The organism is Streptomyces atratus, assembly GCF_900119365.1.
GTDB classification, from domain to species: domain Bacteria; phylum Actinomycetota; class Actinomycetes; order Streptomycetales; family Streptomycetaceae; genus Streptomyces; species Streptomyces atratus_B.
In genome coordinates this window covers 56,313-113,983 of sequence record NZ_FPJO01000012.1, presented here as the reverse complement: position 1 = coordinate 113,983, position 57,671 = coordinate 56,313, and the positions used below count along the sequence as shown (strand labels likewise).

The 57,671-nt window shown below is 70.4% G+C and carries 46 protein-coding genes and 2 pseudogenes (1 of these 48 only partly in view); 23 read left to right on the top strand and 25 right to left on the bottom strand.

What is annotated here, in order from left to right:
• The first annotated feature begins 94 nt into the window (after positions 1-94).
• Together BT364_RS21295 and BT364_RS21290 are read left to right on the top strand one after the other, a co-directional pair.
• A complete protein-coding gene (locus BT364_RS21295) occupies positions 95-1,594 on the top strand; it encodes a long-chain-fatty-acid--CoA ligase (protein WP_072486809.1) in 1,500 nt (499 codons plus the stop codon).
• Positions 1,595-1,702: 108 nt separating this feature from the next.
• The gene (locus BT364_RS21290; protein WP_072486808.1) at positions 1,703-3,190 is read left to right on the top strand and encodes a carboxylesterase/lipase family protein; all 1,488 of its coding nucleotides are present in this window, start codon (positions 1,703-1,705) and stop codon (positions 3,188-3,190) included.
• A 51-nt stretch (positions 3,191-3,241) separates the two neighbouring features.
• On the opposite strand, the gene BT364_RS21285 is transcribed toward BT364_RS21290, so the two are convergent.
• On the bottom strand, positions 3,242-3,457 hold the full coding sequence (locus BT364_RS21285) for an EF-hand domain-containing protein (RefSeq protein ID WP_072486807.1): 216 nt from the start codon (positions 3,455-3,457) through the stop codon (positions 3,242-3,244).
• A gap of 165 nt (positions 3,458-3,622) precedes the next feature.
• Here BT364_RS21285 and BT364_RS21280 point away from each other — a divergent pair, with 165 nt between their 5' ends.
• The gene (locus tag BT364_RS21280; protein ID WP_072486806.1) at positions 3,623-4,261 is read left to right on the top strand and encodes a GNAT family N-acetyltransferase; all 639 of its coding nucleotides are present in this window, start codon (positions 3,623-3,625) and stop codon (positions 4,259-4,261) included.
• A gap of 37 nt (positions 4,262-4,298) precedes the next feature.
• Here BT364_RS21280 and BT364_RS21275 read toward each other — a convergent pair whose 3' ends face one another.
• The 6 genes from BT364_RS21275 to BT364_RS21250 form a co-directional block, all read right to left on the bottom strand.
• Positions 4,299-5,477, bottom strand: a complete 1,179-nt coding sequence (locus BT364_RS21275) for a YncE family protein (RefSeq protein ID WP_072486805.1) — start codon at positions 5,475-5,477, stop codon at positions 4,299-4,301.
• On the bottom strand, positions 5,477-6,295 hold the full coding sequence (locus BT364_RS21270; protein WP_072486804.1) for a polysaccharide deacetylase family protein: 819 nt from the start codon (positions 6,293-6,295) through the stop codon (positions 5,477-5,479). Before BT364_RS21270 ends, BT364_RS21275 begins: the two co-directional genes overlap by 1 nt.
• 355 nt (positions 6,296-6,650) lie before the next feature.
• Complete coding sequence (locus BT364_RS21265; RefSeq protein WP_072486803.1) at positions 6,651-7,166, bottom strand: ATP-binding protein; 516 nt, start codon at positions 7,164-7,166, stop codon at positions 6,651-6,653.
• 250 nt (positions 7,167-7,416) lie between these two features.
• On the bottom strand, positions 7,417-8,184 hold the full coding sequence (locus tag BT364_RS21260; RefSeq protein WP_072486802.1) for an enoyl-CoA hydratase/isomerase family protein: 768 nt from the start codon (positions 8,182-8,184) through the stop codon (positions 7,417-7,419).
• Between the two features lie 88 nt (positions 8,185-8,272).
• Entirely contained in the window at positions 8,273-9,520 is a 1,248-nt protein-coding gene (locus BT364_RS21255; protein ID WP_072486801.1) for a L,D-transpeptidase, read from the bottom strand.
• Positions 9,521-9,733: 213 nt separating this feature from the next.
• Positions 9,734-10,957, bottom strand: a complete 1,224-nt coding sequence (locus BT364_RS21250; RefSeq protein ID WP_072486874.1) for a L,D-transpeptidase — start codon at positions 10,955-10,957, stop codon at positions 9,734-9,736.
• Positions 10,958-11,111: 154 nt separating this feature from the next.
• Between BT364_RS21250 and glgX the strand changes: the two genes are divergently transcribed.
• Entirely contained in the window at positions 11,112-13,334 is a 2,223-nt protein-coding gene (glgX, locus tag BT364_RS21245; RefSeq protein ID WP_072486800.1) for a glycogen debranching protein GlgX, read from the top strand.
• 18 nt (positions 13,335-13,352) lie between these two features.
• Here the strand turns inward: glgX and BT364_RS21240 are convergent, their stop codons facing one another.
• From BT364_RS21240 to BT364_RS21225, 4 genes are read right to left on the bottom strand one after another with little or no spacing between them, the layout of a single operon-like run.
• The gene (locus BT364_RS21240; RefSeq protein WP_072486799.1) at positions 13,353-14,000 is read right to left on the bottom strand and encodes a response regulator; all 648 of its coding nucleotides are present in this window, start codon (positions 13,998-14,000) and stop codon (positions 13,353-13,355) included.
• A 19-nt stretch (positions 14,001-14,019) separates the two neighbouring features.
• Positions 14,020-15,309, bottom strand: a complete 1,290-nt coding sequence (locus BT364_RS21235; protein WP_177328184.1) for a sensor histidine kinase — start codon at positions 15,307-15,309, stop codon at positions 14,020-14,022.
• 31 nt (positions 15,310-15,340) lie between these two features.
• A complete protein-coding gene (locus BT364_RS21230; RefSeq protein WP_072486798.1) occupies positions 15,341-16,132 on the bottom strand; it encodes an ABC transporter permease in 792 nt (263 codons plus the stop codon).
• 1 nt (position 16,133) lies between these two features.
• On the bottom strand, positions 16,134-17,036 hold the full coding sequence (locus BT364_RS21225) for an ABC transporter ATP-binding protein (RefSeq protein ID WP_079179572.1): 903 nt from the start codon (positions 17,034-17,036) through the stop codon (positions 16,134-16,136).
• Between the two features lie 173 nt (positions 17,037-17,209).
• Here BT364_RS21225 and BT364_RS21220 point away from each other — a divergent pair, with 173 nt between their 5' ends.
• Complete coding sequence (locus BT364_RS21220; RefSeq protein WP_072486796.1) at positions 17,210-19,060, top strand: ABC transporter ATP-binding protein; 1,851 nt, start codon at positions 17,210-17,212, stop codon at positions 19,058-19,060.
• Positions 19,057-20,910, top strand: coding sequence for an ABC transporter ATP-binding protein (locus BT364_RS21215; protein ID WP_072486795.1), 1,854 nt, complete (start codon positions 19,057-19,059; stop codon positions 20,908-20,910). Before BT364_RS21220 ends, BT364_RS21215 begins: the two co-directional genes overlap by 4 nt.
• A gap of 64 nt (positions 20,911-20,974) precedes the next feature.
• On the opposite strand, the gene BT364_RS21210 is transcribed toward BT364_RS21215, so the two are convergent.
• Entirely contained in the window at positions 20,975-22,180 is a 1,206-nt protein-coding gene (locus BT364_RS21210) for a cytochrome P450 (RefSeq protein WP_072486872.1), read from the bottom strand.
• A gap of 184 nt (positions 22,181-22,364) precedes the next feature.
• Between BT364_RS21210 and BT364_RS21205 the strand changes: the two genes are divergently transcribed.
• From BT364_RS21205 to BT364_RS21185, 5 genes are all read left to right on the top strand, one after another.
• Entirely contained in the window at positions 22,365-23,039 is a 675-nt protein-coding gene (locus BT364_RS21205; RefSeq protein WP_072486794.1) for a GbsR/MarR family transcriptional regulator, read from the top strand.
• Positions 23,040-23,447: 408 nt separating this feature from the next.
• Entirely contained in the window at positions 23,448-24,230 is a 783-nt protein-coding gene (locus tag BT364_RS21200; protein WP_072486793.1) for an isoprenyl transferase, read from the top strand.
• Between the two features lie 160 nt (positions 24,231-24,390).
• Positions 24,391-24,513 carry a hypothetical protein gene (locus BT364_RS43130; RefSeq protein ID WP_256260126.1) on the top strand — a complete coding sequence of 41 codons (123 nt, stop codon included), beginning with the start codon at positions 24,391-24,393 and terminating at the stop codon, positions 24,511-24,513.
• Positions 24,514-24,616: 103 nt separating this feature from the next.
• Entirely contained in the window at positions 24,617-25,648 is a 1,032-nt protein-coding gene (locus tag BT364_RS21190) for an alcohol dehydrogenase (RefSeq protein WP_072486791.1), read from the top strand.
• A 676-nt stretch (positions 25,649-26,324) separates the two neighbouring features.
• On the top strand, positions 26,325-28,355 hold the full coding sequence (locus tag BT364_RS21185; protein ID WP_072486790.1) for a M4 family metallopeptidase: 2,031 nt from the start codon (positions 26,325-26,327) through the stop codon (positions 28,353-28,355).
• Positions 28,356-28,433: 78 nt separating this feature from the next.
• Here the strand turns inward: BT364_RS21185 and glgP are convergent, their stop codons facing one another.
• The gene (gene glgP, locus BT364_RS21180; RefSeq protein WP_177328183.1) at positions 28,434-31,037 is read right to left on the bottom strand and encodes an alpha-glucan family phosphorylase; all 2,604 of its coding nucleotides are present in this window, start codon (positions 31,035-31,037) and stop codon (positions 28,434-28,436) included.
• Between the two features lie 658 nt (positions 31,038-31,695).
• Here glgP and BT364_RS21175 point away from each other — a divergent pair.
• The 4 genes from BT364_RS21175 (at position 31,696) to glgB (ending at position 39,471) form a co-directional block, all read left to right on the top strand.
• Positions 31,696-33,735 (top strand): alpha-1,4-glucan--maltose-1-phosphate maltosyltransferase, encoded by a 2,040-nt coding sequence (locus tag BT364_RS21175; protein WP_072486789.1) that lies wholly within the window; start codon positions 31,696-31,698, stop codon positions 33,733-33,735.
• Positions 33,732-35,438 (top strand): maltose alpha-D-glucosyltransferase, encoded by a 1,707-nt coding sequence (gene treS, locus BT364_RS21170; RefSeq protein WP_072486788.1) that lies wholly within the window; start codon positions 33,732-33,734, stop codon positions 35,436-35,438. The genes BT364_RS21175 and treS overlap by 4 nt, the downstream gene beginning before the upstream one ends.
• Positions 35,439-35,667: 229 nt before the next feature.
• Positions 35,668-37,068, top strand: a complete 1,401-nt coding sequence (locus BT364_RS21165) for a maltokinase N-terminal cap-like domain-containing protein (RefSeq protein ID WP_072486787.1) — start codon at positions 35,668-35,670, stop codon at positions 37,066-37,068.
• A 66-nt stretch (positions 37,069-37,134) separates the two neighbouring features.
• The gene (gene glgB / locus BT364_RS21160; RefSeq protein WP_072486786.1) at positions 37,135-39,471 is read left to right on the top strand and encodes a 1,4-alpha-glucan branching enzyme; all 2,337 of its coding nucleotides are present in this window, start codon (positions 37,135-37,137) and stop codon (positions 39,469-39,471) included.
• A 122-nt stretch (positions 39,472-39,593) separates the two neighbouring features.
• Here the strand turns inward: glgB and BT364_RS21155 are convergent.
• Positions 39,594-39,779 (bottom strand): annotated as a pseudogene (locus tag BT364_RS21155) (transposase family protein); the annotation flags it as partial.
• Between the two features lie 231 nt (positions 39,780-40,010).
• Here BT364_RS21155 and BT364_RS21150 point away from each other — a divergent pair.
• Positions 40,011-42,707 carry an NACHT domain-containing protein gene (locus BT364_RS21150; protein ID WP_079179563.1) on the top strand — a complete coding sequence of 899 codons (2,697 nt, stop codon included), beginning with the start codon at positions 40,011-40,013 and terminating at the stop codon, positions 42,705-42,707.
• Between the two features lie 118 nt (positions 42,708-42,825).
• Here BT364_RS21150 and BT364_RS21145 read toward each other — a convergent pair whose 3' ends face one another.
• Complete coding sequence (locus BT364_RS21145) at positions 42,826-43,101, bottom strand: hypothetical protein (protein WP_072486784.1); 276 nt, start codon at positions 43,099-43,101, stop codon at positions 42,826-42,828.
• Positions 43,102-43,269: 168 nt separating this feature from the next.
• On the opposite strand from BT364_RS21145, the pseudogene BT364_RS40245 reads away from it, so the two are divergent.
• Both BT364_RS40245 and BT364_RS21135 read left to right on the top strand, forming a co-directional pair.
• Positions 43,270-43,395, top strand: a pseudogene (locus BT364_RS40245) (IS5/IS1182 family transposase); the annotation flags it as partial.
• A 465-nt stretch (positions 43,396-43,860) separates the two neighbouring features.
• Complete coding sequence (locus BT364_RS21135; protein ID WP_072486783.1) at positions 43,861-44,214, top strand: beta/gamma crystallin domain-containing protein; 354 nt, start codon at positions 43,861-43,863, stop codon at positions 44,212-44,214.
• Between the two features lie 182 nt (positions 44,215-44,396).
• Here BT364_RS21135 and trxA read toward each other — a convergent pair whose 3' ends face one another.
• From trxA to BT364_RS21120, 3 genes are all read right to left on the bottom strand, one after another.
• On the bottom strand, positions 44,397-44,738 hold the full coding sequence (trxA, locus tag BT364_RS21130) for a thioredoxin (RefSeq protein ID WP_072486782.1): 342 nt from the start codon (positions 44,736-44,738) through the stop codon (positions 44,397-44,399).
• 3 nt (positions 44,739-44,741) lie between these two features.
• The gene (locus tag BT364_RS21125; RefSeq protein ID WP_072486781.1) at positions 44,742-45,146 is read right to left on the bottom strand and encodes a MerR family transcriptional regulator; all 405 of its coding nucleotides are present in this window, start codon (positions 45,144-45,146) and stop codon (positions 44,742-44,744) included.
• A gap of 97 nt (positions 45,147-45,243) precedes the next feature.
• Positions 45,244-46,602 (bottom strand): cation:dicarboxylate symporter family transporter, encoded by a 1,359-nt coding sequence (locus BT364_RS21120; protein WP_072486780.1) that lies wholly within the window; start codon positions 46,600-46,602, stop codon positions 45,244-45,246.
• A gap of 171 nt (positions 46,603-46,773) precedes the next feature.
• Here BT364_RS21120 and BT364_RS21115 point away from each other — a divergent pair, with 171 nt between their 5' ends.
• Together BT364_RS21115 and BT364_RS21110 are read left to right on the top strand one after the other, a co-directional pair.
• Positions 46,774-48,465 (top strand): sensor histidine kinase, encoded by a 1,692-nt coding sequence (locus BT364_RS21115; protein WP_072486779.1) that lies wholly within the window; start codon positions 46,774-46,776, stop codon positions 48,463-48,465.
• Positions 48,462-49,136: a response regulator gene (locus BT364_RS21110; protein ID WP_072486778.1), complete on the top strand. Its 675-nt coding sequence runs from the start codon at positions 48,462-48,464 to the stop codon at positions 49,134-49,136. The genes BT364_RS21115 and BT364_RS21110 overlap by 4 nt, the downstream gene beginning before the upstream one ends.
• An 80-nt stretch (positions 49,137-49,216) precedes the next feature.
• On the opposite strand, the gene BT364_RS21105 is transcribed toward BT364_RS21110, so the two are convergent.
• Together BT364_RS21105 and BT364_RS21100 are read right to left on the bottom strand one after the other, a co-directional pair.
• Positions 49,217-50,476, bottom strand: coding sequence for a vanadium-dependent haloperoxidase (locus BT364_RS21105; RefSeq protein WP_256260109.1), 1,260 nt, complete (start codon positions 50,474-50,476; stop codon positions 49,217-49,219).
• Positions 50,477-50,741: 265 nt separating this feature from the next.
• On the bottom strand, positions 50,742-51,437 hold the full coding sequence (locus BT364_RS21100; protein ID WP_072486777.1) for a hypothetical protein: 696 nt from the start codon (positions 51,435-51,437) through the stop codon (positions 50,742-50,744).
• A 503-nt stretch (positions 51,438-51,940) separates the two neighbouring features.
• Here BT364_RS21100 and BT364_RS21095 point away from each other — a divergent pair.
• Together BT364_RS21095 and BT364_RS21090 are read left to right on the top strand one after the other, a co-directional pair.
• On the top strand, positions 51,941-52,450 hold the full coding sequence (locus BT364_RS21095; protein WP_218172448.1) for a sigma-70 family RNA polymerase sigma factor: 510 nt from the start codon (positions 51,941-51,943) through the stop codon (positions 52,448-52,450).
• Positions 52,447-53,139, top strand: a complete 693-nt coding sequence (locus BT364_RS21090) for an anti-sigma factor family protein (protein ID WP_072486776.1) — start codon at positions 52,447-52,449, stop codon at positions 53,137-53,139. The genes BT364_RS21095 and BT364_RS21090 overlap by 4 nt, the downstream gene beginning before the upstream one ends.
• A gap of 123 nt (positions 53,140-53,262) precedes the next feature.
• On the opposite strand, the gene BT364_RS21085 is transcribed toward BT364_RS21090, so the two are convergent.
• The 3 genes from BT364_RS21085 to BT364_RS21075 all read right to left on the bottom strand — a co-directional run bounded on the left by BT364_RS21085 (position 53,263) and on the right by BT364_RS21075 (position 56,228).
• The gene (locus BT364_RS21085) at positions 53,263-54,597 is read right to left on the bottom strand and encodes a Dyp-type peroxidase (RefSeq protein WP_072486775.1); all 1,335 of its coding nucleotides are present in this window, start codon (positions 54,595-54,597) and stop codon (positions 53,263-53,265) included.
• 20 nt (positions 54,598-54,617) lie between these two features.
• Positions 54,618-55,631 (bottom strand): hypothetical protein, encoded by a 1,014-nt coding sequence (locus BT364_RS21080; protein WP_072486774.1) that lies wholly within the window; start codon positions 55,629-55,631, stop codon positions 54,618-54,620.
• Between the two features lie 66 nt (positions 55,632-55,697).
• Positions 55,698-56,228, bottom strand: coding sequence for a hypothetical protein (locus tag BT364_RS21075; RefSeq protein ID WP_072486773.1), 531 nt, complete (start codon positions 56,226-56,228; stop codon positions 55,698-55,700).
• A gap of 282 nt (positions 56,229-56,510) precedes the next feature.
• Between BT364_RS21075 and BT364_RS21070 the strand changes: the two genes are divergently transcribed.
• Positions 56,511-57,149, top strand: a complete 639-nt coding sequence (locus tag BT364_RS21070; protein ID WP_072486868.1) for a helix-turn-helix domain-containing protein — start codon at positions 56,511-56,513, stop codon at positions 57,147-57,149.
• 25 nt (positions 57,150-57,174) lie between these two features.
• Here BT364_RS21070 and BT364_RS21065 read toward each other — a convergent pair whose 3' ends face one another.
• Together BT364_RS21065 and BT364_RS21060 are read right to left on the bottom strand one after the other, a co-directional pair.
• Complete coding sequence (locus BT364_RS21065; protein WP_072486772.1) at positions 57,175-57,381, bottom strand: RICIN domain-containing protein; 207 nt, start codon at positions 57,379-57,381, stop codon at positions 57,175-57,177.
• 190 nt (positions 57,382-57,571) lie between these two features.
• On the bottom strand, positions 57,572-57,671 hold the end of the coding sequence (locus tag BT364_RS21060) for an ATP-dependent 6-phosphofructokinase (RefSeq protein ID WP_072486771.1). 926 nt of this gene lie beyond the right edge of the window; the window shows 100 of its 1,026 coding nt (coding positions 927-1,026); its start codon lies off the right edge, out of view — the gene reads right to left on this strand; the stop codon is at positions 57,572-57,574.

Below are 57,671 nucleotides of genomic sequence, written 5' to 3'. Positions count from 1 at the left end.
ACATGGTGGGCAACTGCACATTGTGCGAAACCGGGGGCACGGCCGATTCTGAGCAGGAGCAGCCGTGTGAACGCCATGTTTCCTGGAGCGTGTCATGTTTCTCAGCGTCGCAACCATCCTGGGCGAGTCGGCCCGCAAGCACCCCGACCGCGTCGCCGTGGTCGATTCGGGCACCCGGACCGGCTACCGCGAGCTGTGGGCGGGGGCCCTGCGCTGTGCGGGCGCGCTGCGGGCGTCCGGGGTCCGGCCGGGCGACCGGGTCGCGGTGCTGCTGCCCAATTCGGCGGACTTCCTGTACGCGTACTACGGCGCGCTGGCCGCCGGGGCGACGGTGGTCCCGGTGCACGGGCTGCTGGTGGCCGAAGAGGTGGCGTACGTGCTGCGGCACAGCGGTTCCGTCGCGCTGATCGCCGACGGTCCGATGTGGCCGGTCGCCGAGGAGGCGGCGCGCGCAGCCGGGGTCCGGGCGGTGCACGGCGTACCCACGGGCGGCGACCCGCTGCCCGCGCCGGAGCCGGCGGCCCCGGAGGACACCGCGGTGATCCTTTACACCAGCGGCACGACCGGGCAGCCCAAGGGGGCGCTGCTCACCCACCTCAACCTCGTGATGAACGCCTCCGTGATCGCCCACGACCTGCTGGGGCTCGGTGTCGACGACGTGGTCCTCGGCTGTCTGCCGCTCTTCCACTCCTACGGGCAGACCTGTGCGATGAACGCGACGCTCCGGGCCGGGGCGACGCTCGTCCTCATGCCGCGCTTCAGCGGCGCGGGCGCGCTGGAGCTGCTGGCCGCCGAGGGGGTGAGCGTCTTCATGGGCGTACCGACGATGTACCACGCCCTGGTCGAGGCGGCGGCGCAGGAGACCGGGACGCGGGACCGGACGAGGCTGCGCGCCGCCGTCTCGGGCGGCGCGGCCCTCCCCGTCGCCGTGCTCGAACGCTTCGAGGACACCTTCTCGACGCAGGTCCTGGAGGGCTACGGGCTGACCGAGACCTCCCCGGTCGCCACCTTCAACCAGCCGGAGCTCGGCCTCCGCCCCGGCTCGATCGGCCACCCGATCTGGGGCGTGGAGACGGGTGTGGCGGACGCGGCGGTGGAGGACGCGGTGGTGCTGCTCCCGGACGGCGAGGTCGGCGAGGTGGTGGTGCGCGGCCACAACGTGTTCGCCGGGTATCTCGACGACCCGGCGGCGACGGCCGCGGCGGTGGTCGACGGCTGGTTCCGCACCGGGGATCTCGGGGTCCGGGACGAGGACGGCTTCCTGAGCATCGTCGACCGGAAGAAGGACCTGGTCATCCGGGGCGGCTTCAACGTCTATCCGCGCGAGGTCGAGGAGGTGCTGGTCCGCCATCCGGCGGTCTCCGAGGTCGCGGTGATCGGCGTGCCCGACGAGGCCCGGGGCGAGGAGATCTGCGCGGTCGTCGTCCTGCGCGCCGGGGCGGAGGCGGTGACGGAGGAGGAGCTGATCGACTGGTCCAGGGAGCGGCTCGGGCGGCACAAGTATCCGCGGATCGTGCGGTTCACCGGCTCGCTGCCGCTGGGACCGACCGGCAAGGTCCTCAAGCGGGCCCTGACGGCACCGTCCTCCTCCTGACCCCCGCCCCCGTCACCCCGGCACCGGCCGGTCCGGGTCGACGGGGCCCCGGACCGGGTACGTATCGGGTCACCGGTCCGCGTTCGCACCGCAGAAGGGCTGAACCTCATGTCTTCCGTACCCTCTCCGATATCCGGGACGTCCCTCCAGGTCAGTACGGTCCACGGGACGGTGCGCGGCACGGTGGAGCGGGGCGTCGCCGTCTTCCGAGGCATCCCGTACGCCGCCGCGCCGGTCGGCGCCCTGCGCTTCCGGGCGCCCGAGCCGCCCGAGCCCTGGGAGGGGGTGCGGGACGCGCTGGCGTTCGGGCCGACCGCGCCCAAGCGGCCGTACTCCCCGCCGCTGGACCGGCTGCTGCCCGACCCCGACGTGGCGGGCGACGGCTGTCTCAACCTCAATGTGTGGACGCCGTCCCCGGCCCGCACCGGGCTGCCGGTGCTCGTCTGGATCCACGGCGGCTCGCTGCTGCACGGCTCGTCGGCGGTTCCGCTGTACGACGGGACCGCGTTCGCCCGTGACGGTGTGGTCCTGGTGTCGGTCAACTACCGGCTCGGCATCGAGGGGTTCGGGGTGTTCCCGGACGCGCCCGCCAACCGGGGGCTGCTCGACCAGATCGCGGCGCTGGCCTGGGTGCGGGAGAACATCGCGGCGTTCGGCGGCGATCCGGACCTGGTGACGGTGTGCGGCGAGTCGGCGGGGGCGATCAGCATCGGCGCCCTGCTGGCCGCCCCGCGGGCACAGGGCCTGTTCCGGCGGGCGGTGCTGCAGAGCGGTGCTCCGACCGCACTGCCGCTGGGCGCGGCCGCCCGCCGCACCACGGAGCTGATCGCCAAGCGGCTCGGGGTCGAGGCGACGGCCGGGGCGCTGGCGGCGGTGGATCCGGCGGCGCTGCTGGCCGCGCAGACCGAGGTGACGTCCGGCGGCTCCCCGCTGACCGGCGGGAACTCCTTCCAGATCGTGGTGGACGGCGATGTGCTGCCCCGCGATCCGCTCGAAGCGCTGCTGGACGGCGCCGCGTCGGGCGTCGATCTGCTGATGGGCTCGAACAGCGAGGAGTACCGGCTCTGGTTCGTGCCCAGCGGTCTGACGGAGCGGCTGTCCGCGTTCAAGCTCAGGCTGGCCCTGCTGAAGTTCAAGGTGCCGGGCGCCACGACGCGTACGTACCGGGCGAACCGGCCGGGTGCCACGCCGGGTGAGCTGCTCGGGGCGCTCGCCACCGATCTGCTGCTGCGGGTCCCGCTGAACCGGGTGGCCGACGCCCGCACGGAGGCCCGGGGAAGCACCCATCTCTACGAGTTCGGCTGGCCGTCCCCGGTACTGCGGCTCGGTGCCTGTCACGCGCTGGAGATCGGCTTCGTCTTCGACACCCTGGAGATGCCCGACGCGGTGGCGCTGGCCGGTGCGGACGCGCCGCAGGAGCTGGCCGACGCGATGCACGCGGCGTGGGTGGCGTTCGCCGGGTCCGGTGACCCCGGCTGGCCGGCCTGGGACGCCTCGCGCCCGGTGATGGGCTTCGGCCCCGGGAAGCCTGCCGTGCTGCGGGCCCCGCGCGACGAGGAGCTGCGCGGCTGGGCTCCGTACCGCAAGAACGCCTGACCGCGGCACCGACGGCGGCCCCCGGCCCGCGGGCCGGGGGTCCTTCGGGGATCAGTCCTTGTTCTGCGCCGCCCAGAACTCGTCGAACGTGAGCAGCCCGTCGCCGTTGGCGTCGTGCGAGTTGATGACGGCCTGGGCCACCGGCTCGGTGACGTAGGGGTCGCCGAGCTGAGCCATCACGCTCTTGTACTCGGCGGCCGAGATCAGCCCGTCGCCGTTCACATCGAACCGCTCGAATGCCTTGCGCGCCGACTCTATGTCCGCCACAGTTCTGCCCCTTCGTAATGCCTGATCAATGCCTGACCAATGCCTGACTGACGGGGGTCAGATTAACGGTCGTGACCGATGGCGTTCGCGGCGGCCGGTAGTCGATCATTGCTGGGAGGTCCGCCGCCCGGCGGACCACGGACCGGACCGGGGAGCGGAACGCGCATGGATGACGCGCTGGCACGGATTCTGACGGCCGCGGCGCACGGGCGGTTTCCCCCGCCGGACGGTTCGACGACCGTGGTGGGGCAGCCCGGTGCCCGGGACGCGGGAGTGCTGGCGTTCACCGCGCACTCGGTGGTCTTCACCGACGAGGACCCCGACTGGGTGCGGTCCGTGCTGGCCGGCACCCCCGGCGACGAGCTCGCCGCGACGATGAATCCGCACTTCCTGAGCGCGCTGACGGCCCGGAGCGGCCGCCACATGAACACCATCGATCTGCTGACGGTCGCAAAGGCCCTGCCCGGCGGACCGGAGATCGAGCTGCGGGAGATCGAGGACCCGGAGCACCCCCGGGTGGCCCGGGCGATGAAGTACCGCGACGAGGTGCGGGTCTGGTCCGCCGACGGCGGTGTGGTGATCCTCGGCCGGGGCGTCGCGGGCCGCTGGGAGACCGCGATCGAGGTGGACGAGGAGGCGCGCGGCCGGGGGCTCGGCGAGCGGCTGGCGCGGGCGGCCCGGCATCTGGTGCCGGACGCGGTGGTGTGGGCCCAGCAGTCGCCGGGGAACGCCCGCAGTGTGCGGACGTTCCAGACGGCGGGCTACCGGCCGGTGGGCTCGGAGGCCCTGCTGATCGCGGGGTGAGCGGTCGGCAGGGCCATGACGAGAAGCGGCCGGGCGGTCAGCGGAAGACGCCGGTGTGGCCGAGCGAGTAGCGGCCCGGCTGCGGGTAGACGGCCAGCCCGTGCGGGCCGCTGCCCACCGGGATACGGGCGAGCTGCTTGCCGGTGGCGGTGTCGATCGCGTACACCTCGGCGTCGTAACGCCCGCTCAGCCAGAGGACCTTGCCGTCCGCCGAGACCCCGCCCATGTCGGGGCTGCCGCCGCCGGGCAGCCTCCACTTCTTCGCCAGCCTGCGCTTCGCGAAATCGAAGACGGAGACGGAACCCTCGCCCCGGTTGGAGATGTACATCTCCTTGGAGTCGCGGCTGACGTAGAGGCCGTGGGCGCCCTCGCCGGTGCGCAGCAGCTTCGGAGTGGTGAACTTCTTTCCGTCCAGCACCCAGATCCCGTCGGCGATCATGTCCGCGATGTAGAACGTCCCGCCGTCCGGCGAGAGTTTCACGTCCTGCGGCATCGCTCCGTTGAACGGCAGCTTCTGCCGGCCGACGATCTTCATCTTCGCCGTGTCGACCTTGAGGAGCTCGCCGGAGAACTCGCAGGAGACGATGAAGTACCGGCCGTCGGTGGAGAAGTCGGCGTGGTTGACGCCCGAGCAGTCGACCGGGACGGTCTTGGCCGTCTTCATGGTGTGGGCGTCGCGGAAGACCAGCTGACGGTCCATCGAGGCCATCACCACGGCGTATTTGCCGTCCGGGGTGAAGTAGAGGTTGTACGGGTCGGAGACCGGAACCGTGCGGCCGGTCTTCCCGGTGGCCGGGTCGATCGCGGTGAGGCTGTCGCCGATGTCGTTGTTGACCCAGAGGGTCTTCAGGTCCCAGGACGGGACGACGTGCTGCGGCTGGCGGCCGACGTCGATGGTCTCGATGACCTCGTACGTCGCGGGGTCGATCACGGACACGGTGTCGGAGTTGGTGTTGGGGACGTACACCCGGGACGGGAAGTCCTTGACGACCGGGGAGAGTTTGCCGCGGTCGGCCGCGTAGACGTCCTTGGCGTCGAGCACCGGGGGCATCCCGGGGAGCCCCGGTGGTGCGACACGATCGGACTCGGCGGGCCGGGCGGCCTCGCTGCCGACGGCCTGGACGTCCGTCTTCTCGGCGGGGGTGCCGCAGCCGGTGAGCGCGGCGAGCAGGACGGCCCCGAGCAGGGCCGCGGTGTGCTTGGTGGAGGGAGACATCAGGTCAGCAGCTCCGTGGTCGTCACCGCGCGCAGTTGGCGGCGGTCGATTTCGGTGAGGAGGAGGGGCAGCGCGGCGGCCGTGTCCGCGTAGCCGAAGTGCAGGCTCACCACCGATCCGTTGCGGATCGCCCCGGCCACCTTGCGGGTGACGGCCGCGGCGCCGGGGGAGGTGAAGTCGAGGGAGTCCACGTCGTACGAGAGGACGTGCGGGTAGCCGGCCCTGGCGGCCAGCCGCTGGACGAGCGGGGTGGCGTAGCGGGTGCGCGAGGGCCGGAACCAGGTGCCGATGGAGCCGGTGAGCCGGCGCAGCCGCCGGGCGCAGTCGTCGATCTCCGCGTACGCCTGGACCTCGCCCATCGAGGAGATGTCGGCGTGGTGCTGGGTGTGGTTGCCGAGTTCGTGGCCGCCGTCGAGGATGCGCCGGGCCATGCCGGGGTGTTCGTCGAGCCAGCTGCCGACGGCGAGGACGGTGACCCGGGCGTGGGCCCGTTCGGCCTCGGCGAGGACGGTGCGGGCGATGGCGGGGTCGCCCTGGCCGTGGAAGGTGAGGGCGACGCGGGCGCGGTCGCGGGGACCGTGGTCGATCTGGACCGGCTGTCCGGGGAAGCGGTGCGGTCCGGGCGCGGGCCGGGGGGACGGGGGCCGGGCAGTCGCGTCGGCGGGGTTCTTCGGGCTCACCGTGTCCGTGACGGCCCCGGCCGGGGTGCCGGCGGCGTCGCGGTCCGCGCATCCGGCGGCGAGGACACCGGCGAGGGCGGCCCCTGTGCCCGCGCGCAGGGCGCCGCGGCGGTGCACCGGGGTGTCGGAGGCATTCATGTACAGACACAGTAGGGACGAGAGGGAGCAAAAGTAACAATTTAGACACATGGGTGGCGCGAATGAATCATTCACCGAATCCCATAAATGTTCACACTTTTGCAGGCAAGTGACCCATCACACCTGCGATTCACATGGAAAATGTCCCACTATGACCACCAATGCGACGACTGCACCTTTGGCGGAGAGGTCGCCCGTCTGCCATAGTCGGTCACACGACCGCATGACCCGAGCCCGGTCGTCACAAGCGGCCGTGAACACACCCCCCATTTCACGGCCCCCACACAGCAGCCCCCGAAGCGCCTCACCACGGCGGACCGGGGGCTGCTGTGGTTCCGGGCGCGGGCCCGCCGGGTCAGCGGTCGGAGATCCGCATCTCGAACCAGGTGGTCTTGCCACGCGGCAGCAGATCCACCCCCCAGCGGTCGGAGAGCTTGTCGACGAGGAAGAGGCCCCGTCCGCTGATGTCCATCGGCCGAACGGGCATCAGACAGGGCAGCCCGCGCGAGGGGTCGCGCACCTCGATCCTGATCCAGCCCCGGCGCCGCAGCATCCGCAACCCGAAGACCCGCGCACCGGTGTGCCGCACCGCGTTGCCGACGAGCTCCGAGACGAGCAGCACGGCGTACTCGGCGGTCTGCGGGGAGAGCGCCCACTGACGGAGCACCACGCACGAGGTGAGCCCCCGGGCGGTGGCCGCGGACTCCGGACGGGAGGGCAGCCGGACCTCACCCTCCGTCGGATTTCCGAACAACTCCAGTGCCTTGAACGCCCGTTCGTCCTCGACGACCGACATCCAGCGCGCCGCTGTCGCACCGCTGTGCGGTCGCGGCTGTTCCACACCCTCCAGGCCCGCCATGGACACCATCATGGCCGCAAGAACAGCACGCCGTGGCCGTTCCGAAGGAATCCGCACCCTGGAACTCGCCGTCCCCCGGAGGTCGACAGGCATGTGCCAGCGGCAGAATGCGTGTCGCTACAACCCCTCTGACCTGCACGAATACCCCTCCGGGCCAGGCGTGCGGGCCGACCGGGGTGCTGGGCCTCAAGGTCTCCTCAAGGCCCAGCCAATCCGCCCGCACGGATGAACCCGCGTCAGCCTGTGTCCAACTGACGCTCAATCAGAGGAACTTGGCCTTGCCCGGACCCTCTTCCACAAAGCTGCGCATTCCGCGCTCCCGGTCCTCGGTGGCGAACAGTCCGGCGAACCAGTTGCGCTCGATCGTGAGCCCGGTGTCGATGTCCGTCTCCAGGCCGGCGTCGATGGATTCCTTGGCCGCGCGCAGCGCCAGCGCCGGTCCCTTCGCCAGCCCGGCGGCCCAGGCGTGCGCCTGCTCGTACACCTCGGCGGCGGGCACCACTCGGTCCACCAGACCGATCGTCAGGGCCTCCTCGGCCCTGACATGACGCCCCGTGAAGATGAGGTCCTTGGCCCGGGAGGGGCCGATCAGCCGGGCCAGGCGCTGAGTGCCGCCCGCGCCCGGGATCAGCCCGAGCAGGATCTCGGGCTGGCCCAGCTTGGCGTTGTCGGCGGCGATACGGAAGTCGGCGCAGAGCGCCAGCTCGCAGCCGCCGCCCAGTGCGTAGCCGGTGACGGCGGCGACGACCGGCTTGGGGATCCGGGCCACCGCGGTGAACGAGTCCTGCAGCGCCTTGGACCGTACGACCATCGCCGTATGGTCCATCGCCTGCATCTCCTTGATGTCCGCGCCCGCCGCGAACACCTTCTCGCCGCCGTAGAGGACCACGGCCCGCACGTCGTCGCGCCGGGTCGCCTCCCCGGCGAGCTCACGCAGCCGGTCCTGGGTGGCGACGTCCAGGGCGTTCATGGGCGGACGGTCCAGCCGGATCGTGCCGACGCCGTCGCGTACTTCGAGATTTGCGGTCATGGGAGGCAGGTTAACCGTCGCTGACGACGGCGGGCCCGGTGCTGTTGGTCACAGCGCCGGGCCCGCTCCGTGTTGCTTGCTCGCAGGACTACTTGGTCCACTCCGACCAGGACATGTTCCAGCCGTTGAGGCCGTTGTCCGGCTGGATCGTCTTGTCGTTCGAGTTCTTCACGACCACGACGTCGCCGATGAGCGAGTTGTCGAAGAACCAGGCTGCCGAGGTCTTCTTGCTCCAGGCGCCGCGCACGTCCTGCAGACCCACGCAGCCGTGGCTGGTGTTGGTCGAGCCGAAGATGCTGGAGGCGCCCCAGTAGTTGCCGTGGAGGAAGGTGCCCGAGGTGGACAGACGCATCGCGTGCGGCACGTCCTTGATGTCGTACTCGCCGCCGAAGCCGACGGTGTCACCGTTCATCCGGGTCACCTTGAGCTTCTCGCTGATGACCATCTGGCCGTTGTACGTGGTGGTCGCCGGGGCGCCCGCCGAGATCGGGATGTCCTTGATCTGCTGACCGTCGCGGACGACCTTCATCCGGTGCGTGCTCGCGTCGACCGTGCTGACCTGCTTGCGGCCGATGGTGAAGGAGATCGTCTTGGCCTGCTTGCCGTAGACACCGGGGCGTCCCTCGACGCCGTCGAGGTTGAGCTCGACGGTCACCTTGGTGCCCGCGGCCCAGTACTCCTCGGGGCGGAAGTCCAGGCGGTCGTTGCCGAACCAGTGGCCCTCGATCGGAACGGACGGCTCGGCCGTCACCTTGATCGCGTTCTCGACCGCGGCCGGGTCGGTGATGCCGCGGGTGAAGTGGATCGAGACGGGCATCCCGACGCCGACCGTGGAGCCGTCCTCCGGGGTGTACTGCCCGATGAAGGTGTTCTGCGGGACCAGCGTGGTGAAGCTGGTGTCCTTCGCCGACTCACGGCCCTCCGAGTCCTTGGCGACCGCGTGGACCTTGTACTTGGTCGCGGCGGCCAGGTGCTGGTCGGGCGTCCAGCTGGCGCCGTCGGCCGCGATCTTCCCCTCGACCTCGGTGCCCTTGGGGTCGGAGACCTTGACCGTGGTCAGCTTCCCCTGGTCGGCCGAGACCTTCAGCGCACCGCTGGTCGCGACGGAGTCGGCGCCGTCCTTGGGCGCGACGGTCACCACGGCCTGCGAGGCGGAGGTGTCCTCGGCCTTCCCCGCGCCGCCACCCTTGCCGCCGCCCGCGTCGTCTCCCCCGCCGCACGCCGTCACCAGCAACAGCAGCGCACCCAGAACCAGACCCAGCAGTCCGGTGGAGCCTCGCCCGCCCCGTATGCCGTTCGCCCCGGCCGATGTCCCCGATATCGGCTGCCCGTTCAATGTGGTCGTCTCCCCTCACACGGCCTGGCCCCGCCATGGCCCCGGGAACCCGGAGGTTCCCTCCCCCGCGCGCTGCATATGCACGCTCAGCGAAAGATAATCACACCGACCGTGGGGAGATGACCCCTCCGGATGTCACCGTTCAGTCCCAAGTTGTCCCAGGACTTCACCAGGGGGCGCGGGAGGCGGCCGGCCGGGGCGGCCGGCCGGGGCTCAGCGGAGGGCGGAACCCGCCTTCCACCGGGTCCAGTCCAGGTTCCAGCCCCCGAGCCCGTTGTCCGGTGCGACCTGCTTGTCCGCGGAGTTGACGACCTCGACCACATCACCGATGAGCGTCCGGTCGAAGAACCGGCCGGCCGGGGTGTCGCTGCTGCCGCCCTGTACGTCCTCCAGCCCGACACAGCCGTGGCTGACGTTGTCCGAGCCGAAGACGTCCTCGTCCGACCAGTAGTTGCCGTGCAGGAAGGTGCCGGAATCGGTGAGCCGGAGGGCGTGCGGGACGTCCTTGATGTCGTACTCGCCGCCGAAGCCGACCGTGCGGCCGTCCATCCGGGTCACTTCGTGCATCTCGCTGACCACCATCTTCCCGTTGTACGTGGCCGTCCCCGCGGAGCCCGCCGTGATCGGGAAGGTCGAGACCACCTCGCCGTCGCGGCGCACCTCCATGGTGTGCGCGGCCGCGTCGACCAGGGACGTCTGGGAGCGGCCCACCTCGAAGGCGATCTTCTTGTCCTGGGTGCCGTAGACGTGCGGCGCCCCCTCCACGTCGCGCAGCGCCATCTCGACGGTCACCTCGGTGCCGGGCTTCCAGTAGGCGGCGGGGCGGAAGTCGAGGCGGTCGCCGCCGAACCAGTGCCCCACCACCTCGACCGGCGGAACGGCCGTCACCCGGATGGCTTTCTGCACGGCCGCGCGGTGGGTGACCGGCCGGTTGAAGTGGAAGGAGACGATCATTCCGGTGCCGACCGTGGAGCGGTTCTCCGGTTTGAAGTAGCCGATGAAGCGGTGTCGGGGCACGGCCGTGGTGAAGGTGGTGTGGCGGGCCGAGCGCTTCCCCGAGCCGTCCACGGCCACCGCGTCCACGCTGTACTTGGCGGCGAGCCCGAGCCGTCCCGCCCCGCTCCGGGGCGCCCAGGACCGGCCGTCGTCCGCGATCCGGCCCGGCACCTTCTGGCGCTGCGCGTCCTCGATCCGCGTCACCTCGACGCTCTCCAGCCGGCCGTCGGGGACCTTCACCTCGATCCGTTCGTCCGGACCGATGTTCTTCGCCCCGTCCCGCGGGGTGACCTGGATCGCGTCCTGCGGCGGGCCCGCCTTACCGCTGAAGATCGATCCGGCGCCGGAGCAGCCGGTCAGTACGGCCAGCACGACGAGCAGTCCTGCCCATGTCAGCACGGCGGCCGGGTTCGCCACCTTCTTCTTCGCTACGTGGTTCACGTCCCCCCAACGACGGGGGCCGGTCGGGGGAAACGTGAGTGCGGGCGCCGGGGTGGGCAGGAACAGGGGGGAGGACGACACTCGGGGAGCCGCGGCCGGGACGCCGCGCGCTCCTCCCAGGTGCCGGATCCCACGAGCCGCGGGAGGCGAGCAGGTGTCGAGCGCAGCCGAGCAGGAGGCAGTGCAGGAGCCGGGGACGGCGGCCGGGCGGCAGGCCGTGCCGGGGCCGCCTTCGGCCGTGTGGCCCGGCGCCCCGACGCCGCTCGGGGCCCGTTTCCGGGTGGGCCCCGATGGGGTGGCGGGCACCAACTTCGCGCTCTGGTCGGGTGGTTCGGAGGCCGTCGAGCTCTGCCTCTTCGACGAGGACGGGACCGAGCGGCGCCTCGCGCTGACCGAGCTGACCCATGAGATCCGGCACGGCTTCGTGCCGGGCGTACGGCCGGGGCAGCGCTACGGCTACCGGGTGCACGGCCGCTGGGACCCCTGGACCGGGGCCCGCTGGAACCCGGCGAAGCTGCTCCTCGATCCGTACGCACGGGCGGTGGACGGCTCGTTCACCCTTCCGCCCGAGGTGTACGGCCATGTGAGGGACTGGCCGCAGCAGCATGTCGCCGACACCGTCCGCGACGAACGGGACTCCGCTCGCCACGTCCCCAAGGGTGTCGTGGTCCATGACGACGACGACTGGGCCGAGGACCGCCGGCCCAAGACGCCGTGGGCGGACTCGGTCATCTACGAACTCCATGTGCGCGGCTTCACCAAGCTGCACCCCGGGATCCCCGAGGAGCTGCGGGGCACGTACGCCGGTCTCGCCCATCCGGCGGCCGTCGGGCACCTTCAGCGGCTCGGGGTGACGGCGGTGGAGCTGCTGCCGGTCCATCAGTTCGCCCACGAGGACCATCTGCTGAGGCGCGGGCTGCGCAACTACTGGGGCTACAACTCCATCGGCTACTTCGCCCCGCACGCCGGCTACTCGGCGAGCGGCACCGCGGGCCAGCAGGTCGGCGAGTTCAAGCGGATGGTGCGGGCCCTGCACGACGCCGGGATCGAGGTGATCCTCGACGTGGTCTACAACCACACGGCGGAGGCGGGCGAGCTCGGGCCGATGCTCTCGCTGCGCGGCATCGACAACCGCGGCTACTACCGCCTCCAGTCCGACGCCCGCAGATACGCGGACTACACCGGCTGCGGCAACACCCTGCACGTGGTCCAGCCGCAGGTGCTGCGGCTGATCACGGACTCGCTGCGGTACTGGGTGACGGAGATGGGCGTCGACGGCTTCCGCTTCGACCTGGCGGCCGCGCTGGCCCGCTCCATGCACGACGTCGACATGCTCTCGCCGTTCCTCGCGGTGATCGCCCAGGACCCGGTGCTGCGCCGGGTGAAACTGATCGCCGAGCCGTGGGACGTCGGCAACGGCGGCTACCAGGTGGGCGCCTTCCCGCCGCTGTGGACCGAGTGGAACGACCGCTACCGGGACGCCGTCCGGGACTTCTGGCGCGGCGCCCTGCCCGACGTGCGCGACCTCGGCTACCGGCTGACCGGATCCAGCGACCTCTACGCGTGGGGCGGCCGGCGCCCGTACGCCTCGGTCAACTTCGTCACCGCGCACGACGGCTTCACCCTGCGCGACCTCGTCAGCTACGAACAGAAGCACAACGAGGCCAACGGCGAGGGCAACCGGGACGGCACCTCGGACAACCGGGCCTGGAACTGCGGCGCCGAGGGCGAGAGCGAGGACCCCGGGATCAACGCGCTGCGCCGCCGCCAGCTGCGCAATCTGCTGACCACGCTGCTGCTGTCGACGGGCGTGCCGATGCTGGTCGCGGGCGACGAGATGGGCCGTACGCAGGGCGGCAACAACAACGCGTACTGCCAGGACAACGAGATCGGCTGGCTGGACTGGTCACTGCTCGAACAGCCCGGGTGGCGGGCGCTGACCGAGCTGACGGCACGGGTGCTACGGCTGCGCCACACCCATCCGGTGCTGCGCCGCCGGGCCTTCTTCTCCGGGCTGCCGCAGGCGGCGGACGGACTGCGTGACCTGGCGTGGTTCACCGCAGGGGGTACGGAGATGACGGAGGCGGACTGGTACGCACCGGCCGCCGCGGTCGGGCTCTATCTCTCCGGACGCGACATCCCCGGCCGGGACGCGCGCGGCGAGCCGATCACGGACGACAGCTTTCTGACGGTCCTGCACGCCGGTCACCGGCCGGCCGGCTTCCGGCTCCCCGGGCCGCCGTGGGCGCACAGCTACGAGATGGTCCTGGACACCTCACGGGAGGACCAGGCAGCGGCCCCCGGCACCGTCCACCCGGGCGACGGGACGCTGGCCTTGCCGGCCAGGTCGGTGCAGCTGCTGCGCGTCACAAAGTGAGCGGTGTGCGCGGCCGGGTCAGCCGAGGATGCCCCGGTCGTAGCCGATCGCGACGGCGGCGGCCCGGTCCTTGGCGCCCAGCTTCGCGAAGACATGGGTGAGATGGGTCTTCACGGTGGCCTCACTGATGAACAGCTCGGCGGCGATCTCCCGGTTCGACGTGCCCTTCGCGACGAGTTCGAGCACCTCGCGCTCGCGGACCGACAGCGCCTCGCTGCCCGCCGCCGGGGTGCGCACCCGTGAGATGAGCCGGGAGGCGACGGCGGGCGAGAGCACGGTGCGGCCGTCGGCGGCGGCGCGGACGGCGGTGAACAGCTCGTCGCGGGGCGCGTCCTTGAGCAGATAACCGGTCGCGCCGGCCTCGATCGCGGGCAGGGTGTCGGAGTCGGTGTCGTACGTGGTGAGGACCAAAACCTTGGAGCGGGCGCCGCGCCGGGCCAGTTCGGCGATGGCGGCGACTCCGCCGCCGCCCGGCATCCGCAGGTCCATCAGGACGACATCGGGGTCCAGCCGGACCGCCAGGTCCACCCCCTCCACCCCGTTCGACGCCTCCCCGAGGACCTCGAAGTCCGGGGCCGAGTCGAACATGCCGCGCAGACCGTCCCGTACGACGGGGTGGTCGTCGACGACGACGAGTGTGATGACGCGTGCGGATTCCTGAGCCATGGCAGGCCAACCGTACTGGTCATCGGCTGTGCCGGACCAGGGGCACCCGGGCACTGACCGCCGTGCCCCGGCCCGGCTCGGTCTCCACCTCGACGGTGCCCGCGATGCGCTCGGCGCGGGCCCGCATGCCGCCGAGCCCGAAACCGCCCGCACCGCCGGCCGGTGGCAGGGCGACCGGGTCGAAGCCGCAGCCGTCGTCCCGTACGTCCAGGGTGAGTTCGTCCCCCATGAACGACAGCGTGACACCGGCCCGGGAAGCCCCGGCGTGGCGGCCGACATTGGCGAGGGCCTCCTCGGCGATCCGCAGGAGGGTGGCGGCTATCTCGTCGTGGACCGGCTCGACGGTGCCGGTGACGGTGAACTCGGCCCGGACCCCGTGGCGTTCCGCCCAGTCGGTGACCGTGCGCTTCAGCGCGCCCGGCAGGTCGTCGTGTTCCAGTGCGGCGGGGACCAGGTCGTGGACCGAGCGGCGTGCCTCGCCGAGGCTGTGCCGGGCGAGGTCGGCGGCGCGGTCCAGGTGCACCCGGGCCAGCGCCGGGTCGGTGTCGCCGATCGAGTCCACCACCTGGAGCTGGGCGATGATGCCGGCCAGTCCCTGGGCCAGGGTGTCGTGGATCTCGGCGGCGAGCCGACGGCGCTCGTCGGCGACGCCCGCCTCGCGGGCCTGGACCAGGAGCTGGGCGTGCAGCCCGGCGTTCTCCGCCAGGGCCTGTTCCAGGCGGGCGTTGGCCGACTCCAGTTCGGCGATGGTGTCGACCTGGGTGCGGGCGTGGTCGGCCTCGCGGTCGCCGATCTTGGCGAAGACCATGGTGAGGGTTCCGTGCAGACCGAGCAGGGCGGCGAAGGCGACCCAGTTCATCAGGGAGACCGGCGGCAGGCCGCTGCCGCACTGCGCACCCGCCATGATGGCGGCCGTGACCAGCAGCGCGGGACGGACGGCCCGCTGCGGGAGCAGCCGGCCGGTATCGAAATATCCGAGGATCGCGAACACCGAGTAGAAGGGGTTGCACCAGGTCAGTGCGAAGGCGAGCAGGGTGCGGGCGACGTAGTAGAGCTGCGACGCCCGCGACTTGGGGACAACGGTCGGCCCGACCCGCCCCCACCAGAGCTGGAGGGCGAGAGCGACGGGCACCAGCACCACGACGGCGTGCACGTCCGTGCGCTCCATGGTGAGCGGGGCGCTCGCGGCCGCGACGAGGGTGCTCAGGCCGAGGAGCCCGTAGGGCCCGTACCTGAAGAACCGTTCCCACCCGAGCTCGGCGCTCATCGCGCCGTTCCGGTGCGCCGTCGCCGTTTCCCACGCCTTCATGGGTGCAGTCTCCCCGTCTCCGGCGCGGCGGTCACTCCCAGCGGAACAGACGGGTCGCGAGCAGCGTCACCAGCGCCGTCCACAGCGCCATCACGCCGAGCTGGGTGAAGCCGGGCCAGCTGCCGGACGCCGCCCGGTCCAGCGCCTCGGACGCCGCTCCGAACGGGGTGAACCGGACGATGTCCCGGAGGGTGTCGGGCATGCTCTGCACCGGGATCCAGACGCCGGCGGTGAACATCATCAGGAGGTTCACGACCGAACTGATGGCGGCGGCCGCCTTGGTCGTACGGGAGAGGGCACAGAGCAGTGCGCCGAGGGTCAGCACGCTCGCCGTCGACAGGAGCAGCGCCAGGACGTAGGCGACGGGCTGTCCGGGCAGTTCGACGCCGAAGGCGACCCGGCCGACGGCCATCGCCAGTGCGGCGGAGCCGAGGGCGGCGGCGCCGTGCAGGGCGATCTGCGCGGTGAGCAGCGCGGAGGGGCGTACCGGAGTGGTGGACATCCGGCGCAGGATGCCGCGTTCGCGGTAGCCGGTGAGAACGGGCGGCATGGCCTGCAGCCCGGACATGATCATGGCGAGCAGGACCGCCACCGGTACGTACAGGTCGATGACGCGGCGGCCGCCGAGGTCGTCGGTGTGCTCCCGGAAGGAGGGGATGAGGCCGAGGATCGTCAGGAGCGCGGTCGGGAAGACGACGATCCAGAACAGGGCGCCGGGTTCGCGCAGGAAGAGCCGGGTCTCGGACCTGAGCACCGCCTTGCGCGCGGATGCCGGTGCGGGTGCCGTGGTGGCCGTCGCCGTGGCCGGGTTCGCCGTGGTCATCTCAGGCCGCCTGTTCTGTGAGGTCGAGGAAGGCGTCGTCGAGCGTCGCCTCCGAGACGCGGAGCCGGTGTGCGGTGATGCTGTGCCGGGCCAGCAGGGAGATCACGGCGTTGACCGTCTCGTCGGTGCCGCTGATGTCGATCCGGTCGTCCTTGCGCTCCACGGAGGCCGCGCCGGGCAGTTGCTCCAGCTCGGCATCGGTGAGCGGCCGCGACGGGGTGAAGGAGATGACCGTGGAGCTGCCCGCCCTGCCGATCAGGCCGGAGGGGGTGTCGAGGGCGACGACCTTCCCCCTGTCGATGACGGCGATCCGGTCGCAGAGCTGTCTGGCCTCCTCCATGAAGTGGGTGACCAGCAGGACGGTGACGCCGCTGTCGCGTACGTCCTCGATGAGTTTCCAGGTGTCCCGGCGGGCCCGTGGGTCCAGGCCGGTGGTCAGTTCGTCGAGCACCACCACCCGCGGGTTGCCGACCAGGGCGAGCGCGATGGACAGCCGCTGCTTCTGACCGCCGGACAGCTTGGCGAAGCGGGTGCCGTACACGGTGTGCAGGCCCAGCCGTTCGGCGAGCTCCCGCCAGTCGGCGGGGTCCGGGTAGAAGGCGCTGTAGAGCTCCAGCGCCTCGGCCACGGTGAGTTTGGGCTGGAGTTCGCTCTCCTGGAGCTGGGCGCCGAGCAGCCGGGTGACCCGGTCGTGGTCGGCGACGGGGTCGAGTCCGGCGACGCGGACCGTGCCGGCGTCGGGGACCCTGAGTCCCTCGACGCACTCGACGGTGGTGGTCTTGCCCGCGCCGTTGGGGCCGAGGATCCCGAAGATCTCCCCCTCGTCGACGGCGAAGCTCACTGAGTCGACCACGGTGCGCCCGGCGTACGCCTTCCGCGCCCCGTTCACTTCGATGATTGCCATGCCCCCGAGCATCGTGTCGCGGGAGTCGGCGCACCATCGTCCATCGCGCTCGAAGAGGCATCAGCCGATCGGTTGATACGGGCTACGACCTGCGCTCCCCGGGCCCGGCCGGCGCCCGCCGGCCGGAAAAACCACATGAGCGATGTCAGGGGTGAACCGTAGGCTCGACTGTGATGCCCGAAGAACATGCAGAGCCCAAGGACCGGTCCACCGTTCAGTCCCTGTTGCGGTTGTGGCCCTATGTGAAGCCGGTGCGCAAGCGGCTGTTCGGCGCCGCGCTGGTCGCGATCGTCGCGTCCTGCGTCGGCCTGGTGATCCCCCTCGTCCTGAAGTGGATCGTCGACGGCCCGGTGACGGACCGCGACCCCGGCGGGGTCTGGCTCGGCGCGCTGTATCTGTTGCTGCTGGGCATCGCCGAGGCTGCGCTGTTCGGGGTGCGGCGGTGGATGGTGGCGCGGCCGCTGGCCGGGGTCGAGGCGGCGATGCGGGCCGATCTGTACCGGCATCTCCAGCGGCTGCCGGTGGCGTTCCACGACCGCTGGGCATCGGGGCAGTTGCTCTCGCGCGCGACCACGGACCTGATGCTGCTGCGTCAGTTCCTGGCCTTCCCGCTGACCTTCCTGCTGGTCAACGGGGCGACGATCCTGATCGGCTTCGTCATCCTGCTGATGCAGCAGTGGACGCTGGGACTGGTGCTGCTCACTCCGGTGGTGCCGATGGTGATCATCTGCCTGGTCTTCGAGACGAAGTTCTCGGCGGTGGCGCGCCGGGCCCAGGACCAGGTCGGTGATCTGACGACGGTCGTCGAGGAGAGCGTGCTCGGCATCCGCATCATCAAGGGCTTCGGCCGGCACCGCAGCCAGGCCCTCTCCTTCCGTTCCCTCTCGGAGCGGCTGCGCACCACGGAGCTGGGCAAGGCCCGTCTCCTCGCGGGCATCTGGTCCTCCATCACCCTGATCCCGGAGCTGGCCATCGGTGCGGCGCTGGTGCTCGGCACGGTCCAGGTCGCGGACGGCGGCCTCTCCGCGGGCACTCTGGTCGCCTTCCTCTCCACCGCGCTCGCGCTGCGCTGGCCGGTCGAGTCGATCGGCTTCCTGCTGGCGATGAGCCAGGAGTCGGCGACGGCGACCGAGCGGTTCTTCGAGGTGATGGACGTGGCCGAGGAGGAGGGCGCGTCCGGCGTGGAAGGGCCCGTCCGGGGCAGCGACTCGGCCCACGGTGAAATGGTCTTCGAGGGCGTGGAGTTCCGCTATCCCGACGCGGAGCCCGGCTCCGTGCCCGTGCTGTCCCGGATCGATCTGCGGATCCGCCCCGGCGAGACGATGGCCCTGGTCGGGGCCACGGGTTCCGGGAAGACGACGCTCACCGCCCTCGTGCCGCGGCTGCACGAGGCCACCGCGGGGCGGATCACGCTGGACGGTACGGACATCACCACCATGTCCCGGGAGCGGCTGCGCGAGCTGGTGTCGGTGGCCTTCGAGGAGCCGACGCTCTTCTCGGCGAGCGTCGGGGAGAACGTGCTGATGGGCGCCGAGGGTGCCGGGGACTACGAGTTGCGCAGGGCACTGGCCATCGCCCAGGCCGACTTCGCGCACGGTCTGCCCGAGGGCGTCGGCACCCAGGTCGGGGAGCAGGGCCTCAGCCTCTCCGGCGGCCAGCGGCAACGGCTGGCACTGGCCCGCGCCGTGGTCGGCCGGCCGCGCTTCCTCGTCCTGGACGATCCACTCTCCGCGCTGGACGTGCACACGGAGGCGCTGGTGGAGGCCGCGCTGCGGCAGGTCCTGGCGGAGACCACGGCGATCGTGGTCGCGCACCGGCCGTCCACCGTGATGCTCGCGGACCGGGTGGCGCTGCTCTCGGAGGGCCGGATCGCCGCCGTCGGCACCCATCAGGAACTGCTGCGCAGCAGCCCCGAGTACGCCTGGCTGATGTCGGGCGCCGAGGGCGCGCCGGACGCGCCCACCGAGGACGCCTTCCCCGACCTGTCCGCCGAGGACCACCTCGCCGAGAAGGGCACCCGATGACCAGTACGACGACTGCGGACACAGCCCCCGCCGAGCCCACCGAGGATGCCGGGAGCGCCGGGGACCGCTTCGACCGGGACGACCTGCCCACCCCGCCCGGCGCGACCGGGGCCCTGCTGAGATCGCTGCTGCGGCCGATGAGGGCCCGGGTGGCGCTGATCGCGCTGGTGCTGCTGGTCCAGCAGCTCTCGGTCCAGGCCGGTCCGCTGCTCGTCGCGTACGCCATCGACAGCGGGGTGCCCGCGTTCCGGGACGCGGAATACGGGCCGCTGATCGCGGTGGCCGTCGGGTACGCGCTGTGCTCGGCGGTGGCCGGGGGCACGCAGTACGCGTTCGTACGGGTCTCCTCCCTGGTCAACCAGGACGCGCTGCTCGATCTGCGCGGGCGGATCTTCCGTCATGCGCAGGCGCTGAGCGTGGACTTCCACGAGCGCTACACCTCGGGCCGGCTGATCTCCCGTTCCACCACGGACGTGGAGTCGCTGCGGGAGCTGCTCAGCGAGGGGCTCCAGGAGCTGATCGGCGTCGTCCTGTCCTTCGTCTCCATCTCGCTGATGCTGCTCTGGCTGGACTTCGGTCTGGGCTCGCTGGCCGTGCTCTCCTTCGTCCCGCTGTATCTGCTGGTGCGGCGCTTCCAGCGGCGGGCCGGTGTGCTGTACGCCGAGCGGTCCTCGGCGATCGCCGCGGTCATCGTGAAGTTCGCGGAGACGATGAACGGCATCCGCCCCGTCCAGGCCTTCCGCCGCGAGCCCGTCAACGACGCGCACTTCGAGGGCCTCAACAACACGCACCGGTGGACCAACGGCAGCGCGATGCTGGAGATGGGCCGCTACGTCGTCGGCTCCCGGCTGGTCGCCAACACGGCGGTCGCCGGAATCGTGCTGTGGGGCGCGTACCGGGTGGCCTCGGGCACCCTGGCGCTCGGGGTGCTGGCCGCGGCCGTGCTCTATCTGCGCCGGCTGTACGACCCGATCGACCGGCTCGGCATGTTCCTCAACTCCTACCAGTCGGCCGCGGCCTCGCTGGAGAAGATCGCGGGTCTGCTGGCCCAGACCCCGTCCGTCCCCGAGCCGTCCGACCCGCGGGAGCTGCCGGCCCTCACGGGCGAGCACCCGGGCCGGGAGGTCGTATTCGACCAGGTGCGCTTCGCCTACCGCACGGGCGGCGAGGTGCTGCCCCGCTTCGATCTGACGGTCCCGGCCGGGCAGACCGTCGCGGTGGTCGGGTCGACGGGTGCGGGCAAGTCGACGCTGGCCAAGCTGCTGGCCCGGTTCTACGACCCGACGGACGGCCGGGTGCTGCTCGACGGCACGGATCTGCGGGACCTGGCCGTGCCGGAGCTGCGGCGGGGTGTGGTGATGGTGACGCAGGAGGCGTTCCTGTTCTCCGGGACGGTCGCCGAGAACATCGCGATCGGCAGCCCGGACGCGACCCGCGCGGAGATCGAGCAGGCCGCCAAGGCGATCGGCGCGCACGATTTCATCAGCGCACTGCCCGACGGCTACGACACGGACGTACGCAAGCGGGGCGGCCGGATCTCGGCCGGTCAGCGCCAGCTGGTCGGCTTCGCCCGCGCCCTGCTCGCCAACCCGGCGGTGCTGATCCTCGACGAGGCGACGAGCTCGCTCGACATCCCCGGCGAGCAGGCCGTGCAACGGGCCATGGACACGGTGCTGCACGGCCGCACCGCGGTGGTGATCGCCCACCGCCTGTCCACGGTCGAGATCGCGGACCGGGTCCTGGTGATGGAACACGGCCGCATCGTGGAGGACGGCGCCCCGGCCGAACTCATCGCCGGCACGGGCCGCTTCGCGGGGCTGCACCGGGCGTGGCGGGAGAGCCTGACGTGAGCCGCCTCCGGCTCGGGTGCCCGGAGCCGGCGCAGCGCCCGGCGTCCACGGCGATCCTCGTCGCTCACGCCTCCCAGGTGACCGGGAGGCTCTTCACCCCGTAGACGTCCGCGGTCTCCGGACGCAGGGCAATCTCCTCGGGCGGTACGGCCAGGCGCAGCGTGGGGAAGCGGTTGAACAGCGCGGGGAACGCCACCTTCATCTCGACGCGGGCCAGTTGCTGTCCCAGGCACTGGTGGATGCCGTGGCCGAAGGCCAGGTGCCCGCCTTCCTGCCTGCGGAGGTCGAGCATGTGGGGATCGGCGAAGCGTTCGGGGTCGCGGTTGGCGGTGTTGTACGAGAGGATCACCCGCGAGCCGGCCTCGATGGTCCGGCCGCCCACCTCGACGTCCTCCAGCGCCGTTCTCATGAACGTCTTGGCGACGCTGAGATACCGCAGCAGTTCCTCCACGGCCCGGTCGGTGAGCGCGGGATCGGCGCGCAGCGCGGCCAGTTGCTCCGGGTTGCGCAGCAGCGCGAAGGTGCCGAGGGCCAGCATGTTCGTGGTGGTGTCGAGCCCGGCCGCCAGCAGGAGCAGGGCCATCCCCCTCAGTTCCTCGTCGGTCAGATCGCTGTCGGTGAGGTCGCTGAGCACGTCGTCGGTGGGGTTGGCGCGTTTGGCGGCCACCAGCTCCGCGAGGTAGTTCTGGGTCCCGGTATAGGCCGCGATCAGGTCCTCGTCGCTCGTCTCCCCGTTCATGAACGAGTCGACCTGTTCCTGGAAGGACCCCCGGTCCTGGTAAGGCACCCCCAGCAGTTCACAGATCACGATGGCGGGGATGGGCTTGGCGAACGCGGTCACCAGGTCCGCCGACGGCCCGGCCTCCTCCATGGCGTCCAGGTGGTCGGCGGTGATCTGCTCGATGCGCTCGGTGAGCAGTCGCATCCGCCGTACGGTGAACTTGCCCATCAGCGGCCTTCGATAGCGGCTGTGCTCGGGGTCGTCCATGAGGAGGAACTCGCCGGGCGGCGCCGGGGGCGCCTTCATGTCTCCGTAGTCGATGGTCGGGTGGAGCATGAGCTCCTTGCGTGAGCTGAACCGCGAGTCGGCCAGAACCGCCCTGACCAGGTCGTATCCGGTGATCAGCCAGCCGGGTTCTCCGCCGGGGAAGGTGTAGTGGCTGAGGGGGCCGTGCCGGCGGGCGTCGACCAGCTCGGCCGGCGGATCGAAGGGGCAGCCGGATCGGCGCGCCGCAGGCATCGTCGGGACGGTGTGCAGGAATTCACCCATGATCATTCCTCATCTCGCGATAGTACGCGTTTGACGATGCTTGAAAGCTACGTTGCATTCAGAATTTCTGTCAATCAACGAAAATGCATTTACGCAGGTCAGCGGCAGAAAATTGATGCAATGACGATGCGGTCAAATGCAATGATGCGTTGCAATGAATGACGGCGAAAGCAATACTGACGGCATGCCAGGAGAACGGTTGACCCAGCAGGACCGCCAGCGCATCGCGGCCGGAATCGCCGACGGGCTCTCCTACGCCGAGATCGCGAGGCGGCTCGACCGGCCGACCTCGACGATCAGCCGGGAGATCGGACGCAACGGCGGCTCCGGCGGCTACCAGCCCCAGCGGGCGCACCGGGCGGCGGGCCGGCGGGCGCGTCGTGGCACACCGGCGCCCCCGCGCGCGGCCGGACCATCGGGGGACGCGGCGGGAGAGGAGATCATCGAGATGGCGGTCCGGGCGGGGCTGCCGAGGATGACAGCACGCGTGCACGTCGACCTGCTGCTGTCCGAGGACGGCAGGCGCACCGCGGCCGAGCTGGCCCGCAGGCTGGAGGTCAGCCCCGCCTCCGTCTCCTTGGCCGTGAACTACCTCGTCCAGCACGGTTATGTCCGGCGTGAGCGCGATCCGCAGCGGCGCCGCGACGTCTATGTGATCGACGACGAGGCCTGGTACCGGTCCATCGTCCTCAGCACGCGGCAGACTCTCGAAGCGGCGCAGTCCGCGATGGTCACGGCGGAGGCGGCCGGGCCCGACAGCCCCGTGGGGCGGCGGATGGCCAAGGCAGGGGCGTTCCTGGAGCGGGTCAGCCTGGACATCATGGAGTCGGCCGACCGCTGGCGCAGCCTCCTCACCTGAGAGGAATCGGCCGAACCCGGGAAGCCTGCCGACCAGTTCCCGAGGACGCCCGGATCGCCTGCGGCGGGCGATGAACCACTACCCGGCCCGATCCGATCCGATCACACATCACCAGATCCACAGCTCTCTACACTTCGTCATGCGCCTGACAGCAGTGGCACCCGCACCACTCCCACCAACGGCACCACAGAGTCCTGACCGGCTCCCCGGCCGCCGCGTCGCCCACCTCGCCCATGCGGGTTGCGCGCAGCGGCCGTGAGCAGGGGCGGGGATTGGCGCCGTCGTACGCGGGGCTGCCAAGGTGGACCATGTCGGCGGCACCGGTGCGGACGCCAGCGTTCGCCGAGCTCGTCAAAGTGCCCCTGGTAGGGTCCGCGGCGAGCATCCACAACGCGATGGAGATGGTTCATGAGGCTGCTCCCACTGTTTCTCCGACGGCCGATCGAGGCGGTGTACGAGCGTCGGCTGGCCGCCACTCTGGCGGGGCTGCCCCGCCCGCAGCACGTCGGGATCATGCTCGACGGCAATCGGCGCTGGGCTCGGCAGGCGGGTCACGCGGACGTCCGGGAGGGGTACCGGGCGGGCGGCGCCAAGACGACCGAGTTCCTGGGCTGGTGCACTGCCGACGGAATCGAGCACGTGACCCTCTTCATGCTCTCCGACGACAACCTCGGGCGCCCCGCCGAGCAGCTCGGCCCGCTGATCGAGATCATCGAAGAGACCGTCCGGGACATCACGGCCGCAGGCCGCCCCTGGGAGGTCCAGGTGATCGGCTCGCTCGACATGCTGCCCGGTACCAGTGCCCAAGTGCTCAAGGAGGCCGCCGCCGCGACCGCCGGGCGCGGCGGGCTCAAGGTGGACGTCGCGGTCGGCTACGGCGGCCGACGGGAGATCGTCGATGCGGTGAAGAGCGCCTTCGAGGAACACATCGCTGCCGGTGGCGACCCTGCCGAACTGGTCGAACGGTTCGACATCGAGGACATCTCCCGGCATCTGTACTCGCCGACAGCCGACCACACCGACTTCATCATCCGAACCTCCGGAGAACAGCGGCTGTCCGGCTTCCTTCTCTGGCAGTCCGCGTACGCCGAGATGCACTGGGTGGACTGCTACTGGCCGGCGTTCCGTCACGTGGACTTCCTGCGCGCACTTCGCTCGTACGCGAGTCGTGAACGACGATTCGGCAAGTGACCCGCCACGCCCCTGGCGGATTCCAGGGGGTGGCGGGGTTTTCGTCGTGTCCGGGATCAGCACGCGCCAAACCGGGCGGTCAGACGGTGCCGAAGTCTCACGCTGGCCGTACGATCCCTGGAGCAGGCACCGGCTGCAGACGGCCCACGACGCCGACCGGTTGGCCGTGATGGAGGACGGCCGGATCACCGAACTGGGCACCCATGACGAGCTCGTGGCGGCCGACGGCGCGTACGCCGCGCTCTGGCGCTCCTGGCACGGCGAACGGCCGCCCTCCTCCTGAGCCGGCGGGGCCCCCGAACGCGCTGCCCGGCGCGCGTGACCGGGCCGGAGCTGATCTGCTGGTTCCGGGGGGCCGTCCACCCCGTACCCGCGGAGAGATCCAGATGAGCGTCCCCAGCGTCTACCGAGCCGCGCAGGCCACCGCCGCAGGCGGTCCTTTCGAGATCGTCGAGCGCGCGGTGGCGCAGCCGGGCCCGGGTCATGTCCGGGTGGCCGTGGACGCCTGCGGGATCTGCCACAGCGACGCGCTCTTCGTGGACGCCGCGCTGCCGGGCGTACGGTTCCCGGTGGTCCCGGGGCACGAGATCGCGGGCCGGATCGCGGAGCTCGGCGAGGGGACTCAGAACGCCTGGCAGGTGGGTGACCGGGTGGCGGTGGGCTGGTTCGGCGGCAGCTGCGGCCACTGCACGCCGTGCAGGCGGGGCGACTTCATGGTCTGCGTGAACCTGAAGGTGCCCGGATGGGCGTACGACGGTGGCTACGCCGAGAGCGTGACCGTCCCGGCGGACGCCCTGGCCCGGATCCCCGACGCGCTGGCGGCGGCCGACGCGGCGCCGATCGGCTGTGCGGGGGTGACCACGTACAACGGGCTGCGGCGCAGCGCCGCCCGGCCCGGGGACCTGGTCGCCGTGCTCGGCATCGGCGGCCTCGGGCACCTGGGCGTGCAGTACGCGGCGGCGATGGGCTTCGAGACGGTGGCGATCGCCCGCGGGGCCGCCAAGGCCGACTTCGCGCAGGAGCTCGGCGCGCACCACTACGTCGACAGCACCGCGGACACCGGCGTCGCGGACGCGTTGCAGGCCCTGGGCGGTGCCCGGGTCGTCCTGGCCACCGCCGCCAACTCCGCGGCCATCACGGCGACCGTGGAGGGGCTGGCGCCGCGCGGCGAGCTGGTGGTCATCGGCGCGGACGCGGAGCCGTTGGGGATCAGCCCGAACCAGTTGCTGATGTCGGGCAAGGTCGTCCGGGGCCACCCGTCCGGCACCGCGCAGGACGTGCAGGAAACCCTGGCGTTCAGCGCCCTGCACGGGATCCGCCCGATGACCGAGACCGTGCCGCTGGAAGGCGCGGAGGAGGCGTACCGCAAGATGCTGTCCGGCGCGGCCCGCTTCCGGATGGTGCTCACCACCGCCTGAGGCCGGTGGGAGCGCCGATTCCCGCAGGTGGTAAGGAAGTTACGGGGAGGCCGCGAGCGCGGCGCCCCGTGCCGCCCGCACGGTGTCGGCTACGACGGGTGCCGTAGTGCCCGCTTCCCTCCCGTGGACGGCGGGCCCGGTGGACGTGGTCAGGATCGACGGGCCACCCGGTACGGGTGAGCGAGGGAGAGCGCGCGGCGGGGACGACCGCCCTCTCCACCCCTGACGTACCCCCGGCCGGGCCGTGGGGCGAACGCGGCGAAAACGGCCGCGGCCGCCACGGCCGGCCGCGCGGAGCCGTGGTCACTTCAGGACACCCGGCTCTCCACGGGGAAGCCGATGGTAAGAAATCAGCCACATGCCGACGCCATCTCGGCCAGCGCCGAACACCCGCTCCCCCGACCGTTGTTCGAACACGAAGGCTTCGAGGCGGACCTCGGCACTCTCTTCGAATTCCGGGCACGGACGACGTCCTACGGCATCACGGTGATGATCCGCGAAACGTCCGCTTAACGAACATGACCTTTCCGGCAACGAACGAGTTCCGGCCAAGTTGTTGACGCGGTCCTGACAGGAACGGCTCCCGGCTGACACTCTTCACCCCGTTCTGCGCACTTCTCGCTCACCCCGGACGGCTCACCGTGCCGCCGGTACCCCCCTCGCAGAAGGAGTCCGCGTGAGATCCACGCCCAGCCGTCGTGCCACCGCGACCGGCGCTCTGATAGCCGCAGCAGCCCTCATCGCAGTCGGAGTCCAGACCGGTACAGCCACTGCCACCCCCGGCAGCACGACCTCGGCGGTACCGGCGTCCGCCGGCGCCGACCAGGGTTCCCTGGCCAAGCAGCTTTCCCCGTCCCAGCGCGCCGAGCTGATCCGCAAGGCCGACGCGAGCAAGGCGGACACGGCCAAGGACCTCGGTCTCGGATCCCAGGAGAAGCTCGTCGTCCGGGATGTCATCCAGGACAACGACGGCACCACGCACACGCGTTACGAGCGCACCTTCGCCGGACTCCCGGTGCTCGGCGGCGACCTGATCGTCAAGGAGTCCAAGTCCGGGACGACCCAGGGCGTCACCAAGGCCTCCAAGGTGACCAGCGGCCAGCTGAAGGCCGTGGACCTGAAGGCGGACGTCGCGCCCGCCAAGGCGGAGAAGCAGGCGCTCGGCCTCGCCAAGGCCGACGGTTCGAAGAAGACCGAGGCCGACCGGGCGCCCCGCAAGGTGGTCTGGATGGCGCAGGGCAAGCCGCAGCTCGCCTACGAGACCGTCGTCGGCGGCCTCCAGCACGACGGCACCCCCAACGAGCTGCACGTCATCACGGACGCGGCCACCGGGGCGAAGCTGTACGAGTGGCAGGGTGTCGAGAACGGTACCGGCAACACCCAGTACAACGGCCAGGTCACCCTCGGCACCGCCCCGTCGTACACGCTGACCGACACGGGCCGCGGCAACCACAAGACCTACAACCTGAACCACGGGTCGTCCGGCACCGGGACGCTGTTCACCAACTCCACGGACGTGTGGGGCAACGGCAACCCGTCGAACGCCGAGACGGCCGCCGCGGACGCCCACTACGGCGCGGCCGAGACCTGGGACTACTACAAGAACGTGCACGGCCGCACCGGTATCCGCGGTGACGGTGTCGGCGCGTACTCCCGCGTCCACTACGGCAACGCCTACGTCAACGCCTTCTGGCAGGACAGCTGCTTCTGCATGACGTACGGCGACGGCGAGGGCAACGTCAAGCCGCTGACCTCGCTCGATGTGGCCGCGCACGAGATGTCGCACGGTGTCACCGCCGCCACCGCCAACCTGGTCTACAGCGGCGAGTCCGGTGGCCTGAACGAGGCGACCAGCGACATCTTCGCCGCGGGCGTGGAGTTCTACTCCAACACCACCGCGGACCCGGGCGACTACCTCGTCGGCGAGAAGATCGACATCAACGGCGACGGCACCCCGCTGCGCTACATGGACAAGCCGAGCAAGGACGGCGCGTCCAAGGACGCGTGGTACTCGGGCATCGGCAACATCGACGTCCACTACTCCTCGGGCCCGGCGAACCACTTCTTCTACCTGCTCTCCGAGGGCAGCGGCGCCAAGGTCGTCAACGGGGTCTCCTACGACTCCCCGACCTCCGACGGCCTGCCGGTGACCGGCATCGGCCGCGCCAAGGCCGAGCAGATCTGGTTCAAGGCGCTCACCACCAAGTTCACCTCCACCACCAACTACGCGGCGGCCCGCACCGGCACCCTCGCCGTGGCCGGTGAGCTGTACGGCACGACCAGCGCCGAGTACAAGGCGGTCGGCGACGCCTGGGCGGCCATCAACGTCGGCACCCGCGACGGCGGCAACCCGGACCCGGGCGGCAAGGTCTTCGAGAACAAGACCACGGTGGCCATCCCGGACCGCGGTGCGGCCGTCACCAGCTCGGTCAACGTCACCGGTATCACCGGCAACGCGCCCAGCACCCTCAAGGTCGACGTGGACATCACCCACACCTACCGCGGTGACCTGGTCATCGACCTCGTCGCCCCGGACGGCACCTCGTACCGCCTGAAGAACTCGGGCTTCGACTCCGCGGACGACGTCAAGGCCACGTACACGGTCAACGCGTCGTCCGAGGTCGCCAACGGCAGCTGGAAGCTCAAGGTCCAGGACGTCTACTCGGGTGACACGGGCAAGATCAACAGCTTCAAGCTCACCTTCTGAACCCCACACCGGTCATGACCCGGTGACCGCCGCCCGGCAGGAGCTCACGCCCCTGCCGGGCGGTTCCGTTTCGGCGCATCAGCGCATCAGCACACCCGCACCGTCCCCGGCCGCCTCCGGGGGCAGCGCCACCAGGCCGAGTTCCGCCCCGGTCGCCAGCAGCGGATGGGCCGGCAGCACCCGCACCGTGTAGCCGTACGGCCCCGTGCGGTCGAGGGCGAGCGGCCCCTCGTAGAGCCAGCGGCCCTCCATGTCCTGGCCCCCGGCCGGCTTCAGCGGGAAGAGCTGGGCGTCCGAGATCCCGTCGGCGGCGTCCACCCGGCCGGCCACCGCCTGCACCTCCACGTCGTCCGGCTCCAGCACCCCGAGGGCGACCCTGACCCGGAGCAGCAGCGTCGCCCCCAGCTCGGCCGAGCCGTCCGCCGCGGTGGGCGCCACGGCCTCCACATGGTCGACGGCCACCCGCGGCCAGGCGGCACGGACCCTGGCCTTCCAGTCGGCGAGCCGGCGAGCCGTCCCCGGTTCCAGCGCACGCCGGGCGTGCGCTGCGGGCGCGTACAACCGCTCCACGTACTCGCAGACCATCCGGTCGGCCAGCACCTTGGGACCGAGCGTGCCCAGCGTGCGGCGGACCATCTCGATCCAGCGCTCCGGAAGCCCCTCGCCGCCCCGGTCGTAGAAGCGCGGCGCGACCCGGTCCTCGATCAGCTCGTAGAGGGCGGCCGCCTCCAGATCGTCCCGGCGGTCCTCGTCCTGCGCCAGACCGTCGGCGGTCGGGATCGCCCAGCCGAAGTCCGGCTCGAACCACTCGTCCCACCAGCCGTCGAGCACCGAGAGGTTCAGGCAGCCGTTGAGCGCCGCCTTCATCCCGCTCGTACCGCAGGCCTCCAGCGGGCGCAGCGGATTGTTCAGCCATACGTCGCAGCCCGGGTAGAGCTTCTGTGCCATGGCCATCCCGTAGTCCGGCAGGAACACGATGCGGTGGCGCACCCGCGGGTCGTCGGAGAACCGCACCAGCTCCCGCACCAGCCGCTTCCCGCCGTCGTCGGCGGGGTGGGCCTTGCCCGCGACGACGATCTGGACCGGGCGGGTCGGGTGGAGCAGCAGCTCCGTCAGCCGCTCGCGGTCACGCAGCATCAGCGTCAGCCGCTTGTACGAGGGGACGCGCCGGGCGAAGCCGATCGTCAGCACGTCCGGGTCCAGCACGGAGTCGATCCAGCCGAGCTCGGCCGGCTCCGCGCCCCGGACCCGCCACGAGGCGTGCAGCCGCTCGCGGACCTCGGTGACCAACTGCCCCCGCAGGGACCGCCGCAGGTCCCACAGCTCCCGGTCGGGGACCCCGGCGGCGGATTCCCAGCGTCCGGGCGCGCCGCCGTAGCGGCTGCGCAGCCGGAAGACCTCGGGCGCCACCCAGGTGGGTGCGTGGACCCCGTTGGTCACCGAGGTGACCGGCACCTCGGCGGGGTCGAAGCCGGGCCACAGCCCGGCGAACATCTCCCGGCTGACCGCGCCGTGGAGGGTGGAGACCCCGTTGGCCCGCTGGGCGAGCCGGAGCCCCATCACCGCCATGTTGAAGAGGCCGGGCTCACCGCCGGGGTAGGTCTCCGTGCCCAGTTGCAGGATGCGCTCGGCACAGACGCCCGGGAGTTCACCGTCGTCGCCGAAGTGCCGGGCGACGAGCTCGCGGTCGAAGCGGTCGATCCCGGCGGGCACGGGCGTGTGGGTGGTGAAGACCGTGCCGGCCCGTACGGCCTCCACCGCGGAGTCGAAGTCGAGGCCGCTGCCGGAAAGTTCACGGATGCGTTCGAGCCCGAGGAAGCCGGCGTGCCCCTCGTTGGTGTGGAACACCTCGGGTTCCGGGTGGCCGGTGAGACGGCAGTAGGTGCGCACGGCCCGTACGCCGCCGATACCGAGGAGCATCTCCTGGAAGAGCCGGTGCTCGCTGCCGCCGCCGTACAGCCGGTCGGTCACCTCGCGTTCGCCCGGCGCGTTCTCCTCCACGTCGGAGTCGAGCATCAGCAGGGGTACGCGTCCGACCCGGGCCTGCCAGATGTGGGCGTGCAGGGAACGGCCGCCGGGCAGGGCCAGCACCACCCGGCTCGGGGTGCCGTCGGCCTCGCGCAGCAGGGCGAGGGGGAGCTCGTTCGGATCGAGTACCGGATAGTGCTCCTGCTGCCAGCCGTCGCGCGACAGGCTCTGGCGGAAGTAGCCGTGCCGGTAGAGCAGGCCGACCCCGATGAGGGGGACGCCGAGGTCGCTGGCGGCCTTGAGATGGTCACCGGCGAGGATGCCGAGCCCGCCGGAGTACTGGGGCAGGGCCGCGGTCACTCCGAACTCGGGCGAGAAGTAGGCGACGGCGGCCGGGAGTTCGGCGCCCAGCTCCTGCTGCTCCTGGTACCACCTGGGCCCGTCCAGGTAGTCCCGGAGGTCCTGGGACGCCTCGGCCAGCCGGTGCAGGAACTTCTCGTCCCGGGCCAGCTCGGCGAGCCGCCCGGCGGATACGGCACCGAGCAGCCGTACGGGATCGCATTCCGCCGTCCGCCGGACCTCCGGTTCGACGGCCTGGAACAGCTCACGGGTCTCGGTGTGCCAGGACCAGCGCAGATTGTGGGCGAGGTCGCTGAGCGGTCGAAGGGGATCGGGGAGGACAGGACGCACGGTGAATCGACGAATGGCCTTCACATGACCACCTTTACAGGGGACGTACGGATCGCAGGGGACGCACCACGGGGTGCGCCGCTCCGTCACCCTCGCCGGTGGCGGCGTCCCTCACCGGTGGTGGCGGCCCCCACCCCATCCGTATCCGGATTCACTCACGGCTCGTCCGGGCACATCGCCCCCACCGGTAATGGCCGATTCCATTCCCTCATTCGGTCTTGTGGCCCTCCACACCAGAGGGAAAGCTGCGCAGTGGCGTCCGGACGGTCTCCGGCGAGCCCGTGCGGACGAGGCGGGGCCGGGTGCGAGCCGGTCGTCACGTATACGCCCGAGCAATTAACAGAACCACCGGATTGGCCCACCGGGAATCAGGGGAAGGCTTCTCCGGTACACAGCCCGAGTGCGCCCCGGGCGGTAGATGAATGCCGCCCGAATGCAGCACGAATGCGAGGCATCCGCGGGTCCGGAGTTCATCCGGTTTACTTCCGCGCAACATACCCGTGCCCAGGTCATTCGACTGCCATTCGAGTGAATGCGGACAGGAGCGGCCATGCCCACACCCCATCAGCCGTCGACGGAGCAGCTAGAAAGGACGGACCCGATCGGTCGCGGTGCGCGCATTTCGCCCTCCGCCACTGTGCCGCGCCCCGTTCAGCCCGAACCCCAGTCCCCAGGTGATTCCATGATCGGTCGCATTCCCGTCCTCGACGTCCGTCCCCTCGTCGACTGCGGCAGAAGGCCCGCCAAGGCCGTTGCCGGCGAGACCTTCCAGGTCACCGCGACCGTCTTCCGCGAGGGCCACGAGGCCGTCGCCGCCAATGTGGTGCTGACGGACCCGAACGGGCACCCGGGCCCCTGGACTCCGATGCGCGAGCTCGCTCCCGGCACCGACCGCTGGGGCGCCGATGTCACCCCGGTCTCCGAGGGCCGCTGGACGTATACGGTCGAGGCCTGGAGCGATCCGGTCAGCACCTGGCGGCAGCACGCCCGGATCAAGATTCCGGCGGGGATCGACACCACGCTCGTCCTGGCGGAGGGCGCCGAGCTGTACGAGCGGGCCGCCGAGGGGGTGCCCAAGAGGGACGGCCGCGAGGCGGTGCTGGCCGCCGTCGACGCGCTGCGCGACACGTCCCGCCCGGCTGCCGCCCGGCTGGCCGCGGCACTCACCCCCGAGGCGCAGGCCGCCCTCGCCCGTCATCCGCTGCGCGAACTCCTCAGCGCCTGCCCGCCGCTGCCGCTGGTGGTGGAACGCCGGCGGGCCCTGTTCGGCTCCTGGTACGAGCTGTTCCCCCGCTCCGAAGGCGCCAGGGTCGAGAAGGCCGGTCCGCCCGCGAAGCGGAAGGGCAGGGCGGGGAAGGCGGCCGAGGCGGCTCCGAGGATCGTCAGCGGCACCTTCCGTACGGCCGCCGAGCGGCTTCCCGCGGTCGCCGCGATGGGCTTCGACGTGGTCTATCTCCCGCCCGTCCACCCCATCGGAACCACTCACCGCAAGGGCCCCAACAACTCGCTCTCCCCCGCCCCGCACGACGTGGGAGTGCCATGGGCGATCGGCTCGGCCGAGGGCGGTCACGACGCCGTCCATCCCGAGCTCGGCACCCTCGACGACTTCGATCATTTCGTGGCGACCGCTCGCGATCTACGCATGGAGATCGCACTCGATTTCGCACTCCAGTGTTCTCCCGACCACCCCTGGGTGGAGAAACACCCGGAGTGGTTCCACCACCGCGCGGACGGCACGATCGCCCATGCCGAGAATCCGCCGAAAAAATACCAGGACATCTATCCGATCGCCTTCGACAGGGATATGTGCGGGCTGGTCGCCGAGACCGTGCGCATTCTGCGGTTCTGGATGGATCACGGGGTACGGATCTTCCGCGTCGACAATCCGCACACCAAACCGGTGGCCTTCTGGGAGAAGGTGATCGCGGACATCAACCGGACCGACCCCGATGTGATCTTCCTGGCCGAGGCATTCACCCGGCCGGCGATGATGAAGACGCTCGCAGCCATCGGCTTCCAGCAGTCCTACACGTATTTCACCTGGCGCAATACCAGGCAGGAAATCACCGAATACGTCACGGAGTTGTCGGGCGAGACCGCTTCCTGCATGCGGCCCAACTTCTTCGTGAACACCCCGGACATCCTGTCCGGCTACCTCCAGGACGGAGGCCGCCCGGCCTTCGAGGCGCGGGCCGTCCTCGCCGCGACGCTCTCCCCCTCCTGGGGTGTGTACGCGGGCTACGAGCTGTGCGAGAACACCCCGGTCGGGCCCGGCAGTGAGGAGTACCTCGACTCGGAGAAGTATCAGATCCGGCCCAGGGACTGGGAGTCGGCAGAGCGCGAGGGCCGTTCGCTGGCCCCGCTCATCACCACGCTCAACCGCGTCAGGCGCCGCAACCCGGCTTTGCAGCAGCTGCGCGACGTGCACTTCCACTCCACCGACAACGACGCGTTGATCGCGTACAGCAAGCGTTCGGGGTCGAACATCGTTCTGGTGGTCGCCAACCTCGACCCGCACCACACCCACGAGGCCACGGTCTCGTTGGACATGCCGCGACTCGGCCTCGACCGGCACGAGCGCGTGCCGGTGCGCGACGAGCTCTCCGGCGACACCTATCACTGGGGCAGGACCTTCTATGTGCGCCTAGAGCCGGGCGTCACGCCCGCGCACATCGTCGTCCTGCGACCGTCCCCGCCGACCGGAGGGTCACCCACACCATGATCGTCAATGAGCCTGTCCACGACACGTTCGAGGACACCCCGGCCAAGGACCGCGATCCCGACTGGTTCAAGCGCGCCGTCTTCTACGAGGTACTCGTCAGGTCCTTCCAGGACTCCAACGGCGACGGCATCGGCGACCTCAAGGGCATCACCGCCAAACTGGACTATCTGCAGTGGCTGGGCGTCGACTGCCTCTGGCTGCCGCCGTTCTTCAAGTCGCCGCTGCGCGACGGCGGTTACGACGTCTCCGATTACACCGCCGTACTGCCGGAGTTCGGCGACCTGGCCGACTTCGTGGAGTTCGTCGACGCCGCGCACCAGCGCGGGATGCGCGTGATCATCGACTTCGTCATGAATCACACGAGCGATCAGCACGACTGGTTCCAGCAGTCCCGCACCGACCCGGAGGGCCCGTACGGCGACTACTACGTCTGGGCCGACGACGACAAGCAGTTCCCGGACGCCCGGATCATCTTCGTGGACACGGAGACGTCCAACTGGACCTTCGACCCGGTGCGCAAGCAGTACTACTGGCATCGGTTCTTCTCCCACCAGCCGGATCTCAACTACGAGAACCCGGCGGTCCAGGAGGAGATCATCTCCGCGCTCCGCTTCTGGCTTGACCTCGGCATCGACGGCTTCCGGGTGGACGCCGTGCCGTACCTGTACCAGCGGGAGGGCACCAACTGCGAGAACCTCCCGGAGACGCACGACTTCCTCAAGCGGGTCCGCAAGGAGATCGACGCGCACTACCCGGACACCGTGCTGCTCGCCGAGGCCAACCAGTGGCCGGAGGACGTCGTCGACTACTTCGGCGCGTACGAGGCCGGCGGCGACGAGTGCCACATGGCGTTCCACTTCCCCGTGATGCCCCGGATCTTCATGGCCGTACGGCGCGAGAGCCGCCACCCGGTCTCCGAGATCCTGGCGAAGACACCGGCGATCCCGGAGAACTGCCAGTGGGGCATCTTCCTGCGCAACCACGACGAGCTCACCCTCGAAATGGTCACGGACGAAGAACGCGACTACATGTACGCGGAGTACGCCAAGGATCCGCGCATGCGGGCCAACATCGGCATCCGGCGGCGGCTCGCACCGCTGCTGGACAACGACCGCAACCAGATCGAGCTGTTCACCGCGCTGCTGCTGTCACTGCCCGGCTCCCCGATCCTCTACTACGGGGACGAGATCGGGATGGGCGACAACATCTGGCTCGGTGACCGGGACGCCGTACGCACCCCGATGCAGTGGACGCCCGACCGCAACGCCGGGTTCTCCTCCAGCGACCCGGGGCGGCTCTACCTCCCCACCATCATGGATCCGGTCTACGGCTACCAAGTCACCAATGTCGAGGCGTCGATGGCGTCCCCGTCGTCGCTGCTGCACTGGACGCGGCGGATGATCGAGATCCGTAAGCAGAACCCCGCCTTCGGTCTCGGCTCGTACAACGAACTGCCGTCGTCGAACCCGGCCGTGATCGCCTTCACCCGTGAGCACGGAGACGATCTCGTGCTGTGCGTGCACAACTTCTCGCGGTTCGCGCAGCCCACGGAGATCGATCTGCGGTCCTTCGACGGGCGTCATCCGGTGGAGCTGATCGGTGGGGTGCGCTTCCCCGCCGTCGGCCGGTGGCCCTACCTGCTGACGCTCGCGGGGCACGGCTTCTACTGGTTCCGGCTGCGCAAGGACGCGTCGCCGGGCTGACCGGACACCATCGATCGCGGGGCGGTTTCCGCCGCCCCGCACGGGGCACCTCACCCCACACCGCACACGTACGGGCCCCTTCCGGGTCCCATCTGGCGTTTCGATCCCATCGAGTCGAGTCCGTACGGACCATCCTGACCCGACACGTCCCGCACAGCCGGACAGCTATTGCCGCAATCCGGGACACTCTTCGCATCCTGTGGTGTGCCCGGGGAAAGGACGCGATGCCATGTCGGAGGCTGCATCCACTCGGGTCGCCCTGACCGACAGCACAAACCTGCTCCCGTCTCTCGCCCCCCTGCTGCACCAATGGCTGCCCCGGCAGCGATGGTTCGCGGGCAAGGGGCGGCCGATCAACGCGTTCTCGCTGGTGTCGACGACCGAGATACTGCCGGTGGGCACCGAGTCCGTCGCCGCCGGAACCGGAACCGGGCTGCTCCATCTGCTGGTCCGGGTCCACCAGCCGTCCACGCCCGCGCAGTCGCCGGACGACTGCTACCAACTGCTGCTCGGCGTACGGGCCGCACTGCCGCCCCGGCTGGCGCCCGCGCTCATCGGCCAGGTGACCGAGGGACCGCTGGCCGGCCGCACCGTCTACGAGGGGCTGCACGACCCGCGCCTCGCCGAACTGCTGCTGGAACGATTCCGTACCCCCGGCACCCTGGGCGCCCTGCACTTCGACCGGAGCGGACCAGCCATCGCCGCCGGGCTCACACCGCGGCTGCTCGACACCGAGCAGTCCAACACCTCGCTCGTCTACGGCGACGCCTACATCCTCAAGATCTTCCGCCGGGTCTTCCCGGGCACCAACCCCGATCTGGAGCTTCCGCTGGCGCTCGTGCAAGAGGGCTGCGGACGGGTGCCCGCCCCCGTCGCCTGGTTCGAGGCCACCACCCCCCGGCCGCTCACCCTCGGCGTACTGCAGCCGTTCCTGAGCGGCGCCGAGGACGGCTGGCAGCTCGCCCTGCGCGCCCTGGCCGGGAGCCGGGACTTCACCGACGAGGCCCACGCGCTGGGCCGGGCCACCGCCGAGGTGCACACCGCGCTCGCCGCCGCCCTGCCGACGCCCGCCCTGCACCGCGCCCAGACCGAACGCCTCGCCGCCTCGATGGTGCGCCGGCTGGAGGCCGCCGCCCAGGCGGTGCCGGAACTCGTGCCGTACGTCCCCGGACTGCGTACCGCCTTCGACGCGGTGGCCGCACTCGGTCACCGGGGACGCGACTGGGCGGCCCAGCGGGTGCACGGCGATCTCCATCTCGGCCAGACCCTGCGCGCGGCCGACGGTTTCTGGTCACTGATCGACTTCGAGGGCGAACCGGCCCGACCGCTGCGTGAACGCCGCCGCCCACAGCTCCCGGTGCGCGACATCGCCGGGATGCTCCGCTCCTTCGACTACGCGGCCCGCTCGCACCGCCCGTGGAACGCCGGCTGGGCGGCCCGCTGCCGGACCGCCTACTGCGAGGGGTACGCCCGCGCCGCGGGCTTCGACCCGCGCAGCGAACCGGAGCTGCTGCGCGCCCACGAGACCGACAAGGCGGTGTACGAGGTGCTGTACGAAGCACGTCACCGGCCCGACTGGCTGCCGGTCCCGATGGCCGCGATCCACCGCCTGGCCGCCGCCGACGACTGACGGCCCGGCACGCGCTCCCGCCGCTCCCTCTCTCCCCCCTCAACACCCTCCGAGGAGGCTGTCCCCGTGACCGCCCGCAAGCCGTCCCGCACAACGCCCGCCCCCACCGAGGTCCCCCGAGTCGATCCACCGGCACCCGAGGCGGCGGCAGCCCCCGCGGCGCCGCCCCCGCGCCCCCGCCGGAGCGCCGCCGGCCAGGGCGTGCGCCGGGCGCGTCCCCTCGACGACGGCGACCGGGTCCGGCTGCTGGCCGGTGAGCACCACGCCCCGCACGACCTGCTCGGCGCCCACCCGGTCCGGGGCGGTGTGACCTTCCGGGTGCTGCGCCCGTACGCCCGGTCGGTGACCGTGCTCGCCAAGGGACTGCGGGCACGGCTCCACGACGACGGCGACGGCTTCTTCTCCGGGCTGCTGCCGATGCCCGCGCTGCCCGACCACCGGCTGCTGGTCGCCTACGCCGACGATGAGATCGAGGTCCAGGACCCGTACCGCTTCCTGCCCGCGCTCGGCGATCTCGATCTGCATCTGATCGGCGAGGGACGGCACGAGGAGCTGTGGACCGCCCTCGGCGCGCAGCCCATGGAGCACCAGGGGGTGGCGGGCACCCGGTTCACGCTCTGGGCGCCCAACGCCCGCGGTGTGCGGGTCGTCGGAGACTTCAACTACTGGGACGGCACCGGCTTCCCGATGCGTTCGCTGGGCTCCTCCGGGGTGTGGGAGCTGTTCCTGCCCGGGATCGGGGAGGGCGCGCTGTACAAGTTCGACGTGTGCCGCCCGGACGGTTCGCACACGGTGCGCGCCGACCCGATGGCCCGGTACGCCGAGGTGCCGCCCGCCAACGCCTCGATCGTGACGGCCTCGCACCACGAATGGCGGGACCAGGAGTGGATGGCGCACCGCGGGGACGTCCCGGTGCACGAGGCGCCGCTGTCGGTGTACGAGGTGCATCTGCCGTCCTGGCGGCCGGGGCTCACCTACCGCCGGCTGGCCGACCAACTCCCGGCGTACGTAAGGGATCTGGGGTTCACACATGTGGAGCTGATGCCGATCTCGGAGCACCCCTTCGGCGGCTCGTGGGGGTATCAGGTCACCGGCTTCTACGCCCCCACGTCACGCATGGGCACACCCGACGACTTCCGTTTCCTCGTCGATTCCCTGCACCGGGCCGGAATCGGCGTGATCGTCGACTGGGTGCCCGCGCACTTCCCGCGCGACGACTGGGCGCTGGCGGAGTTCGACGGCCGGCCGCTGTACGAGCACTCCGATCCGTCCCGGGCGGCACATCCGGACTGGGGCACGCTGGAGTTCGACTTCGGCCGCACCGAGGTGCGCAACTTCCTGGTGGCCAACGCCACTTACTGGTGCGAGGAGTTCCACATCGACGGGCTGCGGGTCGACGCGGTCGCCTCGATGCTCTATCTCGACTACTCGCGCCAGGAGGGCGAGTGGTCCCCGAACGAGCGCGGCGGGCGGGAGAATCTGGACGCCGTCGCCTTCCTCCAGGAGATGAACGCCACGGTCTACCGCCGCAATCCGGGTGTGGTGACCATCGCGGAGGAGTCCACCGCCTGGGACGGCGTCACCCGCGCCACCCACCATGTCGGCCCCGGCGGCTTCGGGGGCCTCGGCTTCGGGCTGAAGTGGAACATGGGCTGGATGCACGACTCCCTGGAGTACGTGTCGAAGGAGCCGGTGCACCGCAAGTACCACCACAACGAGATGACCTTCTCGATGGTGTACGCGTACAGCGAGAACTACGTCCTGCCGATCTCGCACGACGAGGTGGTGCACGGCAAGCGGTCGCTGGTCTCCAAGATGCCCGGCGACTGGTGGCAGCAGCGCGCCAACCACCGGGCCTACCTGGGCTTCATGTGGGCCCACCCGGGCAAGCAACTCCTTTTCATGGGACAGGAGTTCGCCCAGGGCGCGGAGTGGTCGGAGGGACACGGCCCGGACTGGTGGCTGCTGGACCCCTCGTACGCGGCGGAGAGCGACCACCGGGGCGTACGCACCCTGGTGAGCGACCTGAACGCGGTGTACGGCGCGACCCCCGCGCTCTGGCAGCGCGACACCGTTCCGGAGGGCTTCGACTGGGTGGATGGCGGCGCGGCCGAGGACAATGTCTTCGCCTTCCTGCGCTACGACGCGCACGGCTCGCCGCTGCTGGCCGTCAGCAACTTCTCCCCGGTGGTGCGGCACGACTACCGGGTGGGGGTGCCGGATGTGCTCGGGGACCGGGTGGCGTGGGCGGAGGTCCTCAACACCGACGCCGCGCGCTACGGCGGCAGCGGTGTGGGCCATCCCGGTCCGCTGAAGCCGCAGCCGGTGGCCGCGCACGGCAGGCCCGGCAGCCTGCTGCTGACGCTGCCGCCGCTGGCGACGGTCTGGTTCCGGCCGGTCTGAGCCGGGGCGCGGGGCGCGCGGCGCGGCGGCAGTCGCGCGCCCCGCGCCATGTCAGCTCCGGGCAGCGACACGCTGTCGCACCGCGCAGCACCGGACGCACCGTGTGTGCGCAGTTGTTCGCCCGAGATACCGAAGCCGGCGGCTATCTGTGCCAGGGCGTCGTGCTTGCGCAGGTACACCAGAGCGACGAGCGCGCGTTGGTGCGGCGGGAGCTTGCAGCGGCGGTCACCCTCGCGGGTGACGATGAGCAGGGTGACCCACTCGACCAGCGAATGAGGCAGGTCGCGTGCGGCAGGATAGAAGACCAACGAGGCGCCTGTGCTGATGAGTTGAGACTTCGAAAACCTCCCTCAACGGCACGGGTGTCTCGCGCGTTGCGCCGTCGCCGCCGTCACCTCATCGGTGGCCACTCTGAAAACGCTCAATGACTCAAAAGCGACCCTTCCCCTCGAATGCGAATTGGCAATTCCGCGCCGACGCGGACTATATGAAACCTCATGATGTGACGGGACCTCTCGCTGCACGATGGGGGAACAAGGATGACCACTGGCAAGTGGTACGGGCTACTCGTGGTTGTGGGGATTGCCGGCGGGGTGGTAGCGGCCCTGACCCTCCACGGGGAGAAGATCGGGGTGGCGAGTGCCACCCTCCTGGCTCTCGCTCCCATGTATCTGGCGTGGGTGGCGTACCGTCGTGAGCACGCTGGCGCAACCGATCTGGACGCGGTCGCGGACGAGCTCGCGGCGGCGGTGAGACCGCAGTGGGAGAAGGAGGCCGCCGGCCGCCAGATCAACGATTCGTACACACTGCCGGTGGCGTGGGGCAGCGTCGACGACACCCTGATGGAACCATGGCCCCGCCTGGCCGACGTGGCACGCTCCTGGCCGGGTGGCGCGCCGGGTGACCCTGCCGAATGGCCTGCGGATGCTGCCGGTCTGGCGGGGGACGGTGCGCAGATCGGTGACGTATTCTCCCGGCGGATCCCCACGCGCCGGCTGGTCGTTCTCGGTGAGCCGGGTTCCGGCAAGACGGTTCTGCTCATCCGGCTGCTGCTGGATCTGATCCAGCGCCGGCAGAGCGGTGACCCCGTGCCGGTGCTGTTCTCCCTGGCTTCGTGGGACCCGGTCCAGCCTCTCAACGTATGGATGGTCGAACGGCTGCAGAGCACATATCCCAGCCTGCGCGCGCCGGCATCCCGCTCCAGGTCCGGGCCCAGTCTTGCGCAGTCCCTGCTGGAGGCGGGGCGCATCGTGCCGTTGCTGGACGGCTTCGACGAGCTGCCGCCCGCGCTGCACGCCGTCGCGCTGGACACGCTCAACCGATCCCTGCCCGCACGGCAGGCCGCCGTACTGACCAGCAGGACCGAGCCCTACCGCGCCGCGCTCAACGGGCCGGACGTCACTGTGCGGTTCAACAGCGCCGCCGTGGTCCGGCTGCTTCCGCTGAGTCCCGAGCTGGCCGCCGACTACTTGCAGCGGGGTGGCGGTGCTGCCGACGCCCCGGCCATGGAGCGCTGGCGCAACGTGGCTGCCCAGCTGGGCAGTGGCTCCGCGGTCGGGCAGTCGCTGAGCACCCCGCTCGGCCTGTTCCTTGCGCGAACCAGCTACAACCGCCGCCCTCAGGTCCGCACCTGGACCGCACCCGATCCGGCCCCTCACCCGGACCGGCTCTGCGACACGGCGGTCTACCCCACCCGTGCCGACCTCGACGCCCATCTGTTCAACGCCTATATTCCGGCTGCCTACGGCTGGGACGGCGCCGGTGAGCCCCGCTGGAACGCCGTCGAAGCCGGGCAGTACCTGGGCTTCCTGGCGCGACACCTGGAGGACAACCGCGGCGGCAGCCCGGACCTCGCCTGGTGGGAGCTGCACGAGGCCGTTCCGGCGTTCATCCGCCGGCTCTCAGCAGGGTGCATGGGTGGTCTCGCCATGGCTCTCGGCGGCGGGTTCCTGTACGGCAGTTTCGACCACGTGCTGATGACATGGCCCATGTGCTGGGCCATGTTCACGCTCATGTTCTCCATCCCCGCGACCATGCGTCCTGCACCCCTCGACCCCCTGCGCCCCTGGTCGCTCCGCACCTTCGGGATCGGTCTTGCGTACGCGATCACCTACGGAATCGCGCTCGCCGTTCTGGTCGCGGTAACAGCGCTCGGACGCGTCGATACGGATGACATCGTGACCATGGCGGACGTTGAGCTCAGCGGCCTGGAACTGGCCAACTACGGGTTCCTGGCCGGGTTGGCGGGGGGGATCCTGTTCGGAATCATGATTGCGGTTCCGCTACGGATGCGACCCACAGCGACTGCTTCGTCACGACGCCTGTCACCCCGATTGTTCGGAATCGGAACTATTCATGGGGCCTTCTACGGTTTCACCGGCGGATTTCTCGCATCATTCACATATGCATGGTGGCCCTACCTGCAGCCGGGGCGCCCGACGGCAGGTGGGACTGTGCAGTCCACCGGCATCCTCCAGCTCCTCTTCGCACAGCTGCTGCTCGGTGTCCTGCCCGGGATCGTCCTCAGCCTGGTGTGCGGGATCGCGTACGGAGTGGCATTCGGGATCCCCCGTCGCGTGCACCCACGAACCCCCAACGCAGGTATGCGCCTGTCATTCCGCTCATTTGTCGTCGGGTTCGCCATTGGTTTCGTCCCGTTCCTCGGCCTCTCGTTCCTGCCGGATGTCCCGCGTTCGGAAATGATCATGGCTGGTTGTCTGTGCGGAGTCATCAGCGGGCTCTTCGTCGGACTCGTGGACGGGCTGAGGGTAAGGAAGGCCGACCAGGCATCCGTGGTCGGACCGACAGCACTTCTCGCCCTGGACCGCCGGACCTTTTGGGTGTTCGAGACCGCCGGCGCCGCCGTGTGCGGACTGGTATGCGGATTCATGGCCCTGTTCGCGAACGTGAGCCCGGAGCTATCCGGATCCGAGGCCCTGGAGATCTTCCTGCCGTGGACAGGGTTCGGCACCTTCGTCGGGGTCCTGAGCGGGTTCAAACGCGCGGCCTGGGGAAGGTCGGCCATGGCACGGATCTATCTGGCGTCGAGGCGCCGAGTCCCGTTCCGCTTGATGGCGTTCCTGGAGGACGCGCATGAACGTGGCGTACTGCGCAAGGTCGGGGCGACGTACCAGTTCAGGCACATCGACCTGCAGCGCCACCTTGCGCAGCGACATGCCACTGTTCCTTCCCCCCGGTCACCACACGTCAACACGCCCTCGACGGTGGGGGGCTGACGGCCCGGACCCGATAGGCGGCGCCGCCTTGGTACGGCGCCTCCGTCCGCTCCTTGGAGCGCTGTGCACGGCCCGGCGTCGACGCGGTTGCGAGGAAGCCGCCGGACGCCACAGCTGCTTACTGCGTGGTGGTTCCCGCACGCCGGTTGTTCTGGGCGCGTATATCCATCAGGGACACCGCGAGCGCAGCCAGGAGCAGCGGGAAGGCGACTGCGTTCGCGAACTGGGGGGTGTCGGCGGCCCGCAGCAGGCTGGCTGCGAGGGACAGCACGAGAAGGCCGAGAGGGAGGAACCTGCGCCACGTGGGCAGGTCGCTCATTTTCGCGACGTGCACCGAGCACCACAGGGTGACGCCCAGTATGGAGATTCCGATGATGGCGATGACAAACAGCATGAGGTGGTCTCCTGTGCCGGTCTGCGGGGGCGGCCGAGCCTTCGTCGGTCATTGAGCGTTTTCAGAGTGGCCACCGATGGGGTGACGGCGGCGAGGGCGCAACGCACGAGGCACCCGTGCCGTTGAGGGAGGTGTTCGAAGTCTCAACTCATCAGCGCAGGCGCCTCGTTGGTCTTCTGTCCTGCCGCACGCGACCTGCCTCATTCGCTGGTCGAGTGGGTCACCCTGCTCATCGTCACCCGCGAGGGTAACCGCCGCTGCAAGCTCCCGCCGCACCAACGCGCGCTCGTCGCTGCCGCACCTGCCGCAAGTCCGGGTCGGGCGCGGCCCCGACAGCCCCCGCCGACCCGACCGCCGAACGTGACATCCACGCGCTGGTCGGCAACCTGCGCGACCTGATGAGAGCCCCCTGACGGCCGCCACCGCCACCCACCCCCGGGACCGGACGACTGGCCGCCGGGCCTGAGCCCGGATCAATACCTGAGCACCACAATTTCGAAACGCCCCTGCGATGCAGTTGCCACCACGCGCGGGAATCGAACTAGAGGTTCGACGTATTAACTGTGTGATTCTTTACCCGAAATCGCAGGTTCATGGCCGCGTCGAGCCCCGGTGCATACGGTCAGGGATTCACGTTCAGGTGATTTCCCTTCGAGGCCCTCCTGGGTGGATGGATCGCTTCGTAAGATGCTTATTCAGCACCGATGCCCACGATGGCGAAGTGGGCTCTTGGTTCCACATTCGATTCAAGGGGAAAATATGATCTCAAGAACGAGGAACGTTGTGCGCACCATGGCTGCAGCGCTTGCCGCAGCCGCCGCGTTCACCCTGGCCGGGCCGGCCGGAACCGCTTCCGCCATCGATCACGTCACCTGTAACCCCGACGAGGATTTCTTGAAGATCTGGTCGCACGACGGCAGTGGGCGCGACAGCGTGGACTGCTATGCGAACCGCGGGAAAATCGACTTCGGCGGGTGGTGGGTCGACCAGATCTCCACGGGGAACAACGACGTGAAGTACTACGACGCCAATGGTGATGTAGTGAAAATCGCCCGGTGGTCGAATATTAAATATTCGAATGTGCCGAAGGTCGATGCCATCGAAATCCTGTAAGGATTTCTTCCAGGGACGTCTCGAAGTCCCGGTGAGCATATGAGTCCGCAGGCCGTAGCAGGGCATTGAGTCCGCGCCTGCCTGTTATGGACACAACGGGGCTCCGGTCGAACGGGGTGACCTTCCCAAGTCACCCTGAATCGCCGGAGCCCCTTCGTTCCGGTTCGGGCAGGCTCCCCGCCTCACACCGTCTCGAAAACGTCCTCCAGTTCCTGGAGCAGCCTGCGCTTGGGGCGGGCGCCGACCATGGACTTCACGGGCTCGCCGCCCCGGAAGACCATCAGGGTCGGCGCCGACAGCACCGCGTACCGGCTCGCGATGCCAGGGCTGGTGTCGATGTCCAGCTGGACGACCTCCATGCGCCCGGCCAGCTCGGCGGCGACGGCGCTGAGCACGGGGGCGAGCTGGCGGCACGGGCCGCACCAGTCGGCGGTGAACTCGACCAGCACGGGGAGGTCCGCCCCGAGCACCTCCGTGTCGAAGGTGGTGTCGGTGACCTCGGCCACGCCCTCTGCATGAATCATCTGTCATCCTCCCAGTTCACAACGTGGTTCCGGACCGCCGGGGAGCGTCGCCCCGGCCTCCAGCTCGGCCCTGGCGAGCTGGGCGCCCACCTCGGCGCGGACCGTCCGGAGCTGTTCGATGAGCGAGTCGAGCTCGCCGAGTTTGCGCCGGTAGACGGCGAGCGAGGCGGGGCAGGCGTCGCCGGCCGGGTGGCCGGCCCGCAGGCACTCGACGAACGGCCGGGTCTCCTCCAGCTCGAAGCCGAAGTCCTGCAGGGTCCGGATCTGCTGGACCAGCCGCAGATCGTCCTCGTCGTACGCGCGGTAGCCGTTGTCGGCCCGCCGCGCCGGCAGCAGCCCGCGTGACTCGTAGTACCGCAGGGTCCGCGTGGTCGTCCCGGCCCGTTCGGCCAGCTCCCCGATTCGCATGTCCTCGACGGTAGACCTTGACGCGGACGTCAAGGCAAGCACGAAGGGCCGTCGCGGGGTCTCCCGCGACGGCCCTTGGGATGGTGCTCCGTGGTGGCTACGCCTTCGCCATCGCGTGCTGCTCGTCGCCGTCGCGCTGCTCCGGGACGCCGTGCGCGTCGGCGTCCTGGTTGAGCATCTGCTCGTTCCACGGGAGCGCGCCGGAAAGGACCTTGTCCACCCGCTCCTTGTCGATCTCCTTGGTCCAGGTGCCGACCAGAACGGTGGCGACCGCGTTGCCCGCGAAGTTCGTCATGGCGCGGGCCTCGCTCATGAAGCGGTCGATGCCGACGATCAGTCCGACGCCGTCGACCAGTTCGGGGCGGTGCGACTGCAGGCCGCCCGCGAGGGTGGCGAGGCCCGCGCCGGTGACTCCGGCCGCACCCTTCGAGGCGACGATCATGAAGAGCAGGAGCGAGATCTGCTCACTCGCGCTCAGCGGGTCGCCCAACGCGTTGGCGATGAAGAGCGAGGACATGGTGAGGTAGATGGCGGTGCCGTCGAGGTTGAAGGAGTAGCCGGTCGGCACGGTGATGCCGACGACGGGCTTGCTGACCCCGAGGTGCTCCATCTTCGCGATGAGCCGCGGCAGGGCGGACTCGGAGGAGGAGGTGGAGAGGATCAGCAGGAACTCGCGGCCCAGGTACTTCAGCAGGGCGATCAGGTTGACCCCGGCGACCAGCCGCAGGATCGCGCCGAGCACCACGAAGACGAAGATCGCGCAGGTGAGGTAGAAGCCGATCATGATGATCGCGAGGGACTTCAGCGCGTCGACGCCGGTCTCGCCGACCACCGCCGCCATCGCGCCGAACGCGCCGACCGGGGCCGCCCACATGATCATGGCGAGGATCCGGAAGACGAGGCGCTGGATGTGGCCGATGCCGCGCAGCACCGGCTCGCCCGCCGAGCCCATGGCCTGCAGCGCGAAGCCCGCGAGCAGGGCGACGAGCAGGGTCTGGAGCACCTCGCCCTCGGTGAAGGCGGAGACGATCGTCGTCGGGATGATGCCGAGCAGGAAGTCGGTGGTGGACTCGCTCGCACCGGCCGCCTGCTTCTCGCCCGCGGCGCGTACGGCCTCGGTGAGGTGGAGGCCCTGGCCGGGCTCCAGGAGGTTGCCGACGAGCAGACCGATGGCCAGTGCGACGGTCGACATCACCAGGAAGTAGCCGAGGGCGAGGCCGCCGACCGCGCCGACCTTGGCGGCCTTGCGCACCGAGCCGACGCCCAGCACGATCGTGCAGAAGATGATGGGCGAGATCATCATCTTGATCAGGTTCACGAAGCCGGTGCCGATCGGCTTGAGCTCGACGGCGACGCCCGGGGCCGCGAAGCCCACGAGGATGCCGAGCCCCACCGCCGCGATCACGGCCAGATACAGATAATGCGTGCGGTCCCGCTTGGCGGCTGCCACTCCCACGGGGCTTCTCCTCGGTTCGTCCGGGTCGCTCCCCCGTCCCTGGGGTCGCAAGGGCTGTCCGGCGGATCGGTGCCGTCGGAAAAAACCCTTGGCGAATATCTCGCTCTCTGTGACGCCGGTCACCGTTGCGTGCATTTCGTTCATGCGTTTTCGGCCAGGCAGACTGTTGCCATGCGTCTCCCCCGTCCCCGTACCCGCCCGCGCAGCCTGGCCGGTCAGCTCTTCGCCATGCAGGTGGTGCTGGTGGCGGCCGTGGTGGCGGGGTGCGCGTTCTTCGCCTACGTCTCCGGCAGCGAGCAGGCGAAGGAGACCGCGGCCAAGCAGGTCAGGTCGGCCGCGCTGGCAATCGCCGAGTCGCCGTCGGTACGGGAGGCGATCCGCACCCCGGACCCGTCCGCCGTGCTGCAGCCGTACGCGGAGCAGGTCCGCAGGGACACCGGGATCGCCTTTGTCACGATCATGTCCCCGGACCGGGTCCGCTGGACGCACCCGGACACCGACCGGATCGGCGAGGAGTTCCTCGGACACACCGCGCGGGCGCTGCGCGGCGAGACGTTCACGGAGACGTACACCGGCACGCTCGGCCCCTCGATCCGGGTGGTCACCCCGATCCGGGACGGCGGCAGGATCACCGGTCTGGTCAGTGCGGGCATCACGGTCGAGCGGGTCTCCTCGCAGGTGCGGGCGCAGCTCGGGGCGCTGGGGCTCGCGGCGGGCGGGGCACTCGCGCTCGGCGGCATCGGCACGTACGTGATCAACGCCCGGCTGCGGCGGCACACGCACGGCATGAACGCCGCCGAGCTGAGCCGGATGCACGACTACCACCAGGCCACGCTGTACGCGGTGCGTGAAGGGCTGCTGATGCTCGACGGACAGCGGCGGATCGCCCTGATCAACGACGCGGGCCGGGAGCTGCTCGGTCTGGAGCCGGGCGCGGTCGGGCGCCGGGTCGCCGAGCTGGACCTGCCTGCGCCGCTGACCGGTGCGCTGCTCGCCTCCGAGGAGCGGGTCGACGAACTGCATCTGACGGCGGACCGGGTGATCGTGGTCAACACCCGTCCGGTGGTCGGCGGGGAGCAGCGCGGCACGGTCGTGACCCTGCGCGATCACACCGAACTCCAGGCTTTGTCCGGCGAGTTGGACTCCGAGCGGGGGTTCACCCAGGCCCTGCGCTCGCAGGCGCACGAGGCGGCGAACCGGCTGCACACCGTCGTCTCGCTGATCGAGCTGGGCCGGGCCGAGGAGGCGGTGGGCTTCGCCACCGCCGAGCTGGAGCTGGCCCAGGCGCTGACCGACCGGGTGGTGGGCGCGGTCGCCGAACCGGTGCTGGCCGCACTGCTGCTCGGCAAGGCGGCGCAGACGAACGAACGGGGGGTGGAGCTGGTGCTCGCGGACGACAGCCTGATCGACGACGGCGCACTGCCCGCGACGCTGCCGCAGCGGGATCTGGTGACGATCCTCGGCAATCTGATCGACAACGCGGTGGACGCGGCGTCGGAGGCGGTGACCGGTGTGCCGGGCCCCGGTTCCGTGCCCGCCCAGCGGAGCGCTGGGAGCGGCCGGGCCGCCCGCGCCCGGGTCACCGTCACCGCGCTCGCCGGGGAGGGCGAACTGCTGCTGCGGGTCGCCGACACGGGGGCCGGGATCGATCCGCGGGACGCCGCCGAAGTCTTCGAGCGCGGCTGGTCGACGCACGGCGCCGGCCGCGGGATCGGGCTGGCGCTCGTCCAGCAGGCGGTGCACCGCAATGGCGGGACGGTCACGCTGGACAGCGGCCCGGACGGCGGGGCGCGGTTCACGGTGCGGCTCCCGCTGACCGTCGCCGACCGGCCGGCACCCACCACGAAGGAGGCCACGGCATGATCCAGGTGCTGGTCGTCGAGGACGATCCCGTCGCCGCGGACGCCCATCGGCTGTACGTGGGCCGCGTCCCCGGGTTCACGGTGGCGGCCGTCGCGCATTCGCGTGCGGAGGCGGTACGGGCGCTGGACCGCACCCCGGTCGATCTGCTGCTCCTGGATCTGTACCTGCCCGACGGGCACGGCCTGCAACTGCTGCGTTCGCTGCGCGCGGCCGGACACTCGGCGGACGTCATCGCGGTGACGTCGGCGCGCGATCTGGCGGTGGTCCGGGAGGGGGTGTCGCTCGGTGTCGTCCAGTACGTGCTGAAGCCGTTCGCCTTCGCCACCCTGCGCGACCGGCTCGTACGCTACGCGGAGTTCCGCGCGGCGGCCGGTGAGGCGAGCGGCCAGGACGAGGTGGACCGGGCGCTCGGCGCACTGCGCGCACCGCAGCCGGCCCGGCTGCCGAAGGGACTGAGCGGCCCGACGCTGGAGGCCGTCACCCGCGCCCTGCGGGCCGCCCCGGACGGGGTGACGGCGGCGGCGGCCGGGGAGGAACTGGGCATCTCGCGGATCACCGCCCGCCGTTATCTGGAGCATCTGGTGGCGGTGGGGCGTGCGGTGCGCAGTCCGCAGTACGGCCAGATCGGGCGCCCGGAACTGCACTACCGGTGGGTGACCCACGGCGGCTGACGGACCGACGGCACCCGGGCCCGCGTCCTCGCCGGCCCGACGCGGACGCCGACGCGGGCGGCGGTGTTCGCCCGGCCGATTCAGTGCTCCTGGAACAGCGACCGGGCGTGGTTCAGGCCGTACCTGGCGACATCGGTACCCAGTCCGACCCCGGCCTCGTCCGCGAGTCGGGTGTGGATGCCCAGCCAGACCCGCGCGTCCACGTTCTCCAGCGTGAGCTGGTGCCATGCGGTGTAGGTGCGGACGACGCCCGGTGCGGTGCCGCTGGTCAGGGTGAACGGGGCCGTGCGCGGTCCTACGAGGGCGGTGAGAACCGTTTCCGCCGCGCCTGCGTAGGTGTTGTGGCCACTGGGGTAGTCCGGGTGCGCCGGGGTGGTGCGCAGTGGGGTCCATGACGGGTCGGCAGGGACCCCGCCGACGCCTGTTCGGATCGCGGTGACGGGGCGCCACAGCGGGTAGGTGTACTTGCTGTCGGAGGTGGCGATCTGGGTGTCCACCAGCGTGGCGTGGGTCAGAGCGACGAGTTCGGCCTGCTTGAGCGGCGGCCGGTGGGAGGTGGCGGCGAGCGCGACGCGAATCGGCTTGGTCCACAGGGCCGGCGAGGAGTCGAACCAGAAGTTGGCCGTGTCGGTCTGCCGCGCGGTGCGCACGGTGCTGTTCAGCTCGCCGAAGTCCCGGACCTCCTTCAGGTCGGTCTGGTACCGCTCGGACGTCGGAGCGGGAGGCGCGGGCAGTCGGAACTGGCCGGCACTTTTCAGCAGGAAGGGCCGGGCGAACCGGCTGCCGTTCTGGACGGCGGGGGCGAACGCGGGCGGGGTGGGCTGCCAGACGCCTGGCGCGGCCGGTGGCACGGTGAAGGGGGCGTTCACGGAGGCCGCGTCGAGGCCGTCCCCCTCGCGGTCGTGCAGGACCTCCAGCGCCTGGCGTTCGCCGGCTGCGGCGCCCAAGGTCTCGGCCGGTCCGTCGGGAGTCCGGTCCAGGGTCTGTTGCAGGGCGGCATCCAGCTCCGGGGCACGGGTGGGCACCAGCTCGACCAGGGCGCGGTGCACCGCGGCGGCCAGCGCCGCGTCCTGGTAGTCCCTACGGTCGACCCCGGCCGGCACATGCTGCAAGGCCCGCGCCGCCGCGATCCAGCTGATCGCCCAGGTACGGCTGTTGGTCACCGGAGGGAGTGATGAGCCGGCCGTCGCGATCGTGTCGGCCGTGGTGTCGTACCAGGCGAGCGCCACGGAGGTGCGGCCGTGCCCGGGCACAGGGGCGGCGACGCCCGGCGCCGCGCCGGAGGCGACCAGCAGTGCCGTGGAGGCCATCACGGCCACACGGGTCTTCGGAAAGTTCACGGGAGCAGCTCCTCATGGTGGGGTGGGGGCCGGATGTCGGCCCGTCCGTCCGGCAGTCATGCGCGACGGGACGTGGAGAATTGAGGCCTCGCACCGGCCTCAGCAGGTTCCCGGACGAAGCCGGGGGACCTTGGCCCGGGAACCTGCGGAGCACAGTGCCGTGCCGGACCGGACGCCCTGCCCTCAGGGACGCCGCCGCAGGCAGGAGCGGTCCCGGTAGCGGCATGGCGGGGTTCGGACGGAGAGCGGGCCGGCCGACAGGCTCTCAGGCGGGGTCGGCGTTGATGTGGAAGGGGACGGTGACGATGTTGGAGGCGACGCCCATCAGGTCCAGGTCCTTGGCGCCGATCTTCCCATCACCGTTGAGGTCCTTCACGACGCCGGGTGCGTCGTTGTAGATGCCGTCGTGGTTGAGGTCGTCGACGACGGCCACGGTCAGGGTGGTGTCGACGTTCTTCCCCACGATGGGGGCGCCGACGATCCAGGTGTCCCACAGTTCGGTCTTGTGCGGGGTGCGGTCGGTGACGCCGGAGAGGTTGAACAGGTTGGCCAGGTTGGTGCCGGGCCCGGAGAAGCCGGGGAGGTTGCTGTTGGTGGTGGAGTCCAGCACGACCAGTCCAGGGATCTTTTCGTCCTGGCCGGTGGAGAACGTGCCGGGGAAGGGCGCGATGTTGTTGTGCGCGGCCGGGCCGGTGAGCTGGAGCCCGTTGTAGCCGGTCTGGGCCAGGGTCTTGCCCCGGAAGGAGAGCTTCAGGTCCACGAACCAGCCCTTGCCCTCCACGCCCGCGTTGTCCCCGCTCCTGGGCGCGACGACCTTCACCTTGACCGGGTGCGCTGCGGCGGAGGCGGACGTGTCCAGGTTCGACGCGTTCGCGCTGGACAGCCCGAAGGCCGTGGCGCCCAGGCCGAGGATCACGGCCGCACTCGCGCCGAGGGCCCAGCCGAGCTTCTTCTTGCTCATGACTTGTTCTCCTGAGTGTTGGGAGGCTTGCGGCCATGTGTACGACCGCCTGCGGCACCCGGTTCAATCCGCAGGTCGAACCGCTCCGGGTTCCGTCAGGGCCGCGGGACGCAGGATGCCGTCCAGCGCGCCCGTGCCCGTGGTCTCGACGCCGGACCCGTGTCAGCACTCCCGTGCACACCCCTGCTACAAAGTGCGCCGACGGGCCTTCGCTCCGACGAATGGCGAGAACCTGAGTTCGTCCGCTGGCTGCGGGTGAACCCGAACCCCCAGCTCGTCGTACACGTAGCCGCAAGGGCACACGATCAGTGCCTCAGAACACAAGAAGCCGCATGTCGCAGCCGTCCTCGAAGACGGCGCAGCCGGTGCGGCCATGCATGGAAATGAGTCGGATGGATCGGATCTGGTTCCGCGCCTCCCCGGGGCGCGGACTGTCCACCGCCTGCGGTTCGGGTCCGGCGACGCTCCAAGCGGCCCCAGCCTGCGAGATGAGGACATCGAGCGTGACGCCGGACGAGCAGTTGATGACTGCGTTGTACACCGAGCACCACGATGTGCTGCTCTCCTTCGTGCGCAGGTACGTGCGCAGTCCTGAGCAGGCGGAGGACGTCGTGCAGGAGACGCTGCTGCGGGCGTGGCGCAGCATCGACAAGATCGAGCCACGCCACGTCACCATCCGCTCCTATCTCTTCACGATCGCCCGCAACGTGCTCACCGACGGCTGGCGCGCTGAGCAGCGGCGTCCGGAACCGCTCTACGACGACGAGGCACTCGCGGCTGTACCTTCTGCCGATGATGTGGAAGCGGCGCTGGAGGGGCACGTGATCTCCGCAGCGTTGGAACGCTTGTCCAGCGAGCATCGTGATGTGATCCAGGCGCTGTACTTCGAGGGGCTGACCGTCGCCGAGTCCGCGTCACGGCTCACGATCCCGGAGGGAACGGTCAAGTCCCGCGCCTACTACGCCGTACGCAACCTGCGCGCAGCCTTTGAAGAAATGGGAGTTCTGCGGTGAGCACCGACCACGATGACGTGCGCATGCTGATCGGCGCATATGTGCTGGGCGGCCTCAGCGAGACCGACCGCCACGCCCTGGAGTGTCACCTGCCCACGTGCCAGGACTGCCGTGACGAGCTCGCGCGCTCGGCCCCGCTGGCGGGACTGCTCCGCCGTGCCCCGGGTATGTCCGCGCCCCGTCCCCGGGCCGCGGGCGAGGCCGGCACCGATGCGGCGCCGCCGGTTTCGCCGGCCGGGCTCGGCCGCCTGCTGGAGCAGGTCCGCGCCGCCGATGTCGCACGCAGGCGCCGGGCTCGTCGGCAGTGGCTGGCAGTGGCTGCGGCCCTGATCGTGGTTGCCGGGCTCGGACTGGGGTCGATGCTGCCGTTCCGGCACTCGACCGGCCCGGCCACGGCCTTCACCTCCGCCGCCGGGTACTCCGTGTCCGGCCGTGCCACGCTCACGGCCAAGCCCTGGGGCACCGCGGTGAGCGTCACCCTGGCCGACCTGCCCGCAGGAGCACCAGGACCCTTCATCCTCCAGGTCTCCTCGGTGGACGGCCGCAAGGAGCAGGCGGCCACCTGGGCGATCACTCCCAATGGCAGCGCCGCCGTGACGGGGGCGAGTGCCCTGCGCCTTCCCGACATCCGGTCCATCTCCGTGATGGACCGCGCGGGACGTCTGGTCGCCACGACCCGACCACTCTGACCTGCCTCGACCACCGTCCCGCGCGCCCGGGTGGCGTTGCTCGGGAAGGTCTTCCATGAGATATGTCCCCTCGGGCTGCCGAACGCCTCGGCGTGCCAGTGCCACGGCGCGCGTGACCGCCTGTCAGTCCTGGAGATCACCGAGCCACCGCAAGGCGTTCAGACCCGGCAGGAAGCAGTACTCGCCACCGCGGGTGACGACGAACCGCGGCAGTGGGGACAGGCGTCGTCGCAGCGGCCGCCGGGGAACGGTGAAGCCGGTGACGCCGTCGTGGGATCCGGTGACGGGATCCCTGGCGCTGCCCCCGCCGAAGAAGACGCCGTCGTTCATCCACTCGGACTGAACAAATTCGAACTGCCGCCCTGGGTGGGCTCCGATGAACGCGAACATCAGACCGCGGTCGGCCCCGTCGTCCTCAAGGGCTCCTTCGGGCAGCGGCGGACCGTAGACGGCACCGCGTCTGATCATGCGGTGCAGCCGCACTTCACCCGCCACCGCCGCGTCGCGGGGATTGGCCCGCCGGATGTGGCAGCCGCTGGGCGTGGTGAATCCCGCCGGGTCGTCCCGCCCGTACAGGAAGGTGTTGCGGCGGTGCGGGTCGGCGCCCAGTTCGGGGTCGTCGTGCTCCGGGCTGAGTGCCAGCGGTGCCCCGCTGCGCCAACGTCCCATGATCTTGGCTGCGAGCAGTTCCTCGTCCTCGGGGCTGGTGGCGTTGTCCCGCAGGTAGCGCCGGAACTCGGCGACCCGCTGGTGGAGTTTGCGGAAGACCGCGTAGCTGCCGTTACGTCCCAGCACCTCCGGCCGCGGGGTCTGGATGCCCCCGATCTCGTCCTGGTGGCCGAGCACGAACTCGCCCGCCTTCAACGGCACCTCCAGCTGGTTCGACCCGGCGATACCGCTGCCCTCCACGGCCGGATGGCTGACGCCGTCGCGGTAGCCGAAATGCTCGGTCCCGGTGGGCAGCGCGTAGCAGTCCTGCCGCCAGATCGCGGTCACCCCGGGAAGCCGGTCGTAAGCGGGGCGGGCTCTGTCGACGGCCGCCTTCAACCGCGTGGCATCAGGGGCGAGCGCCACGAACACCACATGGACATCCGACGTGCCCAATGGCGCTTCCCAGTGCTCGGGGCCGCTTGCGCCGACATCCCCCAGCGCCTCGGCACGGGCGGCCATCCCCTGCCGGAACTCCCAGGCGAACGTGTCCAGCGATGCCCGTGGCACACCCAGAGCCGCCAGCCCGTGAAAGGTGACCGCGACACTCACCCACGTCTCCTGCCGGGCGCCGACCGAGTCGGAGGCAGGAGTCACCACCGCGCTCGCGCGCCGCATCAGTTCCCGCCCATGCGCCCGGTCATCGACACGGAACACCAGGTAGGTCGCCGTGTAGGGGGTCGGGCGAGGACTGAGAACCCCGCTCTGAATGTCGTCGAGCTCCAACGCGGCCGACGCGTGCACGCTCACGGCCTCGCCTCCTTGCGTCACTACTTCGTGACGAGGTTCCGCCAGAAATTCCGCAGGCTCTCGTCGCCGCCGAACAACGTACTGAAAATCGTGGAGTCCGCCAGCAACACATCGCCGGCCCGCTCACCGCTCGGGGGCATCCACAGGAACATGTTGAACTCGGTGTTGCCGGCCTCGATGAACGGATGCGGCCTGGAGGTGTCGACCGGCTGCCGGGCCAGCACACGTATGGCATCCGGCTCGTCGCTCGTCACGGCGTAATGCGGAAGATGCTGGTGGAAGTTGAAGTTCGTCACCCCGTCCAGCCACCCTTTCGTATCCGCATCCCTGCTCGCGGAGAACGGGGCGATCCGGTTCGGCGCTTGTACGGCGGGGCGCAGACCGTAGCGGTTCTCGACAGGTACCCCGAGGCCCTGCATCAGGCCCCGGACATAGCCGGCGAACCGCTGCTGGCGGGGAACCAGGGGATCGCCGTGATGGCGGTACTCCACCTCCCGCACCGACAGATCGTCCGATGCCCCGACGTCGTGGTGAGGCCCCAGGACCAGGCGGGCGTCCTCCCGCGTGAGGAAGGCCCGCAGTGCCTCGACCTCCCCGGGCCCGGCCTCCTGTCCTGTGACCATGTGATCCAGCCCGAACACGAGCAAGGTGTCGGTGTCAGCCAGTACCCGCTCGTCGAGTGAGGTACGGAAACCGGCCTGGTCGACGCGCTGGTACACGGGGACAGCGTGTCCGCAGACCTCCTCGACGAACTGCTGGAACGGCACCCAGGCCCGGAAGAACAACTCCAGTGAGCCGGCGATGCCCTGCTGAAACCGCAACGGGTCGGACCACTTCGGGTCCTCGTAGGCGGGCCAGGCCACCCGGCGCACCTCGGTCATGGTGGAGAACCGGTTGTCCAGCTCGGCCGGGTTCCTGCCTGCCTCCGCCGGATAGCTCCACGCGACGTAGATGCTCACCCTTCGCCGGCCAGGCGTGTATTCGCGCGGGGCGTGGTTCTGGTTGTAGGTGCGTGCGGTCTGGATCTCGCTCATCTCGTCTCCGATCCACAACAGCCCGAAGCGGGCCGGACAGTGGGACGAGCCTGCGGCAGCCGGTTCTCATTGCAGCTGATCGAGCATCTCCGACAGGGCGCTCTTGATCCGCAGTGCCTTCTTGATCTCGTCAGCCGTGACGAACGGATACTCTCCGTACTCGATGAAGCTCGGACAGTGGTGTTCGCGCACGAACCTGCCGAACGCCTCGGGGTTGGTCTTCCAGTCCTCGGGAAACCCTTCAAGGTTCTCGAAAGCCGTGCTCACCCGCGCCTTGCCGAAAAGGGCAATGGCGTCCTCGGTGTACTTGTCGAAATCGGTGTCGAAGATCCCCTGATACATGAAACGGGTGTCGTCGTCGAAGAGCACCCAGCGCAGGTAGTGCAACTTCAGCGGCGCCAGAAGGTACGGATCCTCCTCCAGTGCCGCGGCCAGCGTGTTGCCGTACTCGCGCATCGCCTCGGCCCGGCCCGGTTTGACCTTCGCGACGATGGTGAACCCGTAGCACGCCGGTGTCTTCGGGAAAACAGGGCCGTACTTGCCCTGTTCGAGGTCTGCTTCCTTGGGGAGGACGGCCGCCTGCGGCTTGAGCTCCATCTCTGCTCCTCCCGCCACCTACTGGTCGGGAACTATCCCTCCCATCGTCCCACCCAGCCACTCGATCCGCCTCGTGAGCAGCGCCGTTGTCGTGATCCCGAGCCCCGGGTGCGGGCAGCGCCGCCGGCAGCGTCCAGCATTCCTCTAGGACGTTCCTACGAGTTGTGGATATCGGTGGAACACACCGTAGTCATTCCATGCCTTGACTCCTACGGTGGGGCCGTGCATACGCCCCCGCCGTTCAACGCCCCCGCCGCGCGCCGACTGCGCGAGGCCCTGGGGATGCTTCCCGGCCATGTCGCCTACGGGCTCGGGGCCCAGTACGGACTCCGGATCAGCACCGAGACGGTGGTCGCCTGGGAGCGCGGGCTCGCCTGCCCGAGCGAGTACGAACTCACGGCGCTGGCCGGGGTGTTGTGGTGCTCGCCGGGCGAACTGCTCACCGCCGCACGCACCCTGAGGGAACACCGGGTGGCCAGGGAGCTGGCCGTGGAGGAGCTGGCGAGGCTGCTGGGGCTGAGCACCTCCGCGTATCTGCGGATGGAGGAGTCGGGGCGCTGGCGCGGCAATGAGCGCCAGTCCGCGGCGCTCGCCGAGGTGCTGGGGCTGACGCCCGCCGGGTTCGTGACGGTCTCCGGCCGGGACGAGGAGCTGGCGGAGCTGCTGCGCGGCGCGGTGACGACGCGCTGGCAGGCCCAGCTGCGGGCGGTGGCGAAGCTGGTGCCGCTGGAACGCGGCTTCCTCCAGGACGTACTGGAACAGCTGCACGCCGACTACCAGTCGCTGATGGTGTCGACGCTCGGCTGGAGCAGCACGGGTACGGAGCGGGCCGGGTCGACGGGCGATGCGGGGCGGGTGTTCCTGGCGGAGGTCCTGGAACGGTTCTGGCGGGCGGCGGGGGTGCCCGGGCCGGACGGCTGAGCCGCCCGGCCCGCCCCGTACGCGCTCAGCCGCCGGCCGATTCCGTGGCCACCGGGTCGAAGGAGAACAGGCTCCCCCGGTCCGCTCCCTCGCAGCTCGCCTGCACCAGCTTGGCGCCGCGCTCCTTGCTGTTCCCCTCGGCACCGACGCACAGCCGGGTGTGGACGGGGCGGATGCGGTACCCCTCGACGGGACGGCCCACCGGCTCGATCAGGATTCCACGCCCGGACAAGGTTGGGACATGTCCGGGACAGGGGCAAGCCTTGTTGATCGGGTCCGCGGGCTCAAGAGTGGTCTCCGGCACCGCGGCCCGTTCCGGATCCGACCATCCGGAACGGCCCCGGGCGCCGGGGGAACGGCAAGCGGCCCTGACCTTCCGCGGGGGGACGGTCAGGGCCGCCAGGGCCTGTCTGACGATGGCCTCAGAAGACCGACTCGGCCTCGTCCATCCGGTCCTTCGGCACCGTCTTGAGCTGTGTGATCGCGTCGGCGAGCGGAACCATCACGATGTCCGTGCCGCGC

Bases quoted from the DNA above. Each gene is read 5' to 3' on its own strand.
- BT364_RS21295 (WP_072486809.1), top strand. From the start codon at position 95: ATGTTTCTCAGCGTCGCAACCATCCTGGGCGAGTCGGCCCGCAAGCAC.
- BT364_RS21280 (WP_072486806.1), top strand. From the start codon at position 3,623: ATGGATGACGCGCTGGCACGGATTCTGACGGCCGCGGCGCACGGGCGG.
- BT364_RS21270 (WP_072486804.1), bottom strand. From the start codon at position 6,295: ATGAATGCCTCCGACACCCCGGTGCACCGCCGCGGCGCCCTGCGCGCG.
- BT364_RS21265 (WP_072486803.1), bottom strand. From the start codon at position 7,166: ATGATGGTGTCCATGGCGGGCCTGGAGGGTGTGGAACAGCCGCGACCG.
- trxA (WP_072486782.1), bottom strand. From the start codon at position 44,738: ATGATTCATGCAGAGGGCGTGGCCGAGGTCACCGACACCACCTTCGAC.
- BT364_RS21215 (WP_072486795.1), top strand. From the start codon at position 19,057: ATGACCAGTACGACGACTGCGGACACAGCCCCCGCCGAGCCCACCGAG.
- BT364_RS21225 (WP_079179572.1), bottom strand. From the start codon at position 17,036: ATGGCAATCATCGAAGTGAACGGGGCGCGGAAGGCGTACGCCGGGCGC.
- BT364_RS21125 (WP_072486781.1), bottom strand. From the start codon at position 45,146: ATGCGAATCGGGGAGCTGGCCGAACGGGCCGGGACGACCACGCGGACC.
- BT364_RS21150 (WP_079179563.1), top strand. From the start codon at position 40,011: ATGACCACTGGCAAGTGGTACGGGCTACTCGTGGTTGTGGGGATTGCC.
- BT364_RS21235 (WP_177328184.1), bottom strand. From the start codon at position 15,309: ATGAAGGCGTGGGAAACGGCGACGGCGCACCGGAACGGCGCGATGAGC.
- BT364_RS21200 (WP_072486793.1), top strand. From the start codon at position 23,448: ATGAGGCTGCTCCCACTGTTTCTCCGACGGCCGATCGAGGCGGTGTAC.
- BT364_RS21100 (WP_072486777.1), bottom strand. From the start codon at position 51,437: ATGAGCAAGAAGAAGCTCGGCTGGGCCCTCGGCGCGAGTGCGGCCGTG.
- BT364_RS21165 (WP_072486787.1), top strand. From the start codon at position 35,668: ATGTCGGAGGCTGCATCCACTCGGGTCGCCCTGACCGACAGCACAAAC.
- BT364_RS21220 (WP_072486796.1), top strand. From the start codon at position 17,210: ATGCCCGAAGAACATGCAGAGCCCAAGGACCGGTCCACCGTTCAGTCC.
- BT364_RS21260 (WP_072486802.1), bottom strand. From the start codon at position 8,184: ATGACCGCAAATCTCGAAGTACGCGACGGCGTCGGCACGATCCGGCTG.
- BT364_RS21230 (WP_072486798.1), bottom strand. From the start codon at position 16,132: ATGACCACGGCGAACCCGGCCACGGCGACGGCCACCACGGCACCCGCA.
- BT364_RS21110 (WP_072486778.1), top strand. From the start codon at position 48,462: ATGATCCAGGTGCTGGTCGTCGAGGACGATCCCGTCGCCGCGGACGCC.
- BT364_RS21080 (WP_072486774.1), bottom strand. From the start codon at position 55,631: ATGAGCGAGATCCAGACCGCACGCACCTACAACCAGAACCACGCCCCG.
- BT364_RS21115 (WP_072486779.1), top strand. From the start codon at position 46,774: ATGCGTCTCCCCCGTCCCCGTACCCGCCCGCGCAGCCTGGCCGGTCAG.
- BT364_RS21135 (WP_072486783.1), top strand. From the start codon at position 43,861: ATGATCTCAAGAACGAGGAACGTTGTGCGCACCATGGCTGCAGCGCTT.
- BT364_RS21290 (WP_072486808.1), top strand. From the start codon at position 1,703: ATGTCTTCCGTACCCTCTCCGATATCCGGGACGTCCCTCCAGGTCAGT.
- BT364_RS21190 (WP_072486791.1), top strand. From the start codon at position 24,617: ATGAGCGTCCCCAGCGTCTACCGAGCCGCGCAGGCCACCGCCGCAGGC.
- BT364_RS21240 (WP_072486799.1), bottom strand. From the start codon at position 14,000: ATGGCTCAGGAATCCGCACGCGTCATCACACTCGTCGTCGTCGACGAC.
- BT364_RS21210 (WP_072486872.1), bottom strand. From the start codon at position 22,180: ATGGGTGAATTCCTGCACACCGTCCCGACGATGCCTGCGGCGCGCCGA.
- BT364_RS21075 (WP_072486773.1), bottom strand. From the start codon at position 56,228: ATGGAGCTCAAGCCGCAGGCGGCCGTCCTCCCCAAGGAAGCAGACCTC.
- BT364_RS21145 (WP_072486784.1), bottom strand. From the start codon at position 43,101: ATGCTGTTTGTCATCGCCATCATCGGAATCTCCATACTGGGCGTCACC.
- BT364_RS21070 (WP_072486868.1), top strand. From the start codon at position 56,511: ATGCTTCCCGGCCATGTCGCCTACGGGCTCGGGGCCCAGTACGGACTC.
- BT364_RS21275 (WP_072486805.1), bottom strand. From the start codon at position 5,477: ATGTCTCCCTCCACCAAGCACACCGCGGCCCTGCTCGGGGCCGTCCTG.
- treS (WP_072486788.1), top strand. From the start codon at position 33,732: ATGATCGTCAATGAGCCTGTCCACGACACGTTCGAGGACACCCCGGCC.
- BT364_RS21205 (WP_072486794.1), top strand. From the start codon at position 22,365: ATGCCAGGAGAACGGTTGACCCAGCAGGACCGCCAGCGCATCGCGGCC.
- BT364_RS21175 (WP_072486789.1), top strand. From the start codon at position 31,696: ATGATCGGTCGCATTCCCGTCCTCGACGTCCGTCCCCTCGTCGACTGC.